This is a genomic window from Kitasatospora sp. NPDC096140 (assembly GCF_040303045.1).
Classification (GTDB): domain Bacteria; phylum Actinomycetota; class Actinomycetes; order Streptomycetales; family Streptomycetaceae; genus Kitasatospora.
The window spans coordinates 21283-78057 of record NZ_JBEOUW010000037.1 but is presented as its reverse complement, the minus strand read 5'-3'; the positions used below and the strand labels follow the sequence as shown (position 1 = coordinate 78057).

The 56775-nt window shown below is 73.0% G+C and carries 47 protein-coding genes, 1 pseudogene and 2 CRISPR repeat arrays; of the genes and pseudogenes, 28 read left to right on the top strand and 20 right to left on the bottom strand.

Features of this window, described 5'->3' with window-relative positions:
• Nucleotides 1-162: 162 nt before the first annotated feature.
• The 4 genes from ABT048_RS31035 (at nt 163) to ABT048_RS31020 (ending at nt 4129) form a co-directional block, all read left to right on the top strand.
• Nucleotides 163-792, top strand: coding sequence for a maleylpyruvate isomerase N-terminal domain-containing protein (locus ABT048_RS31035; RefSeq protein WP_350524873.1), 630 nt, complete (start codon nt 163-165; stop codon nt 790-792).
• 173 nt (nt 793-965) lie between these two features.
• Nucleotides 966-1319 (top strand): hypothetical protein, encoded by a 354-nt coding sequence (locus ABT048_RS31030; protein WP_350524895.1) that lies wholly within the window; start codon nt 966-968, stop codon nt 1317-1319.
• Nucleotides 1320-1478: 159 nt separating this feature from the next.
• A complete protein-coding gene (locus ABT048_RS31025; RefSeq protein ID WP_350524872.1) occupies nt 1479-3314 on the top strand; it encodes a M1 family aminopeptidase in 1836 nt (611 codons plus the stop codon).
• 89 nt (nt 3315-3403) lie between these two features.
• Nucleotides 3404-4129, top strand: coding sequence for a G1 family glutamic endopeptidase (locus ABT048_RS31020; RefSeq protein ID WP_350524871.1), 726 nt, complete (start codon nt 3404-3406; stop codon nt 4127-4129).
• Between the two features lie 159 nt (nt 4130-4288).
• Here the strand turns inward: ABT048_RS31020 and ABT048_RS31015 are convergent, their stop codons facing one another.
• A complete protein-coding gene (locus tag ABT048_RS31015; protein WP_350524870.1) occupies nt 4289-5365 on the bottom strand; it encodes an epoxide hydrolase family protein in 1077 nt (358 codons plus the stop codon).
• A gap of 25 nt (nt 5366-5390) precedes the next feature.
• Here ABT048_RS31015 and ABT048_RS31010 point away from each other — a divergent pair, with 25 nt between their 5' ends.
• The 5 genes from ABT048_RS31010 to ABT048_RS30995 all read left to right on the top strand — a co-directional run bounded on the left by ABT048_RS31010 (nt 5391) and on the right by ABT048_RS30995 (nt 11709).
• Complete coding sequence (locus ABT048_RS31010; RefSeq protein WP_350524869.1) at nt 5391-5963, top strand: TetR/AcrR family transcriptional regulator; 573 nt, start codon at nt 5391-5393, stop codon at nt 5961-5963.
• A 653-nt stretch (nt 5964-6616) separates the two neighbouring features.
• Complete coding sequence (locus ABT048_RS31005) at nt 6617-7465, top strand: SDR family NAD(P)-dependent oxidoreductase (protein WP_350524868.1); 849 nt, start codon at nt 6617-6619, stop codon at nt 7463-7465.
• A 32-nt stretch (nt 7466-7497) separates the two neighbouring features.
• Nucleotides 7498-7572 carry a 50S ribosomal protein bL37 gene (locus tag ABT048_RS41750; protein ID WP_380419867.1) on the top strand — a complete coding sequence of 25 codons (75 nt, stop codon included), beginning with the start codon at nt 7498-7500 and terminating at the stop codon, nt 7570-7572.
• A gap of 812 nt (nt 7573-8384) precedes the next feature.
• A complete protein-coding gene (locus ABT048_RS31000) occupies nt 8385-9938 on the top strand; it encodes a Na+/H+ antiporter (protein WP_350524867.1) in 1554 nt (517 codons plus the stop codon).
• A 259-nt stretch (nt 9939-10197) separates the two neighbouring features.
• Entirely contained in the window at nt 10198-11709 is a 1512-nt protein-coding gene (locus ABT048_RS30995) for an AsnC family transcriptional regulator (RefSeq protein WP_350524866.1), read from the top strand.
• A 141-nt stretch (nt 11710-11850) separates the two neighbouring features.
• Here the strand turns inward: ABT048_RS30995 and ABT048_RS30990 are convergent, their stop codons facing one another.
• From ABT048_RS30990 to ABT048_RS30980, 3 genes are all read right to left on the bottom strand, one after another.
• A complete protein-coding gene (locus ABT048_RS30990) occupies nt 11851-12738 on the bottom strand; it encodes an NAD(P)H-binding protein (RefSeq protein WP_350524865.1) in 888 nt (295 codons plus the stop codon).
• 240 nt (nt 12739-12978) lie between these two features.
• Complete coding sequence (locus tag ABT048_RS30985; protein WP_350524864.1) at nt 12979-13899, bottom strand: alpha/beta hydrolase; 921 nt, start codon at nt 13897-13899, stop codon at nt 12979-12981.
• A gap of 457 nt (nt 13900-14356) precedes the next feature.
• Entirely contained in the window at nt 14357-15193 is an 837-nt protein-coding gene (locus ABT048_RS30980) for a helix-turn-helix transcriptional regulator (protein ID WP_350524863.1), read from the bottom strand.
• Between the two features lie 139 nt (nt 15194-15332).
• Between ABT048_RS30980 and ABT048_RS30975 the strand changes: the two genes are divergently transcribed.
• The gene (locus tag ABT048_RS30975; protein WP_350524862.1) at nt 15333-16067 is read left to right on the top strand and encodes an SDR family oxidoreductase; all 735 of its coding nucleotides are present in this window, start codon (nt 15333-15335) and stop codon (nt 16065-16067) included.
• A gap of 23 nt (nt 16068-16090) precedes the next feature.
• A complete protein-coding gene (locus ABT048_RS30970) occupies nt 16091-16561 on the top strand; it encodes a nuclear transport factor 2 family protein (RefSeq protein WP_350524861.1) in 471 nt (156 codons plus the stop codon).
• A gap of 278 nt (nt 16562-16839) precedes the next feature.
• Here the strand turns inward: ABT048_RS30970 and ABT048_RS30965 are convergent.
• Nucleotides 16840-17328, bottom strand: a pseudogene (locus ABT048_RS30965) (GH25 family lysozyme); the annotation flags it as partial.
• Between the two features lie 137 nt (nt 17329-17465).
• Nucleotides 17466-18651: a CRISPR direct-repeat array (repeat unit 28 nt; unit sequence GAGCAACCCCCGCGAGCGCGGGGCCGAC).
• Between the two features lie 172 nt (nt 18652-18823).
• On the opposite strand from ABT048_RS30965, the gene cas3 reads away from it, so the two are divergent.
• The 8 genes from cas3 (at nt 18824) to cas2e (ending at nt 28439) form a co-directional block, all read left to right on the top strand.
• On the top strand, nt 18824-21721 hold the full coding sequence (cas3, locus tag ABT048_RS30960) for a CRISPR-associated helicase Cas3' (RefSeq protein ID WP_350524860.1): 2898 nt from the start codon (nt 18824-18826) through the stop codon (nt 21719-21721).
• A 244-nt stretch (nt 21722-21965) separates the two neighbouring features.
• Entirely contained in the window at nt 21966-23687 is a 1722-nt protein-coding gene (casA, locus tag ABT048_RS30955) for a type I-E CRISPR-associated protein Cse1/CasA (RefSeq protein ID WP_350524859.1), read from the top strand.
• On the top strand, nt 23677-24294 hold the full coding sequence (casB, locus tag ABT048_RS30950; protein WP_350524858.1) for a type I-E CRISPR-associated protein Cse2/CasB: 618 nt from the start codon (nt 23677-23679) through the stop codon (nt 24292-24294). The genes casA and casB overlap by 11 nt, the downstream gene beginning before the upstream one ends.
• Nucleotides 24295-24363: 69 nt before the next feature.
• The gene (cas7e, locus tag ABT048_RS30945) at nt 24364-25509 is read left to right on the top strand and encodes a type I-E CRISPR-associated protein Cas7/Cse4/CasC (RefSeq protein ID WP_350524857.1); all 1146 of its coding nucleotides are present in this window, start codon (nt 24364-24366) and stop codon (nt 25507-25509) included.
• Nucleotides 25509-26360 carry a type I-E CRISPR-associated protein Cas5/CasD gene (gene cas5e / locus ABT048_RS30940; RefSeq protein ID WP_350524856.1) on the top strand — a complete coding sequence of 284 codons (852 nt, stop codon included), beginning with the start codon at nt 25509-25511 and terminating at the stop codon, nt 26358-26360. Before cas7e ends, cas5e begins: the two co-directional genes overlap by 1 nt.
• Nucleotides 26361-26364: 4 nt before the next feature.
• Nucleotides 26365-27138 (top strand): type I-E CRISPR-associated protein Cas6/Cse3/CasE, encoded by a 774-nt coding sequence (gene cas6e, locus ABT048_RS30935; RefSeq protein WP_350524855.1) that lies wholly within the window; start codon nt 26365-26367, stop codon nt 27136-27138.
• A gap of 3 nt (nt 27139-27141) precedes the next feature.
• A complete protein-coding gene (gene cas1e / locus ABT048_RS30930; protein WP_350524854.1) occupies nt 27142-28164 on the top strand; it encodes a type I-E CRISPR-associated endonuclease Cas1e in 1023 nt (340 codons plus the stop codon).
• Nucleotides 28161-28439 carry a type I-E CRISPR-associated endoribonuclease Cas2e gene (gene cas2e, locus ABT048_RS30925; RefSeq protein ID WP_328952747.1) on the top strand — a complete coding sequence of 93 codons (279 nt, stop codon included), beginning with the start codon at nt 28161-28163 and terminating at the stop codon, nt 28437-28439. Before cas1e ends, cas2e begins: the two co-directional genes overlap by 4 nt.
• 18 nt (nt 28440-28457) lie before the next feature.
• Nucleotides 28458-29526: a CRISPR direct-repeat array (repeat unit 28 nt; unit sequence GTCGGCCCCGCGCTCGCGGGGGTTGCTC).
• Nucleotides 29527-29586: 60 nt separating this feature from the next.
• Here the strand turns inward: cas2e and ABT048_RS41745 are convergent.
• From ABT048_RS41745 to ABT048_RS30900, 6 genes are all read right to left on the bottom strand, one after another.
• Nucleotides 29587-30696: a hypothetical protein gene (locus ABT048_RS41745; RefSeq protein ID WP_502894097.1), complete on the bottom strand. Its 1110-nt coding sequence runs from the start codon at nt 30694-30696 to the stop codon at nt 29587-29589.
• A gap of 5 nt (nt 30697-30701) precedes the next feature.
• Nucleotides 30702-32792 (bottom strand): methyltransferase, FxLD system, encoded by a 2091-nt coding sequence (fxlM, locus tag ABT048_RS30920; RefSeq protein WP_350524853.1) that lies wholly within the window; start codon nt 32790-32792, stop codon nt 30702-30704.
• A gap of 23 nt (nt 32793-32815) precedes the next feature.
• A complete protein-coding gene (locus ABT048_RS30915; RefSeq protein ID WP_502894096.1) occupies nt 32816-34075 on the bottom strand; it encodes a lanthionine synthetase C family protein in 1260 nt (419 codons plus the stop codon).
• Nucleotides 34072-36954, bottom strand: a complete 2883-nt coding sequence (locus ABT048_RS30910) for a lantibiotic dehydratase (RefSeq protein WP_350524851.1) — start codon at nt 36952-36954, stop codon at nt 34072-34074. The genes ABT048_RS30915 and ABT048_RS30910 overlap by 4 nt, the downstream gene beginning before the upstream one ends.
• 223 nt (nt 36955-37177) lie before the next feature.
• The gene (locus ABT048_RS30905; RefSeq protein WP_350524850.1) at nt 37178-37345 is read right to left on the bottom strand and encodes an FxLD family lanthipeptide; all 168 of its coding nucleotides are present in this window, start codon (nt 37343-37345) and stop codon (nt 37178-37180) included.
• 65 nt (nt 37346-37410) lie between these two features.
• On the bottom strand, nt 37411-38292 hold the full coding sequence (locus tag ABT048_RS30900; protein WP_350524849.1) for a TauD/TfdA family dioxygenase: 882 nt from the start codon (nt 38290-38292) through the stop codon (nt 37411-37413).
• A 177-nt stretch (nt 38293-38469) separates the two neighbouring features.
• Here ABT048_RS30900 and ABT048_RS30895 point away from each other — a divergent pair, with 177 nt between their 5' ends.
• Together ABT048_RS30895 and ABT048_RS30890 are read left to right on the top strand one after the other, a co-directional pair.
• Nucleotides 38470-38901, top strand: a complete 432-nt coding sequence (locus tag ABT048_RS30895) for an NUDIX hydrolase (protein ID WP_350524848.1) — start codon at nt 38470-38472, stop codon at nt 38899-38901.
• Nucleotides 38902-38904: 3 nt separating this feature from the next.
• Complete coding sequence (locus ABT048_RS30890) at nt 38905-40053, top strand: helix-turn-helix domain-containing protein (RefSeq protein WP_350524847.1); 1149 nt, start codon at nt 38905-38907, stop codon at nt 40051-40053.
• A 345-nt stretch (nt 40054-40398) separates the two neighbouring features.
• Here ABT048_RS30890 and ABT048_RS30885 read toward each other — a convergent pair whose 3' ends face one another.
• From ABT048_RS30885 to ABT048_RS30865, 5 genes are all read right to left on the bottom strand, one after another.
• On the bottom strand, nt 40399-40842 hold the full coding sequence (locus tag ABT048_RS30885) for an ATP-binding protein (RefSeq protein ID WP_350524846.1): 444 nt from the start codon (nt 40840-40842) through the stop codon (nt 40399-40401).
• A gap of 37 nt (nt 40843-40879) precedes the next feature.
• Nucleotides 40880-41386 carry a hypothetical protein gene (locus ABT048_RS30880; protein WP_350524845.1) on the bottom strand — a complete coding sequence of 169 codons (507 nt, stop codon included), beginning with the start codon at nt 41384-41386 and terminating at the stop codon, nt 40880-40882.
• A gap of 183 nt (nt 41387-41569) precedes the next feature.
• Entirely contained in the window at nt 41570-42826 is a 1257-nt protein-coding gene (locus tag ABT048_RS30875; protein WP_350524844.1) for a helix-turn-helix domain-containing protein, read from the bottom strand.
• A 77-nt stretch (nt 42827-42903) separates the two neighbouring features.
• On the bottom strand, nt 42904-43560 hold the full coding sequence (locus tag ABT048_RS30870) for an HAD family hydrolase (RefSeq protein WP_350524843.1): 657 nt from the start codon (nt 43558-43560) through the stop codon (nt 42904-42906).
• A 420-nt stretch (nt 43561-43980) separates the two neighbouring features.
• Nucleotides 43981-44886 carry a lysozyme gene (locus tag ABT048_RS30865; protein ID WP_350524842.1) on the bottom strand — a complete coding sequence of 302 codons (906 nt, stop codon included), beginning with the start codon at nt 44884-44886 and terminating at the stop codon, nt 43981-43983.
• 275 nt (nt 44887-45161) lie between these two features.
• On the opposite strand from ABT048_RS30865, the gene ABT048_RS30860 reads away from it, so the two are divergent.
• The 3 genes from ABT048_RS30860 to ABT048_RS30850 all read left to right on the top strand — a co-directional run bounded on the left by ABT048_RS30860 (nt 45162) and on the right by ABT048_RS30850 (nt 50060).
• Entirely contained in the window at nt 45162-45728 is a 567-nt protein-coding gene (locus ABT048_RS30860; RefSeq protein ID WP_350524841.1) for a GNAT family N-acetyltransferase, read from the top strand.
• A gap of 246 nt (nt 45729-45974) precedes the next feature.
• Nucleotides 45975-47711 carry a glycosyltransferase family 2 protein gene (locus ABT048_RS30855; RefSeq protein WP_350524840.1) on the top strand — a complete coding sequence of 579 codons (1737 nt, stop codon included), beginning with the start codon at nt 45975-45977 and terminating at the stop codon, nt 47709-47711.
• 129 nt (nt 47712-47840) lie between these two features.
• Complete coding sequence (locus ABT048_RS30850) at nt 47841-50060, top strand: acyltransferase family protein (protein WP_350524839.1); 2220 nt, start codon at nt 47841-47843, stop codon at nt 50058-50060.
• Between the two features lie 18 nt (nt 50061-50078).
• Here ABT048_RS30850 and ABT048_RS30845 read toward each other — a convergent pair whose 3' ends face one another.
• Nucleotides 50079-50612 (bottom strand): hypothetical protein, encoded by a 534-nt coding sequence (locus ABT048_RS30845; protein WP_350524838.1) that lies wholly within the window; start codon nt 50610-50612, stop codon nt 50079-50081.
• Nucleotides 50613-50826: 214 nt separating this feature from the next.
• On the opposite strand from ABT048_RS30845, the gene ABT048_RS30840 reads away from it, so the two are divergent.
• The 3 genes from ABT048_RS30840 (at nt 50827) to ABT048_RS30830 (ending at nt 52328) form a co-directional block, all read left to right on the top strand.
• A complete protein-coding gene (locus tag ABT048_RS30840) occupies nt 50827-51057 on the top strand; it encodes a hypothetical protein (protein ID WP_350524837.1) in 231 nt (76 codons plus the stop codon).
• A 60-nt stretch (nt 51058-51117) separates the two neighbouring features.
• Entirely contained in the window at nt 51118-51612 is a 495-nt protein-coding gene (locus ABT048_RS30835; protein WP_350524836.1) for a hypothetical protein, read from the top strand.
• A gap of 101 nt (nt 51613-51713) precedes the next feature.
• Complete coding sequence (locus ABT048_RS30830) at nt 51714-52328, top strand: class I SAM-dependent methyltransferase (RefSeq protein WP_350524835.1); 615 nt, start codon at nt 51714-51716, stop codon at nt 52326-52328.
• A 102-nt stretch (nt 52329-52430) separates the two neighbouring features.
• Here ABT048_RS30830 and ABT048_RS30825 read toward each other — a convergent pair whose 3' ends face one another.
• Entirely contained in the window at nt 52431-52961 is a 531-nt protein-coding gene (locus ABT048_RS30825; RefSeq protein ID WP_350524834.1) for a MarR family winged helix-turn-helix transcriptional regulator, read from the bottom strand.
• A 117-nt stretch (nt 52962-53078) separates the two neighbouring features.
• Nucleotides 53079-54455, bottom strand: a complete 1377-nt coding sequence (locus tag ABT048_RS30820; RefSeq protein ID WP_350524833.1) for a YhgE/Pip domain-containing protein — start codon at nt 54453-54455, stop codon at nt 53079-53081.
• 274 nt (nt 54456-54729) lie between these two features.
• Between ABT048_RS30820 and ABT048_RS30815 the strand changes: the two genes are divergently transcribed.
• Nucleotides 54730-55443, top strand: coding sequence for a MerR family transcriptional regulator (locus ABT048_RS30815; RefSeq protein ID WP_350524832.1), 714 nt, complete (start codon nt 54730-54732; stop codon nt 55441-55443).
• Nucleotides 55444-55549: 106 nt separating this feature from the next.
• Here ABT048_RS30815 and ABT048_RS30810 read toward each other — a convergent pair whose 3' ends face one another.
• Complete coding sequence (locus ABT048_RS30810; RefSeq protein ID WP_350524831.1) at nt 55550-56605, bottom strand: SDR family oxidoreductase; 1056 nt, start codon at nt 56603-56605, stop codon at nt 55550-55552.
• Nucleotides 56606-56775: the final 170 nt, after the last annotated feature.

The window sequence follows — 56775 nt, the reverse complement described above, 5'->3', positions numbered from 1 at the left end:
GGGCGGCAAGCGGTTTTCCGGCGGGCGGCGGACGCGGGTGGCGGCGGATGGCGGGTGGGCGGTGGCTGGCGGCCGGTACCCGGGCGGTGGGCGCCGGGTCGTGGGCGGCGGCGGGTGGGTAACGTGGGGGCCGTTCCGTGACACCTGTTCCGAGGAGAGCCGATGAACAGTCAGAACGACCCGGTGCGCGCCATGTTGGCGGAGGCCTGGAGCTCCTGGGCGGAACGCGGTGCGGCCCTCGGCGCCGCGGACTGGGGCCGGCCGACCCGGCTGCCCGCGTGGACCGTCCGGGAGCTGTACGCGCACGTGGCGCCGGTGCCGGAGATGTTCACCGGGCTGCGCACGGCCGTCCTCGACGGGCCGGCCGAGATCACCACGGGTGCCGGGATCCTGCGTGCCTACAACCGGCCGGGCGGTCTCGCGCACACCGCCGCCGGGCAGGTCGCCGAGACGGCGAGGCAGACCGCCGTGGCCGCCGACCCCGCGGTGCTGATCGCCCGGTTCGGGGTCGAGGGCCCGGCGGCCCTGGCCGCGCTCGACGACCTGCCGCCCGGTACGACGGTCGCGCACCCGCTGCTCGGCAGCGTCACGGTCGGCGCTCTCGGCGAGGTGGCGCTGATGGAGGCGACCGTCCACCTGCTCGACCTGATCGCGGCCGTCGGCGGGCCGCCGCCCGCCGACGCGGCCCTGCGGGCGACCCGGGCCCTGCTGGCGGAGGTTGCCGACCCGGTGGCCTTCATCGAGGCGGCGAGCGGGCGCAGCACGGAGGCGGTGCTCCCGGTCATCCGCTGACGCCGGCCGTCCGACGCCGTTCGCGGTCGTTCGCCGTCCTTCGCCGCTATTCGCGGCCGTTTCGCGGTCGTTCGCGCTCGTTCCTGTCGGGGTCGGTAACCCCTGGTCAGCAGTATGATCAACGGTCGGAGTCGGACCCGATCGGGGGAGAGTCAGTGGACCAGGTGCTCAACATGTGGTGGGTGCTGCCCGTCGTCCTGTACGGCAGCGGATGGATCGTCAAGGACGCCCGGCAGGCACTGAAGGTGCGGCACGAGCGCAAGATGGAGCTGCTCGCCGCCAGTGCGCGTCAGCAGGCCGCGCTGGAGGCGTCGAACCGCCCGCCGGAGCCGGTCTGCGGCTGCACCCACCACCTGGCCAAGCACGACAAGCAGGGCCGCTGCCACGAGGACGTCGAGGCCCCGACCGCCTGGGACGCCGACCGCCGCCCGCTGCAGTACGAGGCGCGGCCGTGCAACTGCCAGCAGTACATCGGTCCGGAGCCGCTCGGCACGGTCTTCGCCCCGGAGCTGGTCGACCCGAGCTGACGCGCGGTCCCGTCGCGCGGCGGTCCCGTCCAGCGGTGTTCCCGTCCCGCGACGGGGCCCGGCGGGGTCCGGCCGGTCCACTTGGTGTCATGAGCCTTTCAAAGGTGCGGGTTTGCTGTCACGCTGCTGCTCCCGGCCCGCTCCCCACGAGAGGTTCCGATGAGAAGACTCCTGCATGCCCTGACCGGTGCCGCCCTGTTCGCAGCCGCCGGCCTCGCGGCGCTCGCCACCCCCAATGTGGCGAGCGCCGCGGACTGCGCACCCGCCCAGGTGGTGGCCAACAGCGGTTTCGAGTCCGGCAGTTCACCCTGGACGGCGCCGAGCGGCGCGATCACCGGCGACACCGGCCAGAGCGCGCACTCCGGCAGCTCCTACGCCTGGCTCGACGGTTACGGATCCACCCACACCGACACCCTCTCGCAGTCCGTCACCCTCCCCACCGGGTGCGGCACCGCGACACTCGGATTCTGGCTGCACGTCGACACGGCCGAGACGACCGGCAGCACCGCCTACGACAAGCTCACCGTCAAGCTCGGCTCCACCACCCTGGCCACCTACTCCAACCTGGACGCCCAAAACGGGTACGTCCACCGGACCGTCGACGTCTCCGCCTTCGCCGGCCAGACCGCGACGCTCTCCTTCACCGGCGTCGAGGACTCCAGCCTGCAGACCAGCTTCGTGCTGGACGACGTCACCCTGGACGCCTCCGGCGGCACCACCCCGCCCCAGCCCGGCGACCCGACCCGCACCCCGGCCTCGCCCGGGTACACCGTCAACCTCACCAGTGACGCCTCCGGCGGCAGTTGGACCGGCCACGAGAGCGTGACCTTCACCAACGCCTCGCCCAGCCCGCTGAACGAGGTGTACCTGCGGCTGTGGGACAACTGGCACGGCAGCTGCCCCAGCACCCCGATCACGGTGACCAACGTGACCGGCGGCACGCCCGCCCCGCTCTCGGTGAACTGCACCGCGCTCAAGGTCACCCTGCCGGCGCCGCTCGCGCAGGGCCAGAGCGGCACGGTCGGCTTCGACCTCGGCATCACCGTGCCGAGCGGTGCGGACCGCTTCGGCCGGGACGGGGCGTTCAACTTCATCGGCAACGCCCTTCCCGTCCTGGCGATACGGGACGGAGCCGGCTGGCACCTCGACCCGTACACCAACAACGGCGAGTCCTTCTACTCGGTGGCCTCCGACTTCACCGTCACCCTGGACCACCCCTCCGGCCTGCTGGTGCCCGCGACCGGCACGTCGGTGGACACCCCGGGCGCGGCCGGCCGGACCGTCACCAAGGCGACCGCGAGCAAGGTGCGCGACTTCGCCTGGGGCGCCGGGCCGTTCACCAAGATCTCCGGCACCTCGGCGGCCGGGGTGAAGGTCAACGTCTACTCGGTGGCGGGGATCAGCGCGGCCGACGCCAAGTCGATGCTCTCCACCGCGACCTCGGCGGTCGACGCCCACGCCCAGCGCTTCGGCGCCTACCCGTACGGCGAGCTGGACGCGGTGATCGACAACAACTTCTGGTTCGGCGGCATGGAGTACCCGGGCTTCGTCCTCGACCTCGTCAGCACCACGGCGCTGACGCACGAGATCGGCCACCAGTGGTGGTACGGCATCGTCGGCGACGACGAGTACACCAGCCCCTGGCTGGACGAGGCCTTCACCGACTACTCCACCGACCTCGCCCTCGGCAAGACCGGCAACGGCTGCTGGAGCAGCGTCTCCTGGGCCTCGGCGGCCGAGAAGATCACCAACTCGATGGCGTACTGGGACGCCAACTCCTCCCGCTACTCGACGGTCGTCTACGGCTACGGCAAGTGCGCCCTGCACGACCTGCGCCGGACGATCGGCGACACCGCGATGACCACCCTCCTGCGGAACTACGCGCAGGCGCACTGGTACGGCGTGTCCACCACCGCGGAGTTCAAGGCCGCGGCCCAGGCCGCCACCACCGTCGACCTGACCTCCTTCTGGAGTCAGCACCGCATCGACGGCTGACCGCCGACCGCCCACGCCGCCCCCGGCCCCGCCCGGGGGCGGTGCCCGACCCGCGTCCGGCACCCGTCCGTCACTTCGGAGAGGACCCCATGACCACCCGCCCCCACACCCGCACACTCGCCCTGCTCGTCACCACGGCCGTCGGCCTCGCAACCGCCCTGAGCGCGGCAACCCCGGCCGCCGCCACGGCGAGCCACCGCAGCGACCACTCCCGCAAGCACGCGGACAACATCTGGGGTGGCTACATCACCTACGGCTCCACGTTCACGACGATATCGGGCACCTGGAACATCCCGGCGCTCGACTGCACCAACAACCGCGGAATCGCCTCCCCCTGGGTCGGGTTGGACGGGTGGGACAGCGACACCGTCGAGCAGATCGGCGTCGACCTCGACTGCACGACCGGCCGGGCACAGTACAACACGTGGGTCGAGATGTACCCGCAGGACAGCATCTACTTCGCCGAACCCGTCCAGGCCGGCGACTCCATGACCGGCACCGTCACCGACGAAGGCGGGCACTGGTACACGCTGACCCTGAGCGACACCACCCAGGGCTGGACGAAGTCCTTCCGGAAGTACCTCGCCACCGCGACCTCCGTCAACGCCGAGGCCATCATCGAACCGATCGGCTCGGGCTCCGTGCCGACCCTGGCGAAGTTCGGCCCGCTGCAGTTCACCGGCGTCACCGTCGACGGCCGGCCGATCGGCGCCTACGCCACCCACGCGTCCACCGTCACCCGGAGGACGACGACCCTGGCCACCACCGGCACGCTCAAGAGCGACGCGTTCCCCGTCACCTGGCGGCACTCCTGACAGAGCCGACGCCCCGGCCCCGCCGGGACGCCCACTGACGCGCAGGCGCGGCCCCATCGGCTCTCTGCTGTCCGAGCAGAGCAAGGGAGGGGCTGCGCCTGTTGCACTTTTGGCGCCGACCGATCCTCCCGCGGCGCGACGAGCGACTCGGGTTCCTTGTCAGCCGCCCAGCTTGACTGCGCGGCGTACGTCGTCGGCGTAGGCCTCGGGCTGTTCCCAGGCCGCGAAGTGGCCGCCGGCACGGTGTTCCACGTAGTCGCGAATGTTCAGGAACGCCTCGGCGTAGCTTCGTGGCTCCGGTTTGGTGTCGTGCGGGAACACGGAGAGGACGGTCGGCGTGTCGATCCGGTCGGGGAGGTCGACGGGCTGGGTGTAGGTGGTGAAGGAGGTGCCGATCGTGCCGGTGACCCAGTAGGCGGTGACCCAGGTGAGGAGCTCGTCCGTGGTGAAGGCCGGCCCGTCGGACCAGGCGTCCAGCTTCTCGACGATCCACGCCGCGAGGCCGGCGGGGGAGTCGCCGAGCGCGATGGCGAGCGTGTTCGGCCGTGTCGCCTGTTCGGCGATGTATCCGCCTTCGGTGCGGAACCACTGCGCCGACCGGCGGAGGTAGGCGGCGGCGTCGGGCGCGAGCTTCGCCGGGTCCGCCGTGAGCGCACGCTGCGGGGCGGTGTTCGTGAGGTGCAGGGCGGCCACCCGGTCCGGGTGTCGGGCCGCGAGGACTTCCGCGACGGTGCCGCCCACGTCGCCGCCGGACACCGTGTACCGCGAGTAGCCGAGCCCGTCCAGCGCGTCGGCGACGATCCCGGCGATCCGGTCGGCCGACATGCCGGAGGTGGTGAGTGGGGCCGCGAACGGGAAGCCCGGCAGTGCGGGGACCACCACGTGCACGTCCGTGAGCAGTGGCAGGACGCGCTCGAACCGCAGCACCGAGTCCGGCCAGCCGTGCAGCAGCACGACCACCGGGGCTTCGGGATTCGTGGACCGCTGGTGGATCACCCGCAGGTCGGTGTCGCCCGCCCGCACCGTCGCCCAGGGGAACTCGCCGATGCGGCGCTCGTGCACGCCCCAGTCGTATCCGGTCCTCCAGTGTTCGAGTAGTTCGTCGAGGCGGGTGGCGGTGATGCCGCGCCTCTCGTCGTCGGTCCACGGGGTCGTGACGCGCCGTGTCCGGTGGAGCCGTTCCCTGAGGTCGCCTCTGATGTCGGCCCTGATCTCGCTTCTGATGTCATCGCTCATGTGTATGAGCGTACACATGATGTGTATGCTCGTACACATGACTTTGCGCGATGCGGCCGCCACCCGGCAGCGAATCCTGGAACAGGCCCGACGCCAGTTCGCCCGGCACGGCTTCGCCGCGGTCACGGTCAAGGGCGTGGCTGACGCGGCCGGCGTGTCGCCCAACCTCATCACCCGCTACTTCGGCGGCAAGGACGGCCTCTTCCTGGCGGCGACGCAGGTGGAGATCCCGGTTTCCCGCTCCTTCGACGGTGACCGTTCCGCGCTGGGCGCGCGCCTCGCGGCGAGCATCGTCCGGCGCTGGTTCGGTGCAGCCGGGGAGGATCCGCTGCTCGTACTGCATCGTGCATCTGGCGAACGACCCGAGGCGGCCGAGGCACTGGCCGCCTTCCTCGACAGCAACTCGCTGGAGCCGCTTCACCGTTACCTCCGTGAGAGCGGTCTGGACGATGCGGAGGCCCGCGGCCGGGCCGCGGCGATCGACGCCTTCGTGCTCGGCGTCTCGACCCGCCGCCGGGTCCTGCGATCCGAGCTCGGCGATCCCGCCGAACTCCAGGCATGGCTGAGCGTCACCATCCAGCGCCTCGCCGACGGGTGAAGCCCGAGGGGCGGGACGCCACTCCGTGCCTGACGCCACTCCGTGCCTGACGCCACTCCGTGTTGGCCGCGTGCTCTCCCGCTGTGGCCATCGTTTACTCCGCCAGGGCAGCGACCCCGCGCTGCGCGGAAGTCCCAGGCCCCAAAGGCCCCATCCGCCGCGACGACATCGCCGACCTGCTGCGGCGACCTCGCCGACTGCGACCACATCGCCATCGCGCTCACCAGCCACGACCCCGACCGCCGTAGGCCTCACGGCCGACCGCGCGTCAGGGCTTCGTCAGGGAGGGTGAACGAGCTTGCCCCCGGCATCGGGGCAGGCTTTGATGGAGGACATGCACCGCTCGACACGCCACCACGACCGCCCGCCGCATAGCCGGCCGCGGATCGTCGCTGTCGCGGTCGCCATCGCCGTCCGGTAGGACCGAGCTCCTTCCCGCTCGTCACCGGCCGACGTGCACGGGCCGGGTGCCGTTCGTCGCGCCCGTGCTGATCGCCGCCGTCCGTCCCTTGCCCTGACCGGCTCCGAGGGCAGGGGACGGATGAGCGTTCCCCTCGCATCACACCTTCTCGCGCCGGCGGCCCCGGAGGCGCACGGCTTCGTGCCGCACTGCCTTCGCACCCCGCCGGTGCCTTTCCACCCTTGGATGGGTCATGTCCGACGCTGTTCTGTCCGCCCTCCCCCAGCCTTCGGCCGGGGGGACCCCCATCGCCCTCGTCACCGGCGCCTCCTCCGGGATCGGCTGGGAGACCGCCCGACTGCTCGCCGGGCACGGTGCGACCGTGCTGGTGCACGCCCGCACCGCCGCGGAGGCCGAGGCGGCCGTCGTCCGGCTGGTCGACTCGGGTGTCCGACGGGACCAACTCGTCGAGTTGGCAGCAGACTTCACGAGCCTGTCGGAGGTTGCGGTGCTCGCCGGCGCGGTCGTCAAGCACTACCCGGCGCTGGACCTGCTGGTGAACAACGCCGCCGCGGTGGCGCCGGAGCGCTGCACCCTCACCGACGACGGCAACGAGGTCTCGCTGCAGGTCAACTTCCTGGCCGCGCACCTCCTGGCGAAGCTGCTGCGGGCGCCGCTCTCGGCTGCGGGCGATGCCCGCATCGTCAACGTGTCGTCCTCCCTGCACCGCACCGCCTCGATGAACTGGTCGGACCCGCACCGGGTGAAGAAGTACTCGCGGGTCGCCGCGTACGCGCAGTCGCAGCTCGCGCTGACCATGGCGACCGCCGACATGGCCCCGGCCGGCTCCGGCATCACCGCCGTCAGCGTCAACCCGGGCCTGTGCGACACCGCGCTGCTGCCGCTGTACGGGCGGGTCGGTGCGCCCGCGGCGGAGGGCGCGGCGGCCGTCGTGCGGCTCTGCCTGCCGGAGACGGTCGTCGCCAACGGCGCCTACTTCGACGGCGGCGTCATCGCGCCCACCGCGCAGGCCGTCCAGGAGGAGCGCTCGCTGAAGCGCCTGGCCAAGCTCGTTGACCAGCTGGTCGGCCAGGCCTCCTGAACCGTACGCCCCGAGAGACCGGAGGATCCACGATGTCCAAGCGCGCGCGGAAGAAGAAGGCCCGGCGGAAGAAGAAGGCGAACCACGGCCGCAAGCCCGGGCAGTAACCGACAGACCCACCCGGTGCCGCGTGCCACCGGCACCGGGTGCATCCCTTCGGCCCACGAGGCCCGCCGTCCGGCTGTGCGGACCGGCGCCGCCTCGGGGGCCGAGTCGTTGCGCAGTCGTCAAGATCGCATCAGGACGCGTCCCGGCTGCGCAGCTGGACAGATCTTGTGCCAATGCCTCGTCAAGATGATCCCCGGCGGCATCAAGGACTCGTCAGGGCGGGCGGACGAATGTTCGGCCGTACCTAGTGTGAGCTGCGAGGAAACGGTTCGCTGCCCGGGCGTGGGGCCTGGCGGCGAACCGTTTGCCGAACCCCGACCCCCGGCGGGTTCCTCCGGGAAAGGTTCGGCGGCCAGTGAGAAACAGGGGGAGGGGGCGCGCGGCGATGCCAACGGGAACGTCGGGCGGTACGGCGGTCATGAGGAAAACGGTCGCGTCGGAGACGGCGCGACAGGAGACAGCCGCACCACCACCCGGGCCGCGCGCCCCCCGTCACCGGCTCGGAGGAGTGCGGCCGCGCCTGCGCGAGTTCGCCTGACCGGGGGCACGGCCGCCCGCGCCCTCGGCTCACCGCCGTGCACTGCCTGCCGTCGGCGGAGCGCGGCGAGTGGCCGTTGGCGCGGCGTGAGCGGCGACGGTCACGCTCCGTCCGTGCTGTGCGCGCTGACGTCCCATCGTTTCCGCCCCTGCCGCGCCGCGCTAATGCTCCGATAAGATGACTGCAGGTGTGCCGGGAAGCCTGGTCGGCGCGGGGGACGACTGCGGCGATCAGCGGCGGTGACCCCGATCTTGCGATGGGGTCTTTCCACCGATGCACGTTGTGGGGATCGTTCTCGTCCTGGTCGTCCTGGCCACGGCCGTGGCCACCTTCGCCCAGCGCCTGCGCGTTCCCGCGCCCTCGCTGCTGGTGCTGGCGGGCATCGGAGTGGCGCTGACACCCGGCGTTCCCGCGCTGCACGTCCCGCCGCAGATCATCGGCATGGTGGTCCTGCCGCCCCTGCTGTACGCCTCCGCCGAGGAACTGTCACTGCGCGACCTGCGCACCGTGTGGCGCCCGGTGACGATCCTCTCCTTCGGCCTCGTCTTCGCCTCCGCCGCAGCCGTCGGCTTCACCGCCGTCGCCGTCGCCGGCCTGCCGCCCGCGATGGCCTTCGTGCTCGGCGCCGTGCTCTCCAGCACCGATCCGGTGGCCGTCACCGCGCTCGGCCGCCGCCTCGCCCTGCCCGGGCGCCTCCAGGTCCTCGTGCAGGCCGAGAGCCTGTTCAACGACGCCACCTCGCTCGTTCTGTTCAAGGTCGCCGTCGGCATCGCGGTGGCCGTCGGAGCCTCGGTCAGCCTGCCCGCGGCGGGCGGCGAGTTCCTGCTGCTCGGCGGGGGCGGCAGCGTGGTCGGCGCCGCCGTCGCCGGCCTGGTCTGGCTGGTGCGCCGCCGCACCACCGACCCCGTCCTGGAGACGGTGATCGCCCTGGTCACCCCGTACGCGGCGTACGTGCTCGCGGAGTCCGCACACACCTCCGGCGTCACCTCGGTCGTGGTCGCCGGCGTGCTGCTCGGACGCTCCGGCCACCGGCTCACCGACGCCCACATCCGGCTGCAGCTGCACGCCGTGTACGCGGTGGTGGTGTTCCTGCTGGAGAGCGTCGTGTTCAGCATCGTCGGCCTGGAACTGCCCACCCTCGTCCGGGACCTGCCCGCCGACACCGGCTGGTGGCCACTCCAGGCGCTCGCACTGGCCGCCGTACTGATCGCGGTGCGGGTCCTCTCCACACTGCCACTGACCCGCGCCGTCAAGCCCAGCCAGGGCCGGGGCCGGCTCTCCTGGCGGGTCGCCGGAGTGGTCACCTGGGCCGGCACCCGCGGCGTCATGCCGCTCGCCGCGGCCCTGTCCATCCCGCTGCTCGCCGACGACGGCACGAAGCTCACCGGACGACCCCTGGTCCTGGTGCTCACCACCGCCGTCGTCGTGTTCACCCTCGTCGGCCAGGGCCTCACCCTCGCCGCCGTCGTCAACCGCTCCGGCCTCGCCCTCGAACCCGAACACACCGCCCGCGAGGAGGACGACGCCCGCGACACCCTCAACCGCGCCGCCCTCCAGCACGTCGACTCCCTCACCGAGCTGGAGGCCGTACCGGACACCGCCCTCGACCGGGTCCGCCGCGGCCTCACCGCCCGCCTCGACCGCAGCGCCGAGACACCCGACGGCACCACCGCCGACGCCGCCTACCGCCAGCTGCGCCACGAGGTCATCGCGGTCCAGAGCACCGAACTGCACCGCCTCTACGACGAGCACCGCATCAGCGACACCACCCGCCGCCGCCTCCAGCACGACCTCGACCGGGAGGAAGCCGCCCTCGGCAGCCCGTGAGCCGTCGGGCCCGCACGGAGGAGGTTCAACGGCGGCGTCGCGGCGGGAGCACCACGGTGAGCGTCGCACACACGGCCGCCCCGAACAGGAGCCCGCCCCACGGCGCCGTACCACCGGGACGGTGTGCCACCATCCCCACGACGAAGAGGGCGGTCCCACCGCACACGAGGAAGAGAACGAAGGCGCGGAGCGCGGACCGCCACCTGCGGCGGACCGCAGGACGCGACTGGACCTCGCGGCACACAGGTCCGTCCACCCGATGCCGCCGCACCCGTCCCGGGACGACCTGCTCGCGCTGGCCGAGGGCGTGGACCTGCGGGGCCGCGGTGGCGCCGGGTTCCCGTTCGCCCGCAAGGCCCGCGCCACCCTCGCGGCGTCCGACCGCTCAGGCGCGCGCCCCGTGATCGTGGTCAACGGTGCCGAGGGCGAGCCGCCCAGCGCCAAGGACGCCATGCTGCTCGCCCGTGTGCCGCACCTCGTCCTGGACGGGGCGTGCGCGGCGGCGGCCGCCTTCGGGGCGGAGGAGATCGTGATCGGCGTCGCCGCGGGCGGCCCCGGCGAGGACTTCGTCACCGCTGCGCTCGCCGAGCGCGAGAACGACCTGCCACGAGGACATGAGGTTCCGTCAACTCGGCTTCTGGTTCGGGCCTTTCTGCCGCGACTGCCGGGCTGGCGGTCTTTCTGCTGGGGCCGTGATTTCAGGAACGGGCCCTGCGGTGCGGCGTTATGGGCGAAACTTTCCTTCATGGTGCATTCGTCGGCGGATCCCGTACTGAGCCTTGTGGATCAGCGGCTGGTGGCCGCCTTGCAGTGTGACGGGCGTCTGTCCGCGGAGCGGGCGGCCCAGGTGCTGGGGCTCAGCCCCGCCACCGTGCGGCGCCGTCTGCAGACGCTCGGCGCCGACGGCACACTGCGGGTGGTGGTCTCACCGGTGGCGCGACCGCGCAACGGCGGCTCGGCCGGGGCGTTGTTCCTGCGTATCCGGGTCCTACGGGGCAAGCTCGACACGATCGTCGCCGCGCTCGCCGCGCGCGAGGACATCCCGTTCATCGACGTCACCACCTCGGGTGACGAGATCTTTGCGGTCGCCCGCACCGAACCGGGCTCACGCGACCCGCTGGTCTTCCGGCAACTGCCCTCCACCCAGGCGGTCACCTCCCTGGAGAGCGCCACGATCCTGCACGTCTTCCGGCTCACCTCCGAGTGGCGCCACCAGGTGCTGACCGCAGCCGAACGAGCGGCACTGAGCCGGGCCGCGCCGGCCCCCGAAGCGACCGCCGCCGGCCCGGGCACCGGCTCCCCCGGCCCCTACGGCATCGACACCGACCCCCTGGAGCAGACCCTCCTCGACGCCCTCGACCCCGACGCCCGCCTGCCCGCAGCGGCCCTGGCCGCGCGCACCGGCCACCCGGAGAGCACCGTGCGCCGACGCCTGGCCCGACTCACCGCCCAGGGCCGCCTGATCACCCAGGTTCTGGTCGAGCCCCGCCGCCTCGGGCTGCCCATCGAGGCCAAACTCCTGCTGCACGTGCCCCCGGACCACCTCGCTGCCGCCGGACAGGCCCTGGCCGACCATTCCGCGGTCCACGGCGCCTTCGCGACCTCGGGCCCCTCGAACCTGCACGCCGCCGCGTACTTCCCCGACCTGACGGCCCTCTACGGTTTCCTCTCCCGCGACCTGGTGGGCCTGGGCATCACCCACATCGAGACGGCCATCGTCAGCCGAGCCGTCAAACGCACCCCCGCACCACCGCATCCCGTGTCGCCGTAGGTGACGGCGCCGGTGTCCCGTGTCGGCGACGACGAGGGCATCTGCGGTGCCGGGCCGGCGCGGCGCTTGTGAGGGGCGGCTACTGTCGCGCCGGTCGCGTGGGCTGTCGGTGTCCGGTCGGGACTGCCCAGGTCACGGGACTCACCTCGATGGTGGGGTGAAGCCGGCGGTCGTGGGCGGGGCCGCGAACGCGTCCGCATGGTCGGCGACCCACGTCGCGTAGTCGTGGGCCGGGCGGCCGAGCACCCGTTGCACGGTGTCGGTCACGACGGCGGGGCGACCGAGCTCCCGGCGGTAGCGAGCCAGCAGGGCGGCGACGAACGGCGCGGCGACGCCCTGGCGCAGGAGGGCCTCGGCGGCTGCCTCGGGCGGTACGCCCCGGTAGGTCAGGGGACGGCCGAGGACGCCGCCGATCACCTCGATCATCCGGGCGTGGGTCAGGGCGTGCGGGCCGGTGAGTTCCAGTCGGCCGAGCGGCCGGTCCGTGATCAGGGCCCGGGCCGCGACGTCGGCGAGGTCCTGTTCGTGGATCGGCGCCTCGGAGAACTCCGGGTAGGGGCCGTGGACGACGTCACCGGCTCGGATCTGGGCGCCCCAGGCGTGCAGGCTGCTGGCGGCGAACGTGCCGGAGCGCAGGCTGGCCCACTCCAGTCCGCTGGCGGTCACGGCCTGTTCCGCCTCCTTGTTGCGGTCGCCGCGGTGCCGGGAGGGCTGGTCGTCCGGGTTCTCGTCGATGTTGAGCGCGCTCAGCGCGACCACGCGGCGTACGCCCCGGTCGCGGGCGAGCGCGACGAGTTCGGCGGCGGCCTCTCCGGCCGCCCTGGGGTGCAGGAACAGTGCGGTGACGCCCTTCAGGGCATCGGCGAGCGTGCTCGGACGGGACGGGTCGCCGTGGACGATCTCGATGCCGTCGGGCAGCGCGGCGGTCGCGGGGGCGCGGGTCACGGCGCGGACGGCGCGGCCGTCGGCGGCGAGGGCGGTCACGAGCGGACGGCCGACCAGGCCGGTCGCTCCGGTCACCAGGATCATGGGTCTCTCCTTCGTGGAATGTCGTTCGGGGGCGTGGGGGCGTGGGGGCGTGGGCGCGTGGACAGCCGTTGGTGAAACGACTGTTCAGGCTCGGGTCCGTCCCTGGGCGTGCAGGACCGGATCCGAAAGCATCCGGTGCCGAGCCGTGCGAGCCGGGACGGACGGGGAACGGATGGGAACGGATGGGAACGGGGCGGGGACGAGCCGTCCGGCGGCAACCCCTCGCCTCGTCCCGGTCGGTCACGGCGTGCGGGCCACGTGCGGGGCCAAGTGCCTGTGCAGGAACGCGATCTGCGTCCGGGCGGCCTGTTCGTGCGCTTCGAGGAAGGGGGCGTAGTGGCGGCCCGGCAGGTGGACCACTTCGGCGTTCGGGGCGTGCCGGGCCGCCCCGACGGCGGGGCCGGGGAGCGTGCTCTGGTCCTGGTCGCAGACGACCACCAGCAGGGGGCACCGGATCCGGGACGCGTGGCGACCGGGCCGGTACCCGGGGAGCTGGAGGGCGATCCGGGCGGCGACCGTCTGCTCCCAGGTGGTGTGGCGGCCTTCGGGGTCGAGGGCCCGGTCGCCGTCCATGGCGTCGAGCGTGGTGAGCGAGGCGACGGTGCCGCGCGGGCCGGCGGTGGGGACCAGCATCGGCGGACGGCCGACGAGGCTCCCGAGCGCGTCCGCGACACCCCGGCCGAAGAGCCGCAGCGCCGCGAGGGGCGTCATGGAACGCAGCGCATGGGGGGCGATGGCGCGCCCGTCGACCAGCGGCGTCTGTGCGATGGCGCAGGCCAGTCGGGGGTGATCGGCCGCGACGCGGAAGACGTGGCCGCCCGCGAGTGAGAAGCCCCAGACCGAGATCCTGTCCGGGTCGACGTCGGGCAGGGTGGCCGCGTACTCGATCGCGGCGTGCCAGTCGGCGATCTGCTCGTCGAAGCGGACGACCTGACGTGGTGCGCCCCCGCTCTCCCCGAACCTTCGGTGATCGAAGGCGAGGACGGCGAAGCCGGCGTCGTTGAAGCGTGCGGCGAACAGGTCCGTGGCCGGTTCCTTGGTCACCGAGGTCCCGCCGGCCATGATCACGCAGCCGCCGTTGGATCCCGGGTAGTGCCAGGCGGCGCATGAGGTGCCGTCGCTGGCGAAGCGTACGTTCTCCCGTTGTGTGGACGCGGGCACGTGGACCTCCAGGGTGGATGCGTCGTTCTCGGGTGCTGTGAATCCGCGGGCCTGCGGCGTTGCCGTACCGCAGGCCTCCTGCGCGGGGCCGCCGGTGGCAGCCCCGGAGGTGCCGGCGGCGCAGCCCCGGAGGTGCCTGCGGCCGACCGGTCGGGCCGGGTGGACCGGATGCGCGGGTCGAGGATCACCGGGTGCTCCTTCCATGGCCCGGATCCGCCGGTGTACGCCGGAACCGGGGTGGAGCGGATGACATCCATGGTCGGCCCGGGCCTCCCTCAGCAGGCCATGCGATGCGACGGAATGGGCGAAACTCGCCTTCGTGGTGCCTTCGTCGGCGGATTCCGTACCGAGCCTTGGGGATCGGCGGCGGGTGGCCGCTTCGCAGTGCGACGGGCGTCCGTCCGCGGAGCGGGCGGCCCAGGTGCTGGAAGAACTCGACGGGCGCCGGATGCCGCGGTCACCTGGCGGGCGGGACCGGGGCGGCGTGGAGGGAGCCGAGCAGGCTGAGGGAGCGGGCGCTGGAACTGCCGGGCTCCGCCTGGTAGATGACGAGCTGCTGGCCCGGTTCGGCGCGCACGTCGAAGGTCTCGTACGCGAGTTCCAGGGGCCCGACGTCCGGGTGGAGCAGGTGCTTGGCCTCCCGGGTCTTGCCGCGTACCACGTGGCTGCTCCACAGGACGGCGAAGTCGGCGCTCTGCTCGGTGAGGCCGCGGGTGAGGTCCCGCAGCCGGGGGTTGTCGGGGTCGACACCGGCCGCCTCGCGCAGGTGCGCCACGACGGCCTCCGCGGCTCGGCGCCAGCGGGTGTGGAACCGGCGGCCCGCCGGATCGAGGAACGTCATGCGGGCCAGGTTGTCCATCCGTTCGAAGGGTGAGTGCAGGGCTTCGGCCAGGGCGTTGGCCGCCAGGACGTCCAGGGTCCGGTTGACGACGAAGGCCGGAGCCGCCGGGTAGCCGTCCAGCAGCTGCCGGAGGGCGGGATGGACCCGGTCCGTGGTACCGGTGGGCCTGGTGCCCGGGGTGGTTCCCGCCAGGCGGTGCAGGTGCGCGTGGGCGTCGGGGCACAGGTGCAGGGCGCGGCCGAGCGCGTCGAGCACCTGGGCCGACGGGTGGCGTTCACGCCCCTGTTCCAGCCGGGTGTAGTAGTCGGCGTTCACTCCGGCCAGGACGGCGACCTCCTCGCGGCGCAGCCCGGCGACCCTGCGCACGCCGTGGCTTGCGATGCCGATGTCCTGCGGTCGCAGGGCCGCCCTGCGTGCGCGCAGGTACTCCCCGAGGCGGTTGTCGTCGGTCATGCCGTCAGGTTAGGCCGCGACGCCGGTGCGGTGCCCGGGTGCGGTGCACCCAGGCACGGGCCGTCCTGGTCGGCGGCCGCCGTCCTGCCCAGACTCGGTCGGGCAGGACCGATCCGCACAGCGAGAGGAAACAGCAGGCATGACAGACACAGGCAAGGTCGTGGCGATCACCGGCGCGAGCAGCGGGATCGGCGAGGCGACGGCCCGTCTCCTCGCCGCCGACGGCCACCGCGTGTTCCTCGGAGCGCGGCGTACCGACCGCCTCGACGCGGTGGCCCGGGAGATCATCGAGGGCGGCGGAACCGCGGCGTTCCGGCGGCTGGACGTCACGGACGCGGCCGACGTCGAGGCCTTCGTGGCCGCGGCCCGCGAGCGCTTCGGCCGCCTGGACGTGATGGTCAACAACGCCGGGGTGATGCCGCTCTCGCCGCTCGCGGCCCTGAGGACCGACGAGTGGGACCGGATGATCGACGTGAACGTGCGAGGAGTCCTCCACGGCATCGCCGCCGCGCTGCCGCTGATGCGCGCCCAGGGCGGCGGGCACTTCGTGAACATCGCCTCCGTCGGGGCGTACGAGGTCTCCCCGACCGCGGCCGTCTACTGCGCCACCAAGTTCGCCGTGCGCGCGATCTCCGAAGGACTGCGCCAGGAGTCGACCGGGGACATCCGGGTCACCCTCGTCTCCCCGGGGGTGACCGAGTCCGAACTCGCCGACGGCATCGGCGACCCCGTCGCCCGGAAGGCCATGGAGGCCTACCGCGCCGTGGCACTGCCGGCCGGCGCGATCGCGCGGGCCGTGGCCTACGCCGTCTCCCAGCCGTCCGGGGTCGACGTCAACGAGATCGTCGTCCGTCCCACCGCGAGCGCCCAGTGACCGCCTCCGGCACGGAACCCGCCGTGCCGTACCGCGCCACCGACGACGACCCGGCCCGCAGACTGCGGATCCTGGAGGACAAGGAGGCGCTGCGCACCCTCCTGATGCGCGGATGGCGGGCGCTGGACCGCAAGGACTGGCAGACCTGGATCGAGTGCTGGGCCGAGGACGCGGTCCTGGAGTTCGGACCGTGGGAGACGATCCGCGGCAGGGAGGCGATCCGGGCGAAGGTGGAGGAGGCGGAAGCGCCGTACGCGGCCATGCAGCACCACATCCTCAACCTGCACGTCGACGTCGACGGCGACCGGGCCACCGGCATCGGCTACATGTGGTTCACCGCGGTCGCCACACCCGGGCGTGCCGGTGCCCCGTACTCCATGGGAGGACCCTACGACTGGGAGTTCCGCCGGGGCCCCGAGGGCTGGCTCCTGGTCCGCCAGCGGCTCGACGTCCGGTGGACCGACGGCGAGGACCCCCTGAGGGCCTTCGAGTAGCGGGCGCCAGCCCCATCCCCGACGCGGGCCGCCGGTCGGCCGAACGCCGCCCGCGCCACCGTGAACAGCCTGTCCCGGTCAGCGGGACGGCAGTGGCGGGGTCACATCGGCGAGGTGGTCTTCCAGGGACCGAGCGTGGCGGCGGGCTACCACGGTGACGGGGAGCAGGACCCGGCAGCAGCCCCGCCGCCCCCGGCCTGCCTGGCTGGGGGCGGCGCGCTGTGCCGGCCGGTGCGGGGCGGGGTTGGGGTGCCCCGCACCGGTGGGTGTGGGGTGGGTCAGCCGAGGGCGAGGGCGTGGAGGCGGTCGGGGGCGCCGTTGAAGTAGTTCTGGTCGCCGGGGAAGGTGCCGGAGTCGGCGTATTGCCAGAAGGTCTGGTAGCTCCAGCCGTTCGGGAGGGTGCCGATGGTGGAGGCGTAGCGGGCTATCCAGAGGGGGTTGGTGGCGGCGAAGCCGTTGTTGTTGCCGGTGCACTGGGTCCACCAGTTGGTGGTGGTGTAGATGGTGGGGTAGCGGCCGGTGCGGGTGTGGGCGGTGGTGCTGAAGTCGCGGATCCAGTTGACCATGGCGTTCTGAGTGAGGCCGTAGCAGGTGGCGCCGTAGGGGTTGTATTCGATGTCGAGGGCGGGTGGCAGGGTCTTGCCGTCGGGGGACCAGCCGCCGCCGTGGTTGACGAAGTAGGTGGCCTGGGTGGCGCCGGAGGAGGAGTTCGGCAGGGCGAAGTGGTAGGCGCCGCGGATCAGGCCGGCGTTGTAGGAGCCGTTGTAGACCCTCTCTGGCGCCCACAGCAAACGATCGGATACTGACGCCCGCTAACTGCCCGAGGCCGATTAAGTGCGTCGCTCGCAACAGTCTGTGCCGCGCCTGAGTGGGGCAGCAGCTGGCGCCGGCCAGCTCGATGGTCGAGCAACCCCCGCGAGCGCCGGGCCGACAGGTATGCGGCGGCGCCGGTCACGCCTACTCCGGAGCAACCCCCGCGAGCGCGGAGCCGACGCACGTCGTTCCATCTCAGCCACGTGGGCATCGGAGCAACCCCCGCGAGCGCGGGGCCGACCCTCGGCTTGATTCCGAAGAACACCGCGGGCAGGAGCAACCCCCGCGAGCGCGGGGCCGACGACGAGGCCCGGCGTGCCGAGTTCTGGCGCAAGGAGCAACCCCCGCGAGCGCGGGGCCGACGGCAGCGACTGCGCAATGCGGCGCTGCATACCGGAGCAACCCCCGCGAGCGCGGGGCCGACCCGACGGTTTCACCAGCCACATGTACATCCTGGGAGCAACCCCCGCGAGCGCGGGGCCGACCGGGCGTGCGGTCCGACCCCGACCACCAGCACGGAGCAACTCCCGCGAGCGCGGGGCCGACGATCAGAACGGCCGGCAGCGGTTCGTGACTTGAGAGCAACCCCCGCGAGCGCGGGGCCGACACCTTGGCCGGTCCGCCACCGTGTCCTTCCGCGGAGCAACCCCCGCGAGCGCGGGGCCGACCGGTGGTGTGCTGCGCCGGGTCGCTGAGCCGCAGAGCAACCCCCGCGAGCGCGGGGCCGACGGCGGGCGGTCCTTGGCTACGGCGTGCGAGGCAGAGCAACCCCCGCGAGCGCGGGGCCGACAGCAGGCCGCGCAGGCGCAGGCGCCCTCCATCGGAGCAACCCCCGCGAGCGCGGGGCCGCTCGGAGGCGGTGAACAGCTGGGACCACAGCAGGGAGCAACCCCCGCGAGCGCGGGGCCGACCGAGCACGGCCGGTACTGGTCGCTGGTGACGCCGAGCAACCCCCGCGAGCGCGGGGCCGACGTAGCCACACGGCAGGTACCGAGTGCCTTCGCCGAGCAACCCCCGCGAGCGCGGGGCCGACGCGCCCACTGCCCAGCTCATGGGCGAGGCGGAGGAGCAACCCCCGCGAGCGCGGGGCCGACGCGGCTGCCGAGTCAGGCTGTACGGCTCGGTCGGAGCAACCCCCGCGAGCGCGGGGCCGACGTGAGGAACACCGCCGACGGCATCATCTTGCGGGAGCAACCCCCGCGAGCGCGGGGCCGACGGCCGGCGGCGCCGGCGGACAGGCCGAGGGTGGGAGCAACCCCCGCGAGCGCGGGGCCGACACTTGCTGACCTGCAGCGATTCTCCTCAGAGGGCGCCGATTGATTCAGTTCGATTCGGAAGACGGTCCATAGCGCAGGTCCTGAGTGATCGTCATATGTTTTCGCAGCCAGACCAATTGTCAGTGCCGCCCCCTAAGCTCCCGAAGCGTACTCGCACATGGAGGTTGGGACGATGGCTGAGGACCGCTGGCAGTGGTACCCGCCCGAAGTCAAGGTCTGGTTGGGCGTGTTGTGGGGGAAGTCGGCCGGGCGGGCCGGAGGGTCTGCCAACCTCCTGCTGTCGCACATGCTGGACACCGCGGCGGTGGCGGAGGTCGTCTGGGACCGCTACCTGCCGCCCGTGACCAGGCGGCGTCTGGACGCCGTCGCGGGCGGCCGGGGGAAGGGCCGGCGCCTCTTCGCCTGGCTGTGCGGGATCCATGACTACGGCAAGGCCGTCCCCGCCTTCCAACACATGGACTCCGACTTGGCGGACGCCGTTCGCGAATCTGGTTTGTCCTGGGACAAGTTCGCGGTGAAATCCGAGTCCTGGCGGCATGACAAGGCCGGCGGCCGCCTCCTGCGTGCGGCGCTTGTCAAGGCTGGTTGGGCGGAGGAGCAGATCGACTGGGTCTGGCCGTTGGTCGCCGGCCACCATGGGCGCTTTCCCACGCTGGGCCAGCTGCGTCCGAAGAAGGAGGACGTTCAGGGCAAGGGGCCGTCCTGGAAGCTGGCGCAGTCGGCGCTGGTGGAGGTGTTCTCCCGGGAACTGGGCTTCGAGGGGGAGTCGCCGCTGGCCGCAGTGGAGCCGGCCCTGGTGCCGGGTCGTGCGATGCAGCTCCAGTTGTCCGGGCTCGTGGTGATGGCGGACTGGATCGCCAGCGACGAGCGACACTTCGCCGGGGTGCCGGACCTCGCGAGGGTGACGATCGCTCAGGCGCGGGTGCGGGCAGCAAAGGCATGGTCGAGCCTCGGGTTGCGCGGCGGGTGGGGGGTGCTGCCGACTCCCGGCCCCGAGGCGTTCCGGGACCGCTTCGGTCACGGGACCCGCCCGTCGCAGGATCTGGTGCTCGATGTCGTGCGTCGGATGGGCGGGCCGGGGCTGGTGATCGTCGAGGCGCCGATGGGGGAGGGGAAGACGAAGGCCGCGCTGGCGGCGGCCGAGCTGCTGGCCGCCCGGTACGGACTGGACGGGGTGTACCTGGGCATGCCGACCCAGGCGACTGCAGACCCGATGTTCACCGAGGTCCGGTCCTGGCTGCGCAAGGTCGAGGAGGGGCTGGAGGACCAGGTCGCGCTGCTGCACGGCAAGCGGATGTTCAACAAGGAGTGGCGCGGCCTGCTGGAGGACGCGGGGGAGGGGAGCCAGGACGCCGACTCACGCTTCTCATCAGTGGACGAGTTCGGAATGCGGGATGACTGCTTCGACGGTTGTGAGGGTGGGGAGCGCAGGGCACCTGCCGAGTGGTTCCTCGGCCGTCGGCGCGGTCTGTTGAGCCCGTTTGCGGTCGGCACGATCGATCAGCTCCTGTTTGCCGCGACGCGGACCAAGCACGTGATGCTGCGGATGGCCGGCTTGGCGGGCAAGGTCGTGGCTCTCGACGAGGTCCACGCCGCCGACGTCTACATGTCGCAGTTCCTGCTGGAGGGCTTGTGGTGGCTCGGGCAGGCCGGGGTGCCGGTGGTGCTGCTGTCGGCGACCCTGCCGCCCGAGCAGCGGCGCCGGCTGGTCGACGCCTACGTGGCCGGAACGCAGTCGGCGGAGGCTCCGGTGGCGCTGGAGGTGCCCGAGCCGCAGGGGTATCCGAGTGTGACGGCGTCCTGGCCGGGACAGGACGGGAAACCGGAGGTGCTGGTCGAGAGCACGGAGTCTTGGCGTGACGACCTGCGGGTACGGGTCGAGGTCCTCGACGAACCGCCGACGCGGACCGATTCCGGGACCGATTCCCAGGCCGCGGAGACCGATGCCGGGCCGGCGGACACCGCCGTCGTCGACTACCTGGAGGAGCGTCTGGTCGACGGCGGGTGTGTCCTGGTCATTCGGAATACGGTGGACCGAGCCCAATCCACGTTCGACGCCCTCCGCAAGGAGTACGGCGCCGACGTTCGGCTCCTGCACGGACGCCTGCACACGGGCCACCGGGCCGATCGCACGCAGGAGGTGCTGAACCTCCTGGCCCCACCGGCCGATGGTGTCGAGCGCCCCGGCAGGCTGGTCGTGGTTGCCACCCAGCTCGCGGAGCAGTCGTTCGACGTCGACGCCGACCTGCTGATCACCGACCTCGCCCCGATGGACCTGCTCCTCCAGCGTATCGGCCGCCTCCACCGCCACGAGGGGGTGAAGCGTCCCGCCCTGCTGGCGCAGCCCACCGTCGTCGTCACCGGCGTCGGCCTCGACAGCGGCGGAGGCACACCGCACATGCTGCGTGCCTCCGAGCGGATCTACGGCCGCTACCTCCTGCTGCGCACGGCTGCCGAGGTGGAGCGGGTGACGGCCGGTGGGGGCACCTGGAGCATCCCCGGCCGGGTGCCGGACCTGGTCGCCCGGGTATACGGGGCGGGCTCCGTTGTCCCGGACGCGTGGGGCGAGGCCGAAGCGCAGGCCCGGCAGGAGTGGGAGGAGCGGCAGGCCGAGCGTCGCGCGAAGGCTGCCGAGTACGTGCTGACCCGCGCCGGGGAGCACGGGGCCCCGACACTGGCCGGCCTGCACTACGGCGGCCACGGCACCGTGGCCGAAGGGCAGTTCGAGGCACTCGTCCGCGACGGGGACCGAAGCGTGGAGGTGGTCCTGGTGCGCCGAACCGAGGATCGCTTCCGGGCGGTGACGGGTCGCAGTCTCGGGCCTAACGGCGAGGTCGCGGCCGAGGTGGTGGACGACGTGCTGTGTGGCACGGTGCGCCTGCCCGCCAAGCTGACCGAGGCGGCCGAGCGGGGGCTCGGTCCGCTGCCGGGCTGGCGGGACCATCCGTGGCTCCGTTACAGCCTCGCCCTCGAACTCGGCGAGCAGGGCGAGGCGTCGCTCGGAGACTTCCGGCTGCGCTACGACGAGGCGCTCGGGCTCGTGGTGAGCGGCGGTCGCTCGTACCGGTAGAGCGCGCGGGCGGAACGGACACGATGCCGTTCCACCCACGCGCGCCCCTTGCCCCCGCGAACGCGGGGCCGACGTGCTCTCGGTCGAGAGCCGGAAACACGGCCAGGGGCCACCCCCGCGCAACGCAAGACCGAGGGGCCGAGGGGCCGCGGGGCAATCTAAGCATTCGCCCTATGACGAACCGTCAGAGATGCCGGGCTTTTACTAACAGCGAGCTAAACATGGCCAGTTGGGAGAACGGTGCGTGCCTGGGTACAACCTTGTCGAGGAACCGTGGCTGACGGCTCGGCCCGTCGGCGGCGGGCCTTCCGTGGAGCTGGGGATCGCCGAGGCCCTGGCCCGGGCCCATGAGTTGGAGGGCCTCGTCGTCGGGTTCTCCACCCAGCTGCCTGCCGTCCTGCGCCAGGTCCTGCTGCCCGTCGTCGCCCACGCCACCGGCGCGCCCCAGACCCTGCGGGAGAAGGGCGACCGACTCGCCCGGAACAACGGGTTCACGCAGGACGAGCTGAACGGCCTCCGGACCTACCTCGACGAGCACCGCGCGAAGTTCGACCTCCTCGACCCGGCCGCCCCGTTCGCGCAGGTCGCCGGGCTGCGGACGGCCAAGGACGAGACGAAGGGCTCCGCCGCCCTGGTCGCGACCGCCGCGAGCGGCAACAACGTCCCGCTGTTCGCCAGCCGTACGGACGCGGACCCGCTCGACCTGACACCCGCCCAGGCCGCGCACTGGCTGGTGCACACCCATTGCTGGGACACCGCGGCGATCAAGACCGGCGTCGTCGGCGACCCCGAGGTCAAGGCGGGCAAGACGACGGGGAACCCGACTGGCCCGCTCGGCCAGCTCGGCGTCATCATTCCCACCGGGCGCACCCTGTACGAGACCCTCCTGCTGAACCTTCCGGTCACCCCACCCAGCGCCCTCGGCGTCCCGCAATGGCTGCGGTCCCCGCACGGCCCGGCCTGGAAGCCGCGCTCCGCGGACGGCTTGCTCGACCTGTGGACGTGGCAGGCCCGGCGGATCCGGCTCGTCCCGCACCAGGACGACGACGGCCTACTGAAGATCGCGCGGGTGGTCATCAGCGCCGGTGACCGGCTCACGGTCCTGCCCGTGCAGGAGCCTCACACCGCCTGGACGTTCACCGCGGCTGCGAAGAAGTCGACCTCGGCCCTGCCCGAGAGGAGGCCGCGCCGGCACACCCAGGGCAAGGCCATCTGGCGGGGCCTGGACGCCCTTCTCACTCCGACCCGGCAGGGCCCCGACGGACGCTTCGAGACCAGTGTCCTGCTCGACGAGGCCAGCGGTCTGCAGGAGCTCGACAAGCTCGACGCCGACTACCCGCTGCAGGTCGAGACCTTCGGCATGGTCTACGGCACCCAGTCCTCCGTCGTCGAGGACGTCATCCACGACGCGATCCCGCTGCCGCTGCTCGCTCTCCACCAGGACAGCGAAGCCCATCAGCTCCTCCTCGACGCGGCCGAGCAGGCGGAACAACTCGCGCAGGCCGTCAACAACCTGTCCGCCGACCTGCGCCGGGCCGCCGGCACCGACCCCATCCCCTGGGACAAGGGCCAGCGCCCCGGCGACCTCCTCCTGCACACCCTCGACCCCCTGGTGCGCCGCCTGCTCGCCGGCGTTCGCGACGCGGGCACCGACGAAGACGTCCTGGAGCGTGGCAGGCTCGCCTGGGAGGAAGTCGCCCACCGTCACGCGCGGGACGCGGCGAACGAGCTCCTCCTCGCCGCCCCCGCCACCACCTTCGGCGGCCGCACTCTCGACCAGCCCGGTAAGGCGGGCAAGACGCAGACCTACCGGCTCGGTACGGCCGGCGCCAACTTCCGGTACCGGCTCGGCGAGGTCCTTCCCCGGTACGCCGACGCAGTCCGGGAAGCGGCCGCCGCCCGGGAAGCCGAAACCGGACCCGTCCTCGATTCCGACCCCGCCTCTGGAGCGGACTTTGACTACTGAGCACACCGCCGCCGCCAAACGGCGCCGGTACTGGGACGAGCACACCACCCGCGACCACAACTGGCGCATCGACCCCCGCACCAAGCAGCCGAGCCGACCGCCCGGCGAGGACCTCGCGGCCATGCGCTCCGGCCTCGGCCGTCCCGTCATGGACAGCCCCAAGATGTGGCCCCTCTACAGCTGTGAGCTCAACGACTTCCTCGCGCAGCGCGACGAGGTCTCCGACGAACAGAAGGCCGAGCACGCCGCCCTCGCCCTCTACGGCCTGCACCAGCAGAGCCAGGCCGTGCCGATGCACCGCCGCGGCATCAAACTCGGTGAGGCCCTGCGTGCCCTGCGGCGCGACGGCAAGTTCAGTGAGGAAGCGCTCGACCGACGGGTCGCGCAACTCGCCGGTGCCACCAGCGTGTCCGCGTTGCTGGTCCACCTGCGCGGTCTCATCACTCAGCTGCGCACCGTCGGGCAGCCGCTGGACTACAACCACCTGATGGCCGACATCCAGGCCTGGCACCACACCGACCGGCGCCCGCAAGTCCGCCTCAAGTGGGCCATCGGCTACCAGGCTTGGAAGGACACCGAAAAGGACAAGGGGCCCGCCGACAGCTGACCGCCCCGCGAGCGGGCGCGACCCTGACACACCCACCACCACCGGCCCACACCGTTCGAGGAGTAGCGCATGACCGACCGCCTCTACATCGACGTGCACATCCTGCAGACCGTCCCGCCGGCGAACCTCAACCGGGACGACAACGGCAACCCGAAGGAGGCGTACTTCGGCGGCAAGCGCCGCTCCCGGGTCTCCTCCCAGGCCTGGAAGCGCGCCACCCGCCTCCACTTCGCCGAGAGCCGCGACCCGCAGGACCTCGCCACCCGCACGAAGCGGATCGCCTCCCAGCTCGCCAAGCGCATCGCCGAGCGCAGCGGCATCCCCGCCGAGGACGCGCAGCGGATCGCCGGCGCCCTGATCAAGTCGACCGGGATCTCCGCCGGCAAGAAGGAAGGCGACACCGCCTACCTCCTCTTCTACGGGCGCCGCCAGCTGGACGGCATCGTCGGCCTGGTCGCCGACACCGCCGCGGACCTCGCCACCCTTGACGCGAAGGCACTGGAGGAGGCCGTCAAGGCCCTGCCGGTCAAGGACCAGTTGCAGAGCGGGCACCCGGCGGACGTGGCGCTGTTCGGCCGGATGGTCGCGGACATCCCCGGCCTGAACGTCGACGCCGCGACGCAGGTCGCGCACGCGATCTCCACCCACGCCACCGAGCTCGAATTCGACTACTACACGGCGGTCGACGACGAGAACACCGCGGACGAGACCGGCGCCGGAATGATCGGCACCATCGGCTTCAACTCCGCCACCCTCTACCGCTATGCCACCGTCGGCCTGCACCAGCTTCGCGAGAACCTCGGGGACGACAAGGCCGCCGTCGACGCCGTCGACCTCTTCGTCGACTCCTTCGCCCGCTCCATGCCCACCGGCTACGGCAACTCCTTCGCCCACCGCACCCGCCCCAGCCTGGTCGCCGTGGCCGTCCGCGCCGACCAGCCGGTGAACCTCGTCTCCGCGTACGAGAACCCCGTCCCGGCGAGCCGGGGCATCGTCGCCGAGTCCGCGCGCCGCCTCGCCACCGAGTTCTCCACCGCCACCGAGCAGTGGGGCGACAGCCCGCTGTACGTCGGCATCTGCCACACCCTGGGCACCGACACGGACACCGACGAGACCGGGGAGAAGCTGGAGGCGGCCTTCGGGGCGAACCGCACTTTCACCGAGCTTCGCGACCGTCTGCGCACCGTCCTCACCGAGCGGGTGAACGACAACTGATGCCCGCCGATCCCACCCCCGCAGCCCAGCACGAGGAACAGGCAGTACTCGTACTGCGCCTGGCCGGACCGCTGCAGTCCTGGGGCGACCACAGCGCGTTCAACCGCCGTGACAGCCGGCCCCAGCCGACCAAGTCCGGCATCGTCGGCCTGCTCGCCGCCGCCGCGGGCCGACCCCGCGAAGCGGACATCTCCGACCTGGTCGGCCTGCGCCTGGGCGTGCGCGTCGACCAGCCCGGAACGCTCCTGCGCGACTACCACACCGTCAGCGACTACCGGGGCCGGCCGCTTCCGCAGGCCGGCGTGAACGCCAAGGGCGCCCAGAAGCCGACCTCCCCGGCGAAGGACACCCACGTCACCCACCGCTACTACCTCCAGGACGCCGTGTTCGTCGCCGCCGTCCAGGGCCCGGCAGCCCTCGTCACCACGCTCGGCGATGCGATCCGCCATCCCGCATTTCCGCTCGCCCTCGGCCGACGCTCCTGCGTCCCCACCCAGCCGATCACCCTCGGCGCGGTGCGTGACGGCACGCTGGAAGACGTCCTGGCCGAGGAGCCCTGGCAAGCCGGCAAGGCCGCCAGGAACGCCTACCGTCGACGGGCCGATCGGGGCCCGGAACCGTTCTCCCCGCACCGGATCGATCTGGCCGCGACCTTCGACGACCCCTCCGGCGAGGACACCCTGCAGGACGTCCCGCATTCGTTCTCGCCCCGCGAACGGGGCTTCTCCACCCGACGGATCCGTCACGCCTGGCTCAAGGTCCCCACCGGCCTCGCCTCATCCGCCGCGCACACCGCTCAACCGGCTGCCGCAGCCGGCGGCCACGACCCGTTCGCCCTGCTGGGCTGGTGACCCCATGACCTACCTCTCCCGCGTCCGCATCAACCCTCTGCGCGCCGCCAGCCGCAACCTGCTCGCCAACCCCCGCGCCCTGCACGGGGCAGTCCTGGCCGGCATTCCCGACACCGCCCCCGGTGACCGGATCCTGTGGCGACTGGACGCCGACCACCCGCGTCGCCCCATGCTGTTGGTCCTCACCCCCTCCAAGCCCGACTGGACACACGTCGTCGAACAGGCCGGATGGCCCGACGCCGAAGGCGAGCACTACGCGATCCGCGACTACAGCCCGCTCCTCGCCCAGCTCGCCGCCGGCCGCGAATTCGCCTTCCGGCTCAAGGCCAGCCCCGTCCAGAACACCTCCAAACCCGACAAGGCGAGCGCGCACCGCACCAAGACCGCAGCCGAACTCCACCACCGGTCCTACCGCATGGCCCACCGCACCGCCGCCCACCAGCTCACCTGGTTCCTGGACCGCACCACCCGCTGGGGCTTCACCGTCCCCGAGGCCCGTACCGACACCCCGGCGCCCGGCCTCGAACCCTTCGCCTCGGACGTGACCGCCGACGCACGGCCCGGCCGAGAGGTGAGGATCACCGATCGCAGCCGCAACACCTTCACCAAGCCCGGCACCCGCGCCCCCGTCACCCTCACCACCGCCACCTTCGAAGGCCGACTGCAGATCACCGATCCCGGCCTCCTGCAGACCGCCCTCCTCGGGGGCATCGGCCCCTCCAAGGCCTACGGCTGCGGCCTGCTCACCCTCGCCCCGCTGTCCACCGGACCCCGCTGACCGATGGCCGACATCTGGTGGAAAGCCCACCCTCACGACCTGCACCGCCTCGCCGACCGCGTCTCCAGCGTCTACGTCGAGCGCAGCCACATCGACCGCGACGAGAACGCCGTCGTGGTCATCAACAAGCGCGAGACCGTCCGTGTCCCCGCCGCCATGGTCGCCGTGATGCTCCTCGGCCCCGGCACCCGTATCACCCACGGCGCTGTCAACCTGCTCGCCGACTCCGGCACCACCGTGTGCTGGGTCGGCGAGCAGGGCGTTCGAATGTACGCTGCCGGCCTCGGCCCCAGCCGCGGCGCGGGCTTGCTCAACCGGCAGGCCTGGCTGGTCAGCCGAACCAAGGAACGCCTGGGCGTGGCACGGAACATGTACCGCATGCGGTTCCCCGGTGAGGATGTCAGCACCGCCACCATGCAGCAGCTGCGCGGACGCGAGGGCGCCCGCATCCGCAAGCTCTACCAAGCGGAATCACGCCGGACCGGCGTCCCGTGGAACGGCCGGGTCTACAAGGCCGGTGACGCCCACGCTGCGGGCGACGACCTCAACCGCCTCCTGTCAGCGGCCAATGCCGCGCTGTACGGGATCTGCCACGCCGTCATCACCGGCCTGGGCGCCAGCCCCGGCCTCGGCTTCGTACACACCGGGCTGGCGACCTCATTCGTCCTCGACATCGCCGACCTCTACAAGGCCGAATACACCATCCCCCTGGCCTTCGACCTCGCACAACAAGGCCACACCGAAGAACGCGACGCCCGACTCGGCCTGCGCGACCGCATCGCCCAGGACAAGCTGCTCGGCCGCATCGTCCACGACGTCAAGACCCTCCTCAGCCCGGACGGCACCGACATGCCCGACGCCGAGGTGAACGAACTCTGGGACGAACGCGTCGGCACGGTCCAAGGCGGCGTCAACTGGTCCGGCACCGAGACAACACCTCCGCCCATCGCCTCCGACCCGGGCATGGGCGACGAACACCTGGCCATCATCGGCCCGGAGTTCACCCAGGACACGAGCAGCCCATGACCGTCATCATCCTCATCGCAGCCCCCGAAGGCCTACGCGGACACCTCACCCGCTGGATGGTCGAGGTCAACGCCGGCGTTTTCGTCGGCACCCCCAGCCGCCGCATCCGCGACCGCCTCTGGGACCTCCTCGCCACCCGCATCGGCGACGGCCAAGCAGTCCTCGTCGAACCCGCCGCCAACGAACAAGGCTGGACCGTCCGCACCGCCGGCAAGGACCGATGGAAGCCCGTCGACTTCGACGGACTGATTCTCTCAGCCCGGTCCCGCCGGTAAACCCGCAGGTCGCGAAGCGTCGGCCCCGCGCTCGCGGGGGTTGCTCCGAGTTGCCGCCCGAGCCCAACGACGACGCCGGGTCGGCCCCGCGCTCGCGGGGGTTGCTCCCTGTGCGTCGGCTTCGATCCGTGCGGCTTCGGGTCGGCCCCGCGCTCGCGGGGGTTGCTCCGCGCTGATCACGCCGGAGAGGAGGGACGCGGGGTCGGCCCCGCGCTCGCGGGGGTTGCTCGGTGGCGACGGACATGATGGTGGGCGCTGAGTTGTCGGCCCCGCGCTCGCGGGGGTTGCTCTGGCGTCGGCCTCGCCGGAGCGGGGCGATTCCTGTCGGCCCCGCGCTCGCGGGGGTTGCTCCCCCCGGGCCTGGACCACCCGGGTGGGCAAGAAGTCAGCCCCGCGCTCGCGGGGGTTGCTCCAGCCGCCGCGGCCACGGGGAGTCCACACCGTCGTCGGCCCCGCGCTCGCGGGGGTTGCTCCTGGATCCGGGGCGTGCCGGGCTGGATCCGCGAGTCGGCCCCGCGCTCGCGGGGGTTGCTCCATGGTGTACGGCTCCAGGCTGGAGGCATCCGGGTCGGCCCCGCGCTCGCGGGGGTTGCTCTCGCGGCAGGGGGAAGAACTCGGGGTGGTACAGGTCGGCCCCGCGCTCGCGGGGGTTGCTCTCAGGCACGCGGCGGCCGGGTCCGGGGGGGGGGGTCAGTCGGCCCCGCGCTCGCGGGGGTTGCTCCCGGCACCGTGATGCGGTCCTGAGGGCGCATCGGTCGGCCCCGCGCTCGCGGGGGTTGCTCCAGCAGGCACCTTGAACGGGAACAACAGCAGGCGTCGGCCCCGCGCTCGCGGGGGTTGCTCCGCGGCCCTGCAGTGCACGGCCGTCGTCCAGCTGTCGGCCCCGCGCTCGCGGGGGTTGCTCGACGGGGCGCCGTCCCCGATCGTCCCCCTGGTCGTCGGCCCCGCGCTCGCGGGGGTTGCTCGGAGATCGCCGGCGACGCCCGCGAGGTCCACATGTCGGCCCCGCGCTCGCGGGGGTTGCTCCGGGGACATCCTGGTGCAGCTGTACGAGGCGACGTCGGCCCCGCGCTCGCGGGGGTTGCTCCTGCCACTGGGCACCCACGTCGCGCCGTCCCCAGTCGGCCCCGCGCTCGCGGGGTTGCACTCATGCTGGATCGCCTTCGGGCGCGCCTGCTTCGAACGGGGCGTCTTCGAGCACACGGGCGGCGCTGTCCACCGCGGCGTCCAACTGCTTGTGGGTGTCCTTGGGCAGGCTGCCGCTGCCTAGCGCGGAGGCGGCGAGAGCCTGTTCGAGGGTGGCAGCTCGATTGGCGTCCAGGACGGCGCGAACGGCGGAGTGGGTGAGGAGGTCGCGCAGGGCGTAGCCGTCGCAGGAATCCTCCGTTCGACTGATGGCGGCCCGGGCGAGATTTCGGGCGGCAGGGGTGCCAGGGTCGGTGGCGTCGAGGACAGTGAGGGCGAGCCTGATGGTGAACACCGCGAGGCCGTCGCCCGGGTCGAGTGCGGTCCACAGGTCGGCGGCGTACTCGGCGGCGTGCCGTTCGCCGGGGCCGCACAGGGCGGTGAGGGCAGCGGTGACGGCGTTCTCCCACGGGTCGCCGGGTTCGGTATCGCGCAAGATGGCCAGGGCGGTGGGACGGTCGCCGCGGGTGGCCGCGGCCAAGACGGCGGTCTGGCGGCCGTCGAGGATGCGACGGCCGATGCCATGGTGCTCCTCGATATGGCGCAGAGCCTCCTGCCAGCGGCCGGCAGCGGTCAGGGCGCGGGTGCCGTCGGCGATGACGACCCGCCACAGCCACGCTCGGACTTCCGCGCGCTGCTGGTCGGTTTCGGTGAGGCGGGCGGGGACGTTGATTCCGTCGAGCGTCGTCCCGGTGGCGGTGGTGACGGCGTGGTAGAGGTCGCGGAGGAGTCCGCGGCCGCGTTGGTGGCGGCCGGCTCGGAGGTGGAGACGGGCGAGGTTGACGAGGGGTTCGAGGCCACGGATGGCGCTCACGGCCGGGAGCGGGCCGCGGGTGAGGTAGAGGACGGCGTGGCGGTGGCACAGGGCTCGGGCGTCGGCGGGCAGGCCGAGGTCGGAGGCGAGGAGGGCGGCCTGATTGAGGACGGTGGAGGCGAGGACCGCGTCGGTCTGCCGGGAGGCCGTGTCGGCCAGCTCGCAGAGCCGGCCGACACGCGCGTTCAGGGGCAGGCAGACGGGCCGGATCCGCGGGACCAGCGGGAAGCGCTGGGCGGTCGGTCCGGTCGGGTGCACGGCGGCTACTCCCAGGTGACGGTGATCGGGTGGTTCGGGCGCTCCAGGACGAAGCGGCCGGCCGCGGGGTCGGCGGCGCCCGGGGTGTCGGGGAGGGCGATGCGCAGGGTGCGGTCGCGGAAGCCGGTGTTCCAGACGCGGATCTGCTCGGCGACGAGGTCGGCGAGCACGACGCCGTCGGGGCCGTGGCCGATCACGCCGGTCTCGTAGGTCTTGCGGCCGTCGGTGGTGGGCTCGCCGGGGCGCAGGGTGAGGTAGGCGAGGGAGCCGCCCTGGACCGTGGCCATGGCACCCCAGCCGAACATCGGGGTGACGACGCCGCGCTCGCGAGCGGAGCCGGTGACGCTCATCCGCATCAGGGAGTTGGGCAGGGTCAGGGCCAGCCACAGGTCCTGGTACTCGTAGGTGGTGCCGGCGGGGATGGTCACCCCGGTCCAGATCTCGTGGCGCCGGCTGTCGAGGACACCGAGCAGCAGGGGGGCATCGACGGCGGCGCCCTGGTCCTTGTGGATCTGGAGGGTGACGTCGCCCTTGTCGGTGAGCTGGACGGTGCGGCGGGCGTCGTCCATGCTGCCGCGCAGCGGCATGAAGACCGCGAGCTGGTCGTCGACCGACACCCAGCCGTCCTCGCCGCGCTTGAAGGCGATCACCCGGCTGGCGGTCCCGCGCAGCCGCAGCGGTAGGACGATCCGGCCGGTGGGTTTGACCTGCTCCAGCCACGGGGTGGGCATCTCGCTGGTGCTGACGGTGGCGATGACCCGGTCGAACGGCGCGCCGTCGGGGTGGCCGAGCGCGCCGTCGCCGAGGACCGCGTCGACGTTGGTGATCCCGGCGTCGGCGAGGTGCTTTCGGGCGCCGTCGACGAGGTCCTCGTCCACGTCCACGGCCGTCACGTGCCCGTCCGGGCCGACGATGCGGCCCATGTAGGCGGCGTTGACGCCGGTGCCCGCGCCGGCCTCGAAGATCCGCTCGCCGGGCTGCGGGTGGAGCTGCTCCAGCATCAGGGCGACGATCGCGGGCTGGGAGGCGGCGCTGATCTGTGTGCCGGAGCCGTCGGCCTTGGTGTAGGTGGGGTTGTCCGCGTACGCGGTTTCGAGCGGGAAGCCGGGCAGGAAGTGCTCGCGGGGCACGGTGCGGAAGGCGTTCTCCACCGCGGTGGTGCGGATGGCGCCCTGGGCGAGCAGCCGGTCGGTGAGGGCGGCGCGCAGTTCCTCGGCGGTCGGGGCGTCGGAAGCGGTGTCGCTGCTGAGCGTAGTCATGTGGGTGACCCTAGTAGTGGTGCGGATGGCGGGCGTCGAAGGCGCGGGGCCCTCGTCGGAGTGGAAGACGGTGTCCAACGCCCGTGCGGCCGTGGCGGTTTGGTGGTCGACCGGCAGGCCGGCGCGATTGGCGTGGAAGAGGAGGTGGTGTGCGAGGACCGCCCGGAGCCCGCGGGTGAGGTGGCCGTCGCGGGCGAGGCCGGCGAGGTCCTGCCCGGCCTGTTCGAAGGCGTGGACCCAGCCGCCGTGGTGGGCGAGCGGGCTGGTGTCGCGGGTGAGGGCCCAGGTGTCGACGCGCATCAGGTGGCGCATGGCGGCGGTCAGGGTGGCCGCACGGTCGGGCGCTACGGGCTTCGGGGCGTCGCGCAGCATCGCGAACTGGGCCCAGACGTCACCCTGTTCGTACCAGTCGAGTCCGGCCGCGCGAAGCATGGCGGAGGTGAGGACGACGACGGTCTCGGTGCGGCCGAGGGCGGGCGGGTTCGGCTCGGCAGCGCGGGTCAGCAGGTTGCGGCTGTCGGCGTGGAAGAGGCGGTGGGCAATCTTCATGGCCTCGGGGCCTCCGAACGCCTGGGTCTCGGGCTCGTAGATGACGGTGGCCCAGCCCGCGAGGAGGCCCTCCTCGGCGAGGGTGTCGAGCAGGGAGGTGAGGACGGGCACGGGGTTGGCGGCCCGGTATCGCAGTCGCAGCCCCTTCTTGCGCATGTACCACCAGCCGTCCAGGTTGCCGTTGTCCTGGGCGAAGGTGAGTACGGGGGCCAGGTGGTGGGCCGCGGTTGGTTCGACAGTGGAGGGGTCGGCGAAGGTGAGGTCGTGCTGGATCCAGCCGGTGGTCATCGGATCGGTCCTCGGTCGGGTCGTCAGGAGGTGAGCAGGCAGGCGTCCCAGTGGGTCGCGGGGTCGGTGCCGGTGGCGGGGGTGAGCAGGGCCAGGGCGGTGCCGGCGGCGCCTTCCAGGAAGGCCGGCCCCGCGCTCGCCAGAAGGTGGCGGGCCTGCTCGTCGGGGCCGGCGTGCGGCGGGTGGGTGGTGTCCAGGAGCAGGGCGGCGGCGGAGCGCAGCTGGCCGGCGTTGCGCGGGGAGGCATCGGCGGCGGCGCGGTGGGCGATGTGGGCGAGCCCGGCGTAGCCGTGGCAGGCGGATAGGTCGGTGGTCGCAGCGAGCGCTATCGGGTCGACCAGTGCGGTGGCCAGGCCGCTTTCGGCGTCGTGGCGCAGGCGCGGGTCGTCGAGGGCGAGGGCAGCGAGTTGCTGGGCGCGGGCGATGCCGGCGGTGCCGTAGCACCAGCTCGGCCGCTGCGGCGGAAGCGGTCTGCGGTGCGGGCCGGCCAGGTGCGCGGGGGTGATCCAGTACGGCCATGTATGGCCGTCGCGCCAGCGCTCCAGCCAGGCCAGGACGGTGCGAATCGCATCGCGCTGGCCGTCGACCTCGATGCCGCGCCGCAGCGAGAGGGCGAGGAGCGCGAGCGGCCCGGCGATCCCGTGCGCGAGCCCGGTGTTGGCGTGCCCGCCGGGGAACCGTTCGTCCCGCTCGCCGGACGGGCCGGTGAGGGTCCACCAGCCGGGCAGCGACTCTCCCTCGGCCTTGACGTCCTTGGTCAGGAGTACCAGGCAGGCCAGGATCCGCCGGATCGCCTCTCCGCCGGGCGCGCGGCGCAGGAGGACCGAGCCGATGCCGGCCAGCCCCCGGATCGTGTCGAACTCGGCGAGCCGTGGCAGGTCGCCGCGCTCGATCCGAGCCTCCGCCTGCTCGCAGCGGCGTACCGCGTCGCCGGCCACAACCTGGTCGAGGTGAGCGAGGGCACGCTGATAGGAGCCGGAGCGGGCCTGGGCGGCGCAGGTGAGGGCGTGGGCGAGTGCCGGGGCGCCGTAGTAGAGGTAGCTGTCCGCTCCGCTGGTGACCGGGACGCTGGCCGCGACCGACAGCCAGGCACGGACCGGCTCCCACGGGCCTCGGCCGGCGGCGGCGCGCTCGATGTGGAGCAGGGCGATGCCCGGGGCGCCGTGCGCCAGCGACTGGCGCCACTGCGGGCGCGACGACCACGCCACGGGCACGTCGGCAGGATCGGCCAGCAGCTCGGCGATTCGGTCAGACAGCCGGAGAGCAGGGTGCGGGGTGGTCACAGGGCACCGTCCCGGGACAGGCGGGCGAGAGCGGCGGCGCGGGCCAGGTAGAGGACTCGGGCCTCGTCGTCGAAGTCGATCCGATGCGCGCGCACGTACGAGCAGTGCAGCAGTGAGCCGAGAACGTCGTCCGCGTCCACGCCCCGGGTGTCGGGCCCCGGGAAGTGACGACGATAGGCGTCCAGCGCGACGTCACGGCCGGCCCACGCCTGCACGATCTCGGCTCCGCCCGCCTCTTCGCGCAGCGCGGCCCACCCGTCGGCAGGGTCCGCGAGGCGTACGGCCTCGGCGAAGAGCGGTCGGGGGATGGCTGCCGGGGCCTGGGCTGGGATGTTGTCGACGAGCCAGCGCAAGCCGGCGGTCGCCGAGCCGGTGAACCCGGCCGCGATGGCGACGGCGTGTGCGGCGAGCAGCCCCTGTCGGCCGGGCAGCGCGGGCTGGATCAACTGGGTGAGGACAGCTGCGGAGTCGGCGCGGAAGACCTGTTCGGCGGCGGCCCAGGCGGGCCCTTCACCCCACCGACCGGTCTCCGTGTAGGAGGTCGGGTACACCACCTCCGACAGCAAGCCGGCCTGGTGGAGTTCGGCGGTCCACGTGCTGATCACGCCGGCGGCGGGCCCGAAGGCGGCCGGGTCGGGCAGGGCGATGCGCAGCCGCAGGTGCTGACGCGGGTCACGGAAGCGCACGAACCACCACTTCGGATTGCCGAGACGCTCCAGCAGGTCGGGCAAGTGTCGTGCGAGGACGGTGTCCTGGCGCTCCAGGTCGCCGTAGAGGGAGGCGAGGAGCACCCGTGAGGTGCCGGGAGCGTCACCGTGGCCGCGACGCAGGACTCGCGCAGGGGTGGGATGGGGCAGGCGCGGCCAGGTAGGTGTCCGGGTGGCCGTGACCGGGATGGCGATCTCGTGGGCCCGCCCGCCGGCCCATCCGAGAGCGGCCGGGTCGGGCTCCTCGACGAGGACTGCGTGCGTGCCCATGCGCAGGTGTTCGCGCAGCAGGACGCGGTGGCCGGGGTGGTCGAGGTCGAGTGGCAGGCCCTGGCTGTCGGCGGCCAGCAGCACGTGCCTCGGGACGCGGCGCCGTCCCGCCCACGAAGCGAGGGCTTGGTCCCATTGGTCCTGCGGGGCCCCGTAGGAGTGGAGTTCGGCTGCAGTGAGCCGCCAGGCGGCTGGGGAGAGGATGACGCGCCGGTGCCGCAGCCGTGGCCGGAATGGCAGGGCCTGGAGGGCACCCCAGTCGAAGCGCGTGACCTGCGCGGTCTGTGCTCGGGACAGCTCGGTGATGAGCCGGGCGAGCGGCGGGGTGTGGTGGCGGAGGTTCAGGGCGTGGGTGGCAGAGGCTTCGATCCGCACAGCGAGCGCCGGTGCTGCCAGGTACATGCGCCGTCCGTCGCAGCCCACCGCGAGATCGTCGGGGCCGAGGGTGCCGTCGGCCGTCGGGCGGTGCTCAGCGAGGCTGATGACCAGCTGACCGGTGGGCACGCTGCGGGCGACGTGCCCGGTCGCCGGGTCCAGCGGCGGGAAGGAGAGCTGGGCGGTGACGGCGTGCTCGTCCATCGTCGGCAGGTCCGTCAACAGCTCCGTGAACGCCGCTCGATCGCGGGATTCGAGGAGGTGGAGGAAGCGGCCGACGGAGACGCCGGCGGCCCTGGACGCCGAGACGACCTCCAGTCGGAACTCGCCCCGGTCGAGCGCTTCTTGGCTGGGGGCGTGGATGCGAGCGACGACTTCCAGGTGCGGTGTCAGACGGGGTTCGGTGGGGCCCAGGTCGAGTGCGGTCAACAGGCGCTCGTCGAGGACGACCTCGCGCGCGCTGTCGAGAGCGGCCTGTTGGGCGATCGTGGCCAGGATCCTGTCACGCTCGTCGTAGCGGGGCTTCTCGGCGGTCCGGGTGCCGGGATAGCCGTCTGGCCAGCCGATCCCGCTGTCGGCGACCACATCGAGCAGAGGTACCAGGGCGCCGCGGCCGTAGCGCTCGTAGAACCGCTGATGGTAGGAGCGCCATGCTGCGGTGCCGTTGGGCGCAGGGCTGAGCCGGGCGAGCAGGTGGGCTGCTCGTGCGGCCTCGTCGGCCACCGCGAGCGGGAGGACGAGGTCGGCGTCCAGCCGCAGGTCCACGGCGGTCGCGAGACGGCCGCCCCCGGCGGTGCCGGCGACGCGTAGGTCTGCCAAGGGCGCGGCAGCTTCGGCGACGTTGTCGGCGTCGGCGGCCTCCAGGGTGGCCAGCATGTGTTGGAGCGGATCGGTATCGGTCGCCGGCGCGTGCAGATTGGTGATGAGCGCCTGCACGGCGATGAGCTCGGCGAGGAGACCGGACACATGCTCCGTGGCCGCGTTGGGGAACTCGGCCTGGACCTTGTCGGCCAGCTCCTGGAAACGAATCGGATGGCGGGCGGAGGCGATGGCGAAGGAAACGGGACGGGTGTGACGCACGGTTGTCTCGGCTGACGTCGTGCCGCCGCCGGGGCGTTCGAGCGGGCGATGGGGGACGACGAGACGGTCGCCACGCACCTGGACGGTGGTGTTCGCCGTCACGTCCAGACGGGCCAGCAGGGCGGGGCAGCGCTCCAACCGCTCGATCAACCGGGCCAGACGGGCGGTAGAGGCACGGGTGACGGCGTGATGCTCGTCGCCCCAACGCAGGTCGCAGGACGGTCCGAACGACGCCGCTTGCACCCCGGCGAAGTGACCGAACGGGGTCGGGCGCCCCGTCGCCCGGGCCAAGTAGCGGGCGGTGGACAGAGCAGCACGCCGCACGTCTCGCGATGAGGGCGAAGGGGAAGCCGTCAGCTGAGCAACGCGCCGGGCGAGAGCCGGACTGGCCAGGCCGAGGGATTGGGAGAGCAGCGTGTCCGCCCATACGGCGCGCAGCCACCGCATTCGGCGGTCGCTTGCTGAGGCACCGTCGCCGTCAAGGTCCGGCCACGCGGGAACCCGCAGATCGGGTCTGGCAACGGCGCGTACGAGCGCCACCATCGCGGCGCGGTAGGGAGCCGTGGAAGCGGGAGGGCGCATGGGCGTGAACCTCGCAGTCGGAGACAGGACGGGACGGTGTGGCGGCCGGTGCCCAGGGACGCTGCTCCCGGGGCACCGGCCGGCCGGGTCATTGCAGGCCGGTGGTGCAGGCGCCGCAGGTGCTGCCGCAGCCGTCGTCGGTGAGGACCTGCAGGCTCGCCGCGTCGGCGGTCTCGACGGTGCGGACGTCGAGGTCGAACTCGTCGCCGGCGGCGGGCGTGGTGGCCTTGGACTCGACCGTGATCTTCTGGGCCATGGGGCTTCTCCTTGTGGTGGGATTCCCTTGCGGGACCTGGAGCCGGGGCGCGGGTGCGCCTCGCGTCACCAGGAGACGGTGGGGCGGCAGTGCCGGGTGCCGGTCTTCGGCTCTGCTGCGGTGGGGAGTCGGTCGCTCAGGCTTCCCGCAGGCCGGCTGTTCGGGCGCGCGGCAGTTGGGCACGACGCGAGGAACCCCGGATCGAGACCGAGCGCGGAATGCGGTTCGCCCAGCGCGCGCAGGATCAGCCGCTCGCCCGAGAAGGCGGTGCGGCCGTGCAGCACACGGTGGTTGTCCAGCACGACACCCTGCCCGGGCGCGAGACGCAACCGCTGGGTGTTCCGGTCGAGGGCCTGGCGCAAGGCCGGCAGGTGCGCGTCGGCCTCGGGCGAGAAGCGGGCGAAGTCGTCCTGCCTCAGCCGCAACCGCCAGCGGTCGCCTGGCAACTGCTGAAGGACCGGGGTGAAGTGGCCGCTCGATCCACCGAAGAAGGCAGCCCGATCCGCGGCGAACGCTTCGATGACGGTTGGGCGGTGCGCAGCCAGCTCGGCGAGGACGGCTCGGCCGTCCACCAGCAGGCTCTCGCCGCCGGCCTCGCCGGCCCGCGCACACGCGAGCAGGAGCAGCCGGGGCGGCGCCGGGTGCTGTGCGCACTCGGTGTGCAGAGCCAGGGCTTCGCGGCCCAGCCCTGCGAAGCCCGTCCGTCCGTCGTGGCGGCCGGTGTCGCGGATCACGGTCAGACCGTCCGGGTCGGCATCCCGGTGCTGCCACAGCGAGGACATCAGCCGACCGGCCGTGCGGAGCACGTCGTCCCGCCCGCCCAGCCTGGCGAGCCGGAGCATCCCGTGTTCACGAAGCACCGCTGCCGCGTGCTCGCGCGCTTCTCCGTCCAGCATGCGCGCGGTGAACTCGTCGCCGCTGGTGCGGTTGAAATCGGAAGACGGCATCGTGGATCTCCCTCAGGGAACCGAGTGGGTGGGAGGCGACACACTCTCCACCGCCCTCCGCCAGGATGGGAAGTGACAGATTGTCAAACGGCGATCGCGTCGCATCGGGACGCCGCGCGAGCGCTCAACTGCTACCTTCGACGGGCCCGTGACCGCCTGCGCGCCCCGGAAGAAGCGATGACCGGACAGACAGAACAGCCCTACGTGCCGCCGACCTTCCCGATCTCCATCAAGGGCGTCGTGCTCGACCCGCAGCAACGGGTGCTGTTGCTGAAGAACGAGCGTCAGGAATGGGAACTGCCCGGTGGCAAGCTGGAGGGAACGGAGACGCCCGAGCAGCGGGTGATCACCGAGATCCTCGAAGAGAGCGGCTGGACGGCCACTGCCGGCCCGCTGCTCGACGTGTGGATGTACGAGCCGATCCCCGGCCGCCAGGTCTTCATCGTCACCTACGGCTGCACCGCCACCGACGCCCACCGGGCCCCGGTCGTCAGCCACGAGCACAAGGAAGCCGGCCTCTTCCACCGCGACGAGGTGCCCGGGCTGGTCATGCCACAGGGCTACAAGGACTCCATCGCCCGCTGGTACGAACAGCACGACCAGGCCTGACCCATGGCCGGGATCGATCCCTACGGCGGAATCCGCTGGCACTGGACGACACCAAGAGCCCAGGACATCCTGCGCCGCCGCGCCCTGCCCGAAATCCTCCAGCTCTACCGCGAACTCCACACCCTGTCGCAACAGGAGCTGGCGGACCTCCTCGGCTACTCCACCAGCTACGTCTCCCGCATCGAGACCGGCTCGCGCACCATCACCGACATCGGCGCCCTGCGCCACATCGCCGAACGCCTCGGCCTCCCGCCTCACTGCCTCGGCATCACCGACGACGCCGACGGAGACCACCAACTGCTGATCCAACTCGCCGACTCCGTGCTGCGCCTGGCCGAGGTCGCCCGCCAGGCCGGCCAAGCCACCACCGCGGTCGCCGAGCTGTGGCCGCTGGTCGCCCGCCTGGAAGCCCGAACCGCCGACGGCCACGCCGACCTCGACACCCTGCGCCTCCTCGCGAGCGCCCGTGTCGGCCTCGGCGTCGCGCTCGGTCACGTGCTCCCGGAAGAGCGCCTGGCCGCCGCAGCCCGTTGGACCGGCAAGGGACTCAGCGTCGCTCGACGCCTGGGTGATCCAGGCCTGCACGCCCACGCACTGCGCCACCACGGCAACGAACTTCGCAAGTCCGGCTTGCACCTCCGCGCACTGGAGAGGCTCGCGCAGGCACGCGACATCGCCCGTACCGCCACCGAACGCGCCGAGGCCACCATGCTGCTCGCCCGTGCGGCCGGAGCCGCCGGGAACTCTGCCGTCTTCGACGCCGCTGTCGATGAGGGCCGCCGACTGCTGAACGATGTGACGCCTACCGCCCTGTTCTCCGAGTTCACACTCCACGAAGTCCGCCTTCGAGGTCTCATGGGCACCGGACGGGTCGCCGAAGCGGTCCAGCAGCTCGACCGGGCTCCGGCCACCGGTCTTGCAGCGACGTCCCAGTGGCGGATCATCGCGGCGATCACGGCCGGCGAAGTGCTGCTGCGGAAGGGAGACCCGACCGGCGCGGCGCAACAGCTCAGCGCCGCGGTCGACGGCGCCACCCTCCACCGCCTGCCGCACCAACTCCAGCGCGCTCTCCGGGCCGGCCGACGTCTGCCTGAAGTCAGGGAACAGGCGGACGGTGCCCTGGAGCGGCTGAGAGCGGAGATAGCTGCCTGATCTCCACGGCGGCGGGACACCGATGAACACGGCGGACCACATCCCTTGAGCTGGTGGGCGGCTCGCCTTGGGACGGAACCAAGGCGGGATCACTGACCGGAAGCGGCAGAGACCGGGTGGCTCCCGGTTGCTGGTCCGGTCCAGATGGGCACGCCCGGCTCTGGGGCCCGAGCGGATGCTGAGGAGACGAGCGTCACGCAGAACGTGAGGAGCGCGGCGGCTGCAGAAACGACTCGAAAGGTCATTTGTTCTTCCTGGAACTGGGTGGAAGCAGTCGGGAACAGATGTCGGGCGGCAGCCGTGACCCGAGAGGTGCCTCCGCGCTGGTGGTCACTCGGAGCGCGATCAGGCACGGGTGGTGGGCAGGTCGGCGTGGACGACCTTGCCCCGATGCCAGAGCTGCACGCCCCACTTGCCCTTCGTGAGGTTGTGGACCAGGTCGAGGCCGCGTCCTGACTCGGCGTCTGGACCGGCGTCGATCCGCACGGGCAGGGACGCCGACCCGTCGGAGACCAGTAGCCGCACGGTGTGGTCCGTCGGACGTCGAATGGCGACGATCATGTGTGTCTGACAACCGGTACCAACCGCGTTGGCAACCAACTCGGAGATGATCAACAGGGCGCCGTCGATCAGGTCGGGCAGCTCCCACTCGGTCAGCTTGACGCGGACCAGGTGACGGGCCGCTGCGGCCGACTGCGCGACGTACGGCAGGCGCACAGTCGCCGGTCCCGGCGGCGCGGGTGACGGCATCTCGGCGGTCTGTGTGGCGAGTTGCAGGATGGTGGTCATCGCACGGTCCACGCGCGTCGCCCAGCGCCCGTCCGGGTCAGCATCCGGTGGTCCTGGGGTCGGTGCCGAGCCCGGCTGCGCGGCGCGGGGTGAACAGGCCGGCGGCCGAGGACGTGAGCTGTCGCCGTCGCCAGTGGTCGCCCGGGGAGCGGCGCGGCGGAATCGCGCCAGCCGGGGCAGCAGGGCGGGCGGCAACGGTGAGGAACGCGCCGCGCTCGCGCAAGACGGTCGTCAGGCGGTCGAAGGCGGCCATGTGCTGGTTCGGGGTGGTCCCGGGGTCGTCATGGACCATGCCGCGGGTCCACGTGACGACTCCGGCGACGATGTGCTCGGACAGCGCGTGGGTGACGGCCTGCCAACCGGGCCGAGAGACGAGGGGCTGCGCGGCGTCGACATCCACGGCGAGCAGCTCCACGGTCCACTGGCGAGTCTCGGCGAAGGCGCGGACGTGAGCTGCGAGGAGATCGGCGGCGGGTGCGTCTCCGGCGCAGAGATAGATCGCGACGGGAATGCACCCGGTCGGTCGTTGGTGGTCGCTGGTCATGCAGACCACTGTCACCGTCGCATCACCGTCAGTGAAGACTCGGGGCGTGGTAGCGACCGAAGTCGCGGAGGGCCGACTACCGCGCTCCGTGGTACCGGTTGGGACGTCGTCGGCTGGGTGCCACGGACCGTGGTGGCGGCGTGTTCCCGCTACCTATCGGGGCACCACGCCCCGACGTGGTCCCTACCTGATGACCAGTGGGACGCCGGCGGCCTGCGCGGCACTGCGCGCCATCGACACCGACACGTCCGCGATCCGGTCCGTGATCACGCCGGGAAGCGCCTGGTGACGCACCCATGTCGGGGCCATCCGGCACGCTTCCTTCAGGGCTGCCGCGGCGGCCTCCCACTGCCGCGTCTCGGTGCGTGTCAGCGCTACGTCCAGGTGGAACCGCGCCCGGGTGGCCAAGGGCATCTCCGGGTGCAGACGGGTTGTCTGGATCAGCCGCACTGCGGCGGAGGTGTCGCCGAGTGCCATTGCCACCGACATGGCCTGCGTGGCCGCGTATGACGGCCCGAACGGCTGACCTTGGTCGCCTCGGGCATGTTCCCGGCCGAGCCGCGCAGCCACGGCGTGGGCCTGACTCAGGTAGTCGCGGGCGGTATCCGCCTTCGCGCCGCCCCGGGACGCGGCGACGGCCGCGTTGGTGACGAGTTGCCCGTACACGCTGAGCCGGTCGGGGTCGCTGTCGGACATCCTCGGTTCCACCGTGGCCGCAGCGCGCTCCGCGACGTGCACGCCCTTGGCCGTGTGCCCGTCCCGGAGGCAGATCCACGACAGCGAGGCCATCAGGTGGGCCGACCGCAGGTCGTCGCCGATTCGCTCTGCGACGTTGCGGCCGTGGGTGATCGCCGTGTAGCCGAGGTCGCGGGCACCGAGGACGTTGGCCATGACGGCGGCAGTCTGGAAGGCGTCCGCCAGCACTCCGCCGGCGGCTCCGCGCCGGTCGGGCCCGGCGGCGTCGTAGAGGGCCCACGCCTCGGGCAACAGCCGGGAGAGGATCGCACCGAGCTCCACGTACCGGGCGCTCCAGAACGCGGCGTCCGCCCGCCGCGCGGCGTCCCGCAGGTCGTCCAGGCTGCCGGGCTCGACGTCGGTGCCGATGCCGAGGCCGGTGTCGTGAACGGCCGCCGAGACCGCCCGGAGGGCGGCGCGTTCGTCCAGTTCCATGCCCCGTCGGGGAGACTGCTGACCGAGGATCACCGACACGTCCGTACCAAGGCCCACGGCCACCTTCAGCAGCGACGGCAGCGACAGGTTGCCGCCCTGTTCCAGCTTCCGGATCGTGCCGAGGGAAACCCCCGACTTCTCCGCCAGGGCCTCCTGCGTGACGGCTCTGCCGCGCAGGATCTTGACTCGTTCCGCCGTGGTGCGTTCTGCCCAGAGGGTCATGGGCTGACTCCGTCTCAGGTTGTGGCCTTCCCGGGACGGTACCCCCACAGGGTGGGGGTACGGCGGAGAACGGTCACGCCCCGTGCGTCAGTTGACGTGTGGGGCGCGGCCGGTCGGTAGGTGACTCAGACGCGGGCACCGATGCCGAGGAGGGCCGCCACCCGGGCAGTGGTGCTGGGCTCCCCGTCGGCGAGCACCGTCGTGATGCCGAGTGCTTCGGCCGGCGGGAGGTTCACCGGATGGTCGTCGACGAACACGCACGCTTCACCGGGAAGCCCCATGCGGTCGAGCGTCAGCTGGTAGATCGCGGGGTCCGGCTTCGCGAGGCCCTCCCGCTCGGACACCACCGTCACGTCGAACAACTCCCACACCCCGCAGGCGGCGTACGGGTCGTACGGGTCCAGGCCGAAGCTGTTCGACAGCATCGCAACCACGTACCCGGCCTTGCGCGCGGCCTTGGCGAGCGCCACCATGTCGGCCTCCGGCCGGACGTCGGCCCACGCCCGGCCCATCAAGTTCTCGTGATCGCTCAGCCCGAGGTACGGTGCCGCCTGCCGGTTCCACTCCGCCTGGCTCAGGGCTCCCCGCTCAAGGTCGACGTACAGCTGCCTGACCACCGGATGCGTGTTCAGGGTGCGCCGCCACGTCTCGGGGTCGAGTCCCTGCCGGATACACCACTCCCGGTGCACCTGGAGCGCATCCGTGGTCAGAACCCCGGCGAAGTCCAGGATCAGGCCCCGATACGAGGACGGAGGCGCATCAGTGTCGCGTGACCCGGCCATCGTGGATCCCTTCTTGGTGCGTCGCTTTACCGCGAAGGTACCCGCCGCCGGACGCAGTGGGACAGCGCCCGGTGTTCCCTGATTCGTGGGGCATCGGGCCGTCGTTGGAGCACTCTCTGCGAACGCCTTCGCGCTCTGTCCGTTCGACCAGGTGGAATCGCCCGCTTCCCGCGAGCCAGTGGTTGGCCTACATCGCGGCTGGGAGGGGACGCGCGGTCAGCTCGCTGATGTACTTGGCCGCCTTGCTTGCTTCGGGCGGGTGTAGGGGCTGGTGGCCTGGTTGACCTGCGAGGACTTGCGGTGGACCGCCTTTTGGAGCGCGGGCTCCGCATCGACGGCTGACCGGTCGCACCCGCCGCACCCCCGCCGGCCGGTCCGGGGCGGGTTTGGGGTGCCCCGCACCGGTGGGTGTGTGGTGGGTCAGCCGAGGGCGAGGGCGCGGAGGCGGTCGGGGGCGCCGTTGAAGTAGTCCTGGTCGCCGGGGAGGGTGCCGGAGTCGGCGTACTGCCAGAAGGTCTGGTAGCTCCAGCCGTTCGGGAGGGGGCCGACGGTGGAGGCGTAGCGGGCGATCCAGAGGGGGTTGGTGGCGGCGAAGCCGGCGTAGTTGCCGGTGCACTGGGTCCACCAGTTGGTGGTGGTGTAGATGGTGGGGTAGCGGCCGGTGCGGGTGTGGACGGTGGTGCTGAAGTCGCGGATCCAGTTGACCATGGCGCTCTGGCTCAGGCCGTAGCAGGTGGCGCCGTAGGGGTTGTACTCGATGTCGAGGGCGGGTGGCAGGGTCTTGCCGTCGGCGGACCATCCGCCGCCGTGGTTCACGAAGTAGGTGGCCTGGGTGGCGCCGGAGGAGGAGTTCGGCAGGGCGAAGTGGTAGGCGCCGCGGATCAGGCCGGCGTTGTAGGAGCCGTTGTACTGCTGGGCGAAGTACGGGTTGGTGTAGCCGGTGCCCTCGGTGGCCTTGACGTAGGCGAACTTGGCGCCGTTGGCCGCCACCGAGGACCAGCCGACGTTGCCCTGGTAGCTGGCGACGTCCAGCCCGGGGGTCTGGGTGGCGGCGAGGGAGAGGACGGGCGCGCCGGCGGCGCGGCCCTCGTGGGCGGCGACGGTGGAGCCGGCGAAGTCCCGGTCGGGGTGGAAGGCGGCGGTGCCCTCGACGGTGGGGGCGGCGGCAGCGGGGGCGGGGTCGGCCGCGTAGGCCGGTGCGGCGACGCCGGCGGCCAGGGCGGTCGCGGCGGCGAGCGCGGCCAGGGCGGGCAGCCGGCGGGCGGTACGGCGGGTGGTACCGGTGGTGCGGGAGGCGGTGCGGGCGGAGCGGGAAGAGCGGGGCATGAACACTCCTCTGGTCCGGTGCGGGAAGGGCCCAAGTGGCCCGGAAAGGCCGGGTGTTGGCGCGGCCGTACCGCAGAGTAGCCATGTCCCCGCCAGTGCCGCCAGGCATCTTCGGCCCCACGGCGAACCCGCGGCACAGGTGCCGGATCGCCACCACCGGCAACGCGCGTTGCCGGTCTTGCCGGTCCCGGCCCCGGGGCCGCCCGGGGCGCTGTGACACGATGCCCGCGTGCCGGCCGTCACGGGCGGCACCAGCACGGAGGAAAGGACCAGTCATGACCGACACCGCACCCGACACCGCCCGGCCCGTCGGGGAGCCCGCCTTCCGGCCCGCCACGCCCGCCGACGTCCCGGCCCTGGTCGAGCTGGTCGAGTCCGCCTACCGCGGTGACTCCAGCCGGGCCGGGTGGACCACCGAGGCCGACCTGCTGGCCGGCCGGCGGACCAATCCCGAGGCCGTCGCGGAGGCGGTCGGCCACCCCGAGGGGCTGGTGCTGCTCGCCGAGTGCGACGGCCGGCTGGTCGCCTGCTGCCAGTTGGAGCGGCGTGGCGAGCGGGCGTACTTCGGGATGTTCTCGGTGCGCCCCGGCCTGCAGGGTGGCGGGGTGGGCCGGGCCGTGCTGGCCGAGGCCGAGCGGCTGGCCGGCGAGGAGTGGGGCGTCGCCGCGATGGAGATGACGGTGATCGAGCAGCGCGCGGAGCTGATCGCCTGGTACGAGCGGCGCGGTTTCCGCCGCACCGGAGAGTTCAGCCCGTTCCCGTACGGCGACGAGCGCTTCGGCATCCCGCTGCGGCCGGACCTGCGCTTCGAGCACCTGGTCAAGGAGCTGAAGGCCTCCTGAGGCGTACGCGGGCGGGCGCTCGCGGGCGGGCCCGGTCGACGGGCCCGCCCGCGGTTCGGTTTCCGGGCCCGCTCGCGGTTGGGTCCAGGCTCGCCGGACCGGATCGCGGCAGGTGATGCGGCGTCAAGTCGCCCACCTGGGGCGATGCGGAGATGTCATACCTCGTTCATGATTGGTCTAGGCCAATGTGAGAGGCTGGGCGCGAACGGCCACGTACCGTCCGATGCCCAGGGGGGCCACTTCCGCATGCCCGTACTCCATGGCACCGCCATGCCCGCGCCCGACGCCGGTCCGCGCCGGAAACCCGCGGACCCCGACCTGCGCCTGCCCGCCCCGCCCGACGACGAGGAGCTCTACTGGTACTTCGGCCCGCAGCGCCGCTGGGTGCTGCTCTGCGCCACCCTCTCCTACGCGGGAGCCACCGCCACGCTCGGCCTGTTCGCCCTCAGCAAGCCGCTGCTCTGGCCGTTCCTCGTGCTCACCGTGCTCAACGCGGCCACCTGGCTGCTCTCGCTCACCGACGGCCAGCGCGCCCGCCGCTTCACCCGCGACTCGCACGACCTGCTGATGCGCGCCTGGCAGCCCGCCCGCCACCCGAGCGTGGACCTGCTGCTGCCCACCGCCGGCGAACCGCTGGCCGTCCTCGACAACGCCTACCGGTACACCGCCGCCGTCCGCTGGCCCGGCGAACTGACCGTCCTCGTCCTCGACGACGCCGACCGCCCCGAGGTCCGCCGACTCGCCGAGTCCTACGGCTTCGAGTACCGGGCCCGCCCCGACCGGGGCCGCTTCAAGAAGGCCGGCAACCTCAACCACGGCCTGGCCGAGGGCAACGGCGAGATCGTCGCCGTCCTGGACGCCGACTTCTGCCCCCGCCCCGACTTCCTGCACCACCTGGTGCCCTACCTCGACAACCCCGGGGTCGGCATCGTGCAGAGCCCGCAGTGCTTCGACACCGACGCGGACATGTCCTGGCTCGAACGCGCCGCCGGAGCCACCCAGGAGATCTTCTACCGCTGGATCCAGCCCTCCCGGGACGCACAGGACGGCACCGTCTGCTGCGGCACCAACGCGCTCTACCGGCGCGCCGCGCTGCAGCGGATCGGCGGCTTCGCCGAGATCGACCACAGCGAGGACCTCTACACCGGCCTCGCCCTCGCCCGCGCCGGCTGGTCCACCCGCTACGTGCCCGCGCTGGTCGCCAAGGGCATGTCGCCCACCGGCCTGCCCGCCTTCATCAGCCAGCAGTACCGCTGGTGCCTCGGCTCCCTGGCCCTCGTCCGCGACCCGGACTTCCGCCGCGGACCGCTGCCGAAGTCCGCCCGGCTCTGCTTCTGGAACGGCATCCTCGGCTATCTCACCAGCGCGGTGAACGTCTTCGCCGTGCCGCTGCCCGCCCTGATCATGCTGTTCTTCCGGCCCGAGGAGATCGCACCCTGGCAGGTGCTGCCGTTCCTGCCGCCGATCTGGGTCGCCCTCGTGCTGCTGCCCGCGATGTCCCGCACCCGGTGGCGCTTCGAGGTCACCCGGGTCCAACTCCTCGGCGGGCTCTGCCACGTGGTCGCCATCGCGCACGCGCTGCGCCGCCGCTCCGCCGACTGGGTGCCCACCGGCGCCGTGTCGGGCGGCAGTTCACTCGCCCGTACGGTCGCCCGGATCGGGGTCGGCTGGCTCGGGTTCGTCGTCCTCGCCGGCGCCGCCGGACTCGTCCGGGCCGCGCTGCTGCACGGCTGGCGGCCGTACTGGGCGCTCGCCGCACTGCTCGCGCTCACCGCGTACACCATGATTCCGCTGATCAGGGCCCTGTGGCCGCTGCTGAACGGGTCGAACGGCGGCAAGGACGCCGCCGTCGGTGAGGTCGCCGCGCCCGTACGGAGCCGCTCCGACCTCGGGTTCGGGCGCGCCGATGCCGTCGCCGTCACGGCCGTGCTGCTGCTCTGCGGGCTGCTGGCGTCCGGCTGGGCGGACCCGCTGCTGTTCTGACGATCAGTCAACTCTTCTTCACGGTAACGAACTTCCCTGCGCGTCGCCCCACCGGCGCGGACTCCGCCCGGCCGCCCCATCGGCCCGGCGGACCCGACCACCGCTGCCACCCTGCCAAGGAGCGCCGCCGTGCCCACGGCCGTACCACCGTCGTCCGCACCTGCCCCTGTTCCCGTTCCCGGGCCCGCCGACCTGCTTCCCGAGGTCGTCCGGGTGGGCCGGGAGCCCGCCACCTCAAGGAGTGCCGCCGTCGCCGACCGCGGGCAACCCCGCGGGCGCGCCGCCTTCCGCCCCGACATCGAGGGCCTGCGCGGCATCGCCGTGCTGTCCGTCCTCGCCTTCCACGCCGCCGTACCCGGCCTGACCGGCGGCTACGTCGGCGTCGACGTCTTCTTCGTCATCTCCGGCTTCCTGATCACCGGCCTGCTGGTCGGCCGGCCGCTCGGCCTGTGGGACTTCGCCGCCCGCCGCGCCCGGCGCATCCTGCCCGCCGCCGCCACCGTGCTGGTCGCCACCGCCGCGGCCGGCGGCGCCCTGCTCGACCCGCTGCGCGGCACCGACCTCGCCCGCGACCTGATCGCCGCCGCCGGACAGTTCGCCAACTGGCGCTTCGTCGGTCAACAGACCGACTACCTCGCCGCCGAACGCGACCCCAGCCCGCTGCAGCACTTCTGGTCGCTCGGCGTGGAGAACCAGTTCTACCTGCTCTGGGGCGTCCTGCTGCTCGGCCTCGCCCGGTACCTGCACGGCCGCCGCCGCACCCTCGCGATCGCCCTCGCGACGGCCGGCACCGGCGGCGTCTCGCTGGTGCTGTGCCTGCGCTGGACCCACACCTCGGCGCCGCTCGCCTACTTCTCCACCGGCAGCCGGCTCTGGGAGTTCGCGGCCGGCGCCAGCGCGGCGCTGCTCGGCGGCGCGCTCGTCACCCGCGGCGAGCGGCGGTCGGTGCGGTGGTCGCTGCGGCTGCTCGGCTGGCTCGGGCTGGCGGCCGTCGCGGCACCGGTCCTCCTGTACGACCGCAGCACGCCGTTCCCCGGCTCGGCCGCGCTGCTGCCCGTCCTCGGCACCGCCGCCGTGCTGCTCGCCGGCCACGGCCCGCTGCGCGCCCCCGACGCCGGCCGACTGCTCGCCGCCCGCCCGCTGCGCGCCGCCGGTCGCCTCTCCTACGCCTGGTACCTCTGGCACTGGCCGGTGCTGACCATCGCCCAGGCCCGGTACGGCGCGCTGCCGTGGACGACCCTGGCCGCGCTCACCGCCGCCAGCGCGCTGCCCGCCTGGCTCACCCTGCGCCTGGTCGAACAGCCGCTGCGGTACGGCAGCAGCCCGGCGCCCCGGCGCGGGCTCGCGGTCGGCGCCAGCGCCCTCGTCATCCCGCTGATCGCCGCGCTCACCCTCGGCGGCGGCACCGTCCGCGCCCTCGGCGGGACCGCCGACGCCCCGGCGGCCGCCCCCGCCGGAGCCGCCGACGGCCCGGCCCTGCTCGCCCCCGGCACCCGGGTGCTCACCCTCACCCCCTCGCTGGCCCGCGCGCGGGAGGACTTCCCGCCCGGCAAGGGCTGCGAGATCCCGCTCAACGCCGACAGCAGCCCGCGCTGCCTCTTCGGCACCGAGGACAGCCCCGACCGGATCGTGCTGCTCGGCGACTCGCACGCCGGCCAGTGGATCTCCGCCGCCCTCGCCGTCGCCGAACAGCGCCACTGGGCGCTGGAGGTGCTGGTCAAGCCGGGCTGCCCGCTGGCCACCCTCACGGTGCGCAACAACGTGCTCGGCCGCACCTTCGACGAATGCGACCGCTGGCGCGAGAACACCCTCACCCGCCTCACCTCCGGGCCCAAGCCGCGCCTGGTCCTGATGGCCGGACTCAACCGCTACGGCAGCCAGGAGGAGCGCACCGAGGGCTGGATCCGTACCCTCGACCGCCTCACCGCGCTCGGCACCCCGCTCGCCTACCTCGGCGACACCCCGATGCCGGGCAAGGACATCCCGACCTGCCTGGCCGCCTCCGACGGGCGCTCGGACGCCTGCTTCTTCCCCCGCGACACCGCCTTCGAGCCGGACCCGCTGCTCGACGGTGGGCTCGCCGCCCGGTACGGCGTCCGGACCCTGGACCTCGGCCCGCTGCTCTGCCCCGGCACCGGGCCCTCCTGCCCGGCGGTGCTGGAGGGCGTGGTGCTGTACCGGGACACCGGGCACATCACCGACACCCTGGCGCGGGTGCTGGCGCCGCGGCTGGACCGTGGCCTGCTCGGGACGGTCGGGGCTCCGGGGGCGTCGGTCGGGGCGCCGGGGGCATCACCCGGCGCGCCGGGGACGTCGGCCGGTACCAGCGGCCCGGCGGCTCGGCCCTGAGCGCTGCGCCCGGGCAGCTCAGCCGTAGACGCTGCGGCAGAGGCGGGCCTGCTCCGAGCCGGCCGGCCAGCGGCCGACGCGTTCGGCCTGGTCACAGATGCTGCCCGGGCCGGCGCTCGGCACCGACCCGCCCGACGCCGGCCCCGCCTGCGCGCCCGGCGTGGCCCGGGCCGGGGCGGTGGCCCGCGGGCTGTGGCCGGGCTTCGGGCGCGGGCTCCCCGACGCGCGCTGGGCGTCCGCGGCCCCGGGATCGGCCGCCGTCGCGGGTGTCGCCGCCCCGGCGGCCCCGGTCACCGCACCCATCGCGCCGACCCCCGGGACCGGGGCCGGGAGCGGCGAGGGCGCCGGCGTGGCGGGCGGCGGGGACACCGGCAGGTGCGAGCCCGCACCCGAGGCGGACGGCGAGGCCCCCGGCAGCGCCACCGTCCGCACCTCGTCGCCCGACCCCGGCCCGCACATCACCAGGACCGAGGCCAGCACGGCACCCGTCCCGACCGCCGCGACCGCCCACGCCTTGCGCGAGCGGTGCCTCGGCGGAGCGGGAACGGGCACCGGCGGCAGGGGACTCGTGGGGACCGGCGGAGGCTGCCACGCGTCCTGCGGCCACTGCCACTGCCCTCCGGTGGGCTGCCCAGTCATGTGCTCGTCCTTCCAGCGGCCCCCCGTCGTACCTTTCCGTGCTCAACGAGCGCGCCGACGCCGGGACATGACCCGGAAGAGGGGTCTGAACGGGCGTTGATTGCCGCCGCGCCACATGCTTGGGGTCATGGAGACCAACAGCACGACCGCACCCCTGGTCGAGGTGGCCGAGTTCCGGACCGACAGCCGCTACCGCCTCGTCCACTTCGAGGGCCACGGCTGGGAGCCGCTCGCGCCGGAGGAGTTCGAGCCACGCGTCCACCAGCTCTTTCCGGACCTCGACCCGCGCGACCCGCAGCGCGTCCACTGGGCCGACCGCCCCTGGGAGTGGCCCGCCTGGCACCCCGGCGAGGCCTGAGCGGTCTCCGTACGGCGGTCACGCTCCGCGCGGTGGCCGGGACTTCGTTACGCTGAGCGGGTGAGTGTGGATCACTTCTGGTGCCGCTTGCCGGAGCAGGCCGTGGACAGCTGTTCGCCCGCGGAACTCGGCGAGCTCGTCCCCCGGGACCCCGACGTCCGGTACGACCGGCTGGCCGCCGCCGGGCTCGCCCTCGGGGTCCGGCGCACCGCCGTCCTGATGGAACTCGCACTCACCGAGAACGGCCTGCACCCCGACCCCGCCGCCCGGCTCCCCGTCTACGGCGGCGGGCCGCGCGAGCCCGGCACCGGGATGCCCGTGCTGCGCCCCGACCAGGTCGCGGCCGCCTCCGCGTTCCTGCGGGACTCCGCGCTCGGCGAGCTCGTCCGTCAGCAGGACAGCGTGCTCGCCCGGACGGCCGCGCACTTGGGCTACCCGGCGCCGTGGTCCGAGTCGGTGGCCGCCCGGGTCGTCAACGACCTGCGCGACCTGCGGGACTTCTTCGCCGGTGCGGCGGCCGCCGGCGACGCGGTGATCGTCCGGGAGGCGGAATGAACGACGGGCCGGTGAATGCGGCGAGGGCGGTGGGCGCGGGAGGCGCGGGAGGCGCGGTGGGTGCGATGGGTGCGGGAGGCACGGTGGGTGAGGTGGGTGCGGTGGGCACCGGAGGCGCGGCGGGTGTGGCGGGAACGGCCGGGTACGGGGAAGCGGCCGAGCAACTCGCGGTCCAGTACGAGAGCGTGAGCTTCGCCGAGGTCCACCGCGAACTGCTGCACCTCTACCCGCCGCCACCCGCCGCCGTCCTCGACATCGGCGCGGGCACCGGCCGTGACGCCGCGGCCCTCGCCGCCCTCGGGCACCGGGTGGTGGCCGCCGAGCCGACCCCCGAACTCCGCGCCGTCGGCGAGCGCCTGCACGCGGGCGCCGGCATCCGGTGGGTCGCGGACGCGCTGCCCGGACTGCCCGGGCTCGCCGCCGAGGACGAGCGCTACGACCTCGTCCTGCTCACCGCCGTCTGGATGCACCTCGCCCCCGAGGAGCGCCCACCCGCCATGGACGCCCTCACCGCTCTCCTCGCGCCCGGCGGCCGCCTGGCCCTCACTCTCCGCCACGGCCCCGTCCCGCCCGACCGCCGGATGTTCGACCTGCCGCCCGAGCCCACCGTCGCCCTCGCCGCCGAGCGCGGCCTGCGTCTGCTCCACCGCACCGCCCGGCCCGACCTGCACGGGCGGGCCGGGGTGCACTGGTCGTTGCTGGTGTTCGAGCGGTAGGCAGCCGGGGCCGGTGGTGGGTGCGCGAGAAGTCGGTGTCGTCGACTTCTTGTGCTCCCAGTGGCCGGTCCACGGCGCGGCCCGGTCCTGGTGCGGGGGCGCTCAGGGGCGGGTCGGGTGGTCCGTGGTGGGGGCGTCCGGGTGCAGGGCGCGTTCCAGGGTGACGGCCAGCTCGGTGAGGATCCGGTGCGCGTCGGCGTCGAGCGTCGCCATCAACTGCTCCTCGGCCGCGCGGTAGTGGGCGAGGAGGCGGTCGACGAGCTCGGCGCCGGCCCGGGTGAGCCTGAGGTGGATGATGCGCCTGTCGTCGTCGTCGCGTTCCCGGACGATCAGGCCCTGCTGCTCCAGCTTGTCCGCGCGGATGGTCATGCCGGAGCAGGTGACCAGGTCGAGGGCGGCCAGTTGGCCGGTGGTGAGCCGGTGGCCGGGGCCGGCCCGGTGCAGGGTGACGAGCACGCCGAACCCGGCGGCGGTGAGGCCGTGCGCCTTGAGGACCGGTTCCAGACGGGCCTTCCAGAGCGTGGCGATCCGGTACAGGCGGCCGAGCGGGCCTTCGAGGGTTTCCGCGGTGGGGCGGGCGGAGGGACGGCAGGTCGGTGGGGCGGGGGGTTCCTCGGGTGGGCGCCGGGGCACGGGGGCCTTCCAGGTGGTGGGGGTGCGTGGGGTGGCGACGGGCGCGCCGCGGGTGCTGCGCCGGCTGCGGCGGTCCGACGCCGGCGGGGGGCCGGCGTCGGATCCTCCGGGGTCGGTTCAGCCGACCGGGGCGGGTTGCGGTGCGGGCGCGTGGGGGGCGATGCGGTGCAGGCCCTTGCGGTCGTAGAGGCGGGTGACGGCGAGGCCGAGGACGAGGGAGACGGCGAAGCCGAGGCCGACCATGGTCCAGGCGCGCCCCAGTCCGGCGTCGGCCTGCGCGTCGAAGTAGAGGACGGACCGTACGCCGTCGACGACCTGGCGGAACGGCTCGAAGTCGGCCAGGAAGCGGTAGAACCCGGGCAGCGCCTCCAGCGGGATGGTCGCGCCGGCGGACGGGATGGCCAGACCGATCAGCACCAGCATGGAGACGATCGGGCCGGGGGTGCCGAAGGCGGCGAGCAGGGCCAGCGCGGTGATGCCCATCGAGGCCGTGGCGCAAGTGCCGAAGATCCACAGTTGTGGCAGGTGGGAGGCGTCGATGCCGATGATGCCGACCGCGGCGGCCATGGCCAGCGCCGACGTCGCCATCGACAGCACGACCATGAGGACCGAGCCGACCGCGAAGTGGCGCACCCGGCTGATGTGTTGCACGGGCTTGGTGGTGCGGAACGGGCCCTTGTCGCTGGCGACGTAGCCGAGCGCGGTGTCCACCTGGGTGTGGATCACGTTGGCTCCCAGCATGCCGCCGAGGACGAGGACGAGGGTGTAGAAGAAGGCGCTCAGCCCGAGGCCGCTGTGGTGGCCGAGGGGGTGTCCCTCCTGGACCGCGGCCCTGACCGGGTCGGCGATCATCAGCTGCGCCGCTGCACCGGGTGCGGCGGTGGCGCGGTCGGCGGTCCGGTCGGCGGCGTGGTCGGCCGAGCCGGTGGCGGAGCCGGTCGAGGCCCGGAGCCGGGCCTGCTCGGCGAGCTGCTGGCCCACCTGGGTGGAGGTGGTCCGGACGACCTCGCGGTTGATCTCGGCCGCCATGTTCGACCCGAAGCTCCCGGCGCCCGGGTTGGTCAGCACGGTCATGGTCGGCGGGTGCGGATCGTGCTGGAGCGGACCGGCGAGGGCGGCCACCGAGGCGGAGAAGTCGTCCGGGATGACGAGTGCGCCGAACACCTTGTCCTTGGCGAGGAGTTCGTCGGCGGTGCGGCGGTCGACCTGCTTCCAGGAGACCTTGCCCTTCAGGTCGGCGGACTGCGCGATCTGCGGGGCGATCCGTTCGCCCAGGTTGACCTGCTTCCCGTCGACCCGGGTGCCCTGGTCCGCGTTGACCAGCGCGATCGGCAGGTCCTTCATCGAGCCGACCGGGTCGTTGTTGGCGCCCAGGTACAGCAGCGACAGGACGAACGACAGCAGGCCGAGGATCAGCGCCGACGGCAGCCACAGGCTCTTCCTGCGCAGCAGCCCGCGTGCGCTCGCCCGGAGCGCGTGGGTCGGCTCAGACATCTCGCCCCCCGCGGCGGTGCGGCGTGGCGGGGGTCCGTTCGTGACACCCGGTTCCGGTGGGGAGTGGGGCTGGCAATGGTGCTCCAGTTGCGACGGCGCGCCGACGGCTGCGGCGCGCGGAGGGTGACGGTGCAGGATTCCTGGCATCGTGGCTGGTCAGCCCGCTGTTGGAAACCTTCACTTTCTAGCTCAATAGTGTCACTATCGAGAGAGCGGGTCCATCCGGGGGCCTGGGAGACTGATCACACACAGAACAGTTCGAGTGAGTGAGCGCATGAGGATCTCCGACCTGAGCCGCCTGACCGGGACCCCGGTCGGAACGATCAAGTACTACCTCCGGGAGGGGCTGCTGCCGCCCGGCCGCGCCCTCGGGGCCACCCTGACCCTGTACGGCGACGAACACGTCCAGCGCCTGCGCCTCATCCGAGCGCTGACCGCCCGCGGCGGCCTGTCCATCGCCGCCACCCGCGACATCCTCTCGGCGGTCGACCGGCCGCTCGAACCGCTGGACATGCTCCGCGTCGTCCACTACGCCCTGCCCACGCCGGTCGACGCGGCCGAGACCGACGCGATCGACGCACAGGCCCCGCAGGTGGACGACCTGCTGGCGGCCATGGGGTGGGAGGTCTCGGCGGAGTCCCCTCACCGCAAGGCCCTCGCCGCCAGCCTGATGGACCTCGCGCGCCTCGGCGTGGAGCTCGGCACCGAGGAACTGCAGCGCTACGCCGAGATCGCCGCCGCCGCGGCCCGACTGGACCTCGACCGGCTCGAACACATCGAGGACCGCCTGCGGCTCGCCGAGCACGCCGCGATCGTCGTCCTGCTGCTCGAACCGGTCCTGGCGGTGCTGCGCCGCCTCGCCCAGGAGGACGAGTCCCACCGCCGGGGGGCCTGGGCGGGCACCGGCGAGGTGGCCGGCGTCGGCGAGGCGGCCGGCAGCGGCGAGGACGCCCGTGCGGGTGAGGGCGGACCGGAGCGCGAGCGGTGACGGGGCGGCCGGTGCTCCGCCCCTGGTGAATGCCGCCGCGACCGGGCGCGCGTGGGAAGTCGGCCGGGTCGACTTCCCACGCGGGCGGGGGTGGGGAGGCGGGGCCCTACCGCGTGCCGAAGTCCTCCTCGACCAGCCGGGTGGCCCACCGGGTCAGGGCGGGGACGAGGGGCGGGTGGGCGAGGCCCGCGGCGGTGGCGAGGCGGTCGGCCGAGGCGGTGTCGTAGCGGTCCTCGGAGAGGAAGGTGAGGGTCTCCGGGTCGGTGCCGGTGAGGGCGCGGGGGAGGCGGCGGACGAGGGGGACGGGGATCAGGGCGCGGGGCGGGCGGACGCCGAGGTGGGTGGCGAGCAGGGCGATCAGATCGGGCAGGTGGGGGGTTTCGGGGTCGAGGACGGTGTGGGCCCGGACGGGCCCGTGGTCGTGGTCGGGTACGGCGGCCAGGAAGCGGGCCAGGTGGTCGACGGTGACGACGGGCAGGAAGGTGCGGCGGGTGCCGGGCAGCAGGGGGAGGCGGCCGCGGTGGAGCAGGCGGACCAGCTGGGCCGGGCCGAGGTACTGCCCGGCCTCGCCGGTCCGCGAGTGGCCGATGACGCTGCTCGGGTTGACGGTGGTGAGCGGTACGCCGAGGCGGGGCGCGGTGACCCGGACGGCGGCGTCGCCGAGCTGCTTGGAGGCCTCGTACGCGCCGAGGCGGCGGTAGAGCGCGGCCGTGGTGTGCTCCGCGAGCGGGTACTGCGGGTCCGGGTCGCGGCCGACGCGGTAGCCGGAGAGGTGGACCAGCCGGCGCAGCCCGGGGCGGGTGGCGGACCACCGCAGCGCGTGCAGGGCGCCGTGCACGTTGGGGGGTTCGGCCTGGGCGCGGGTGAGGCCGAAGTCGTAGCGGGCGGCGAGGTTGTGGACGTCGCGGACCTCGGCGAGCCGGGCGTCGTCCTCGGGGGAGAGGCCGAGGCCGGGGCGGGTGAGGTCGGCGGTGACGGTGGTCAGGGCCGTGTCGTCGGCGTCGTGCTCGCGCAGCCAGTGGCGGAGGGCGAGGGCGCGTTCGGTGTCGCGGACGGCGACGGCCACGGGTTCGCCGCGGGTGAGGAGTTCGAGGGCCAGCCAGCGGCCGAGGAAGCCGGTGGCGCCGAGGACGAGCGTGCGGGGCGGCGGGGCGGACGTCATGCTGCGCTCCAGGAGTCAGGAATTCAGTAGACCGGTCTGCATATTTTTTGGGCCTGCGGAGGTGGGGGGCGCGCGCCCCGGCGGGCCCCCCCCCGCGGCCGGCGCCGGGGGGGGCCCCCCCCCCCCCCCCGGGACCCCCGGCGGCGCCGCCCCCCCGGCCGGGGCGGGGA

What these genes read in the sequence shown, in the direction of transcription:
- ABT048_RS31035 (WP_350524873.1), top strand. Translation starts at nt 163, where the DNA reads ATGAACAGTCAGAACGACCCGGTGCGCGCCATGTTGGCGGAGGCCTGG.
- ABT048_RS31030 (WP_350524895.1), top strand. Translation starts at nt 966, where the DNA reads ATGTGGTGGGTGCTGCCCGTCGTCCTGTACGGCAGCGGATGGATCGTC.
- ABT048_RS31025 (WP_350524872.1), top strand. Translation starts at nt 1,479, where the DNA reads ATGAGAAGACTCCTGCATGCCCTGACCGGTGCCGCCCTGTTCGCAGCC.
- ABT048_RS31020 (WP_350524871.1), top strand. Translation starts at nt 3,404, where the DNA reads ATGACCACCCGCCCCCACACCCGCACACTCGCCCTGCTCGTCACCACG.
- ABT048_RS31015 (WP_350524870.1), bottom strand. Translation starts at nt 5,365, where the DNA reads ATGAGCGATGACATCAGAAGCGAGATCAGGGCCGACATCAGAGGCGAC.
- ABT048_RS31010 (WP_350524869.1), top strand. Translation starts at nt 5,391, where the DNA reads ATGCTCGTACACATGACTTTGCGCGATGCGGCCGCCACCCGGCAGCGA.
- ABT048_RS31005 (WP_350524868.1), top strand. Translation starts at nt 6,617, where the DNA reads ATGTCCGACGCTGTTCTGTCCGCCCTCCCCCAGCCTTCGGCCGGGGGG.
- ABT048_RS31000 (WP_350524867.1), top strand. Translation starts at nt 8,385, where the DNA reads ATGCACGTTGTGGGGATCGTTCTCGTCCTGGTCGTCCTGGCCACGGCC.
- ABT048_RS30995 (WP_350524866.1), top strand. Translation starts at nt 10,198, where the DNA reads ATGCCGCCGCACCCGTCCCGGGACGACCTGCTCGCGCTGGCCGAGGGC.
- ABT048_RS30990 (WP_350524865.1), bottom strand. Translation starts at nt 12,738, where the DNA reads ATGATCCTGGTGACCGGAGCGACCGGCCTGGTCGGCCGTCCGCTCGTG.
- ABT048_RS30980 (WP_350524863.1), bottom strand. Translation starts at nt 15,193, where the DNA reads ATGACCGACGACAACCGCCTCGGGGAGTACCTGCGCGCACGCAGGGCG.
- ABT048_RS30975 (WP_350524862.1), top strand. Translation starts at nt 15,333, where the DNA reads ATGACAGACACAGGCAAGGTCGTGGCGATCACCGGCGCGAGCAGCGGG.
- cas3 (WP_350524860.1), top strand. Translation starts at nt 18,824, where the DNA reads ATGGCTGAGGACCGCTGGCAGTGGTACCCGCCCGAAGTCAAGGTCTGG.
- cas7e (WP_350524857.1), top strand. Translation starts at nt 24,364, where the DNA reads ATGACCGACCGCCTCTACATCGACGTGCACATCCTGCAGACCGTCCCG.
- cas5e (WP_350524856.1), top strand. Translation starts at nt 25,509, where the DNA reads ATGCCCGCCGATCCCACCCCCGCAGCCCAGCACGAGGAACAGGCAGTA.
- cas6e (WP_350524855.1), top strand. Translation starts at nt 26,365, where the DNA reads ATGACCTACCTCTCCCGCGTCCGCATCAACCCTCTGCGCGCCGCCAGC.
- cas1e (WP_350524854.1), top strand. Translation starts at nt 27,142, where the DNA reads ATGGCCGACATCTGGTGGAAAGCCCACCCTCACGACCTGCACCGCCTC.
- cas2e (WP_328952747.1), top strand. Translation starts at nt 28,161, where the DNA reads ATGACCGTCATCATCCTCATCGCAGCCCCCGAAGGCCTACGCGGACAC.
- fxlM (WP_350524853.1), bottom strand. Translation starts at nt 32,792, where the DNA reads ATGACCACCGGCTGGATCCAGCACGACCTCACCTTCGCCGACCCCTCC.
- ABT048_RS30910 (WP_350524851.1), bottom strand. Translation starts at nt 36,954, where the DNA reads ATGCGGTGGCTGCGCGCCGTATGGGCGGACACGCTGCTCTCCCAATCC.
- ABT048_RS30905 (WP_350524850.1), bottom strand. Translation starts at nt 37,345, where the DNA reads ATGGCCCAGAAGATCACGGTCGAGTCCAAGGCCACCACGCCCGCCGCC.
- ABT048_RS30900 (WP_350524849.1), bottom strand. Translation starts at nt 38,292, where the DNA reads ATGCCGTCTTCCGATTTCAACCGCACCAGCGGCGACGAGTTCACCGCG.
- ABT048_RS30895 (WP_350524848.1), top strand. Translation starts at nt 38,470, where the DNA reads ATGACCGGACAGACAGAACAGCCCTACGTGCCGCCGACCTTCCCGATC.
- ABT048_RS30890 (WP_350524847.1), top strand. Translation starts at nt 38,905, where the DNA reads ATGGCCGGGATCGATCCCTACGGCGGAATCCGCTGGCACTGGACGACA.
- ABT048_RS30885 (WP_350524846.1), bottom strand. Translation starts at nt 40,842, where the DNA reads ATGACCACCATCCTGCAACTCGCCACACAGACCGCCGAGATGCCGTCA.
- ABT048_RS30880 (WP_350524845.1), bottom strand. Translation starts at nt 41,386, where the DNA reads ATGACCAGCGACCACCAACGACCGACCGGGTGCATTCCCGTCGCGATC.
- ABT048_RS30870 (WP_350524843.1), bottom strand. Translation starts at nt 43,560, where the DNA reads ATGGCCGGGTCACGCGACACTGATGCGCCTCCGTCCTCGTATCGGGGC.
- ABT048_RS30865 (WP_350524842.1), bottom strand. Translation starts at nt 44,886, where the DNA reads ATGCCCCGCTCTTCCCGCTCCGCCCGCACCGCCTCCCGCACCACCGGT.
- ABT048_RS30860 (WP_350524841.1), top strand. Translation starts at nt 45,162, where the DNA reads ATGACCGACACCGCACCCGACACCGCCCGGCCCGTCGGGGAGCCCGCC.
- ABT048_RS30855 (WP_350524840.1), top strand. Translation starts at nt 45,975, where the DNA reads ATGCCCGTACTCCATGGCACCGCCATGCCCGCGCCCGACGCCGGTCCG.
- ABT048_RS30840 (WP_350524837.1), top strand. Translation starts at nt 50,827, where the DNA reads ATGGAGACCAACAGCACGACCGCACCCCTGGTCGAGGTGGCCGAGTTC.
- ABT048_RS30820 (WP_350524833.1), bottom strand. Translation starts at nt 54,455, where the DNA reads ATGTCTGAGCCGACCCACGCGCTCCGGGCGAGCGCACGCGGGCTGCTG.
- ABT048_RS30815 (WP_350524832.1), top strand. Translation starts at nt 54,730, where the DNA reads ATGAGGATCTCCGACCTGAGCCGCCTGACCGGGACCCCGGTCGGAACG.
- ABT048_RS30810 (WP_350524831.1), bottom strand. Translation starts at nt 56,605, where the DNA reads ATGACGTCCGCCCCGCCGCCCCGCACGCTCGTCCTCGGCGCCACCGGC.